The sequence below is a fragment of the Methanomicrobia archaeon genome (assembly GCA_016930255.1).
Lineage (GTDB): Archaea > Halobacteriota > Syntropharchaeia > Alkanophagales > Methanospirareceae > JACGMN01.
Genome location: JAFGHB010000021.1, coordinates 1 through 55,702, shown reverse-complemented (window position 1 = coordinate 55,702; position 55,702 = coordinate 1). Strand labels below are relative to the sequence as shown.

General features: G+C 48.7%; 65 protein-coding genes, 2 tRNA genes and 1 pseudogene. 29 read left to right on the top strand and 39 right to left on the bottom strand.

Features of this window, described 5'->3' with window-relative positions; genetic code table 11:
- Positions 1–87 precede the first annotated feature (87 nt).
- Together JW878_03415 and JW878_03410 are read left to right on the top strand one after the other, a co-directional pair.
- Positions 88–594 (top strand): nitroreductase family protein, encoded by a 507-nt coding sequence (locus JW878_03415; GenBank protein MBN1762116.1) that lies wholly within the window; start codon positions 88–90, stop codon positions 592–594.
- Positions 595–634: 40 nt separating this feature from the next.
- A complete protein-coding gene (locus tag JW878_03410; GenBank protein ID MBN1762115.1) occupies positions 635–1,027 on the top strand; it encodes a 3'-phosphoesterase in 393 nt (130 codons plus the stop codon).
- Positions 1,028–1,141: 114 nt separating this feature from the next.
- On the opposite strand, the gene JW878_03405 is transcribed toward JW878_03410, so the two are convergent.
- A complete protein-coding gene (locus JW878_03405; protein ID MBN1762114.1) occupies positions 1,142–1,438 on the bottom strand; it encodes a winged helix-turn-helix transcriptional regulator in 297 nt (98 codons plus the stop codon).
- A gap of 624 nt (positions 1,439–2,062) precedes the next feature.
- Here JW878_03405 and JW878_03400 point away from each other — a divergent pair.
- Positions 2,063–3,106 carry an NAD(P)-dependent glycerol-1-phosphate dehydrogenase gene (locus tag JW878_03400; protein ID MBN1762113.1) on the top strand — a complete coding sequence of 348 codons (1,044 nt, stop codon included), beginning with the start codon at positions 2,063–2,065 and terminating at the stop codon, positions 3,104–3,106.
- A gap of 66 nt (positions 3,107–3,172) precedes the next feature.
- Positions 3,173–3,628 (top strand): UPF0179 family protein, encoded by a 456-nt coding sequence (locus JW878_03395; protein MBN1762112.1) that lies wholly within the window; start codon positions 3,173–3,175, stop codon positions 3,626–3,628.
- A gap of 37 nt (positions 3,629–3,665) precedes the next feature.
- On the opposite strand, the gene JW878_03390 is transcribed toward JW878_03395, so the two are convergent.
- The 4 genes from JW878_03390 to JW878_03375 form a co-directional block, all read right to left on the bottom strand.
- Entirely contained in the window at positions 3,666–4,094 is a 429-nt protein-coding gene (locus tag JW878_03390) for a translation initiation factor IF-2 subunit beta (protein MBN1762111.1), read from the bottom strand.
- A gap of 74 nt (positions 4,095–4,168) precedes the next feature.
- A tRNA-Ser gene (locus tag JW878_03385) sits at positions 4,169–4,254 on the bottom strand.
- Between the two features lie 24 nt (positions 4,255–4,278).
- Positions 4,279–4,446, bottom strand: coding sequence for a 50S ribosomal protein L37e (locus JW878_03380; protein MBN1762110.1), 168 nt, complete (start codon positions 4,444–4,446; stop codon positions 4,279–4,281).
- A complete protein-coding gene (locus JW878_03375; protein ID MBN1762109.1) occupies positions 4,440–4,739 on the bottom strand; it encodes a small nuclear ribonucleoprotein in 300 nt (99 codons plus the stop codon). Before JW878_03375 ends, JW878_03380 begins: the two co-directional genes overlap by 7 nt.
- Before the next feature lie 147 nt (positions 4,740–4,886).
- Between JW878_03375 and JW878_03370 the strand changes: the two genes are divergently transcribed.
- The 3 genes from JW878_03370 to JW878_03360 all read left to right on the top strand — a co-directional run bounded on the left by JW878_03370 (position 4,887) and on the right by JW878_03360 (position 7,438).
- Complete coding sequence (locus JW878_03370) at positions 4,887–5,408, top strand: 50S ribosomal protein L15e (protein ID MBN1762108.1); 522 nt, start codon at positions 4,887–4,889, stop codon at positions 5,406–5,408.
- Positions 5,409–5,412: 4 nt separating this feature from the next.
- Entirely contained in the window at positions 5,413–6,564 is a 1,152-nt protein-coding gene (locus JW878_03365; protein MBN1762107.1) for a DUF763 domain-containing protein, read from the top strand.
- 91 nt (positions 6,565–6,655) lie between these two features.
- Positions 6,656–7,438: a thiazole biosynthesis protein gene (locus JW878_03360; protein MBN1762106.1), complete on the top strand. Its 783-nt coding sequence runs from the start codon at positions 6,656–6,658 to the stop codon at positions 7,436–7,438.
- 205 nt (positions 7,439–7,643) lie between these two features.
- Here JW878_03360 and JW878_03355 read toward each other — a convergent pair whose 3' ends face one another.
- A complete protein-coding gene (locus tag JW878_03355; GenBank protein MBN1762105.1) occupies positions 7,644–7,979 on the bottom strand; it encodes a hypothetical protein in 336 nt (111 codons plus the stop codon).
- 234 nt (positions 7,980–8,213) lie between these two features.
- Between JW878_03355 and JW878_03350 the strand changes: the two genes are divergently transcribed.
- The 8 genes from JW878_03350 (at position 8,214) to afpA (ending at position 13,411) form a co-directional block, all read left to right on the top strand.
- A complete protein-coding gene (locus tag JW878_03350) occupies positions 8,214–8,681 on the top strand; it encodes an Hsp20/alpha crystallin family protein (protein ID MBN1762104.1) in 468 nt (155 codons plus the stop codon).
- 1 nt (position 8,682) lies between these two features.
- On the top strand, positions 8,683–8,904 hold the full coding sequence (locus tag JW878_03345) for a hypothetical protein (protein MBN1762103.1): 222 nt from the start codon (positions 8,683–8,685) through the stop codon (positions 8,902–8,904).
- Positions 8,905–8,921: 17 nt separating this feature from the next.
- Positions 8,922–9,584 carry a peroxiredoxin gene (locus tag JW878_03340; GenBank protein MBN1762102.1) on the top strand — a complete coding sequence of 221 codons (663 nt, stop codon included), beginning with the start codon at positions 8,922–8,924 and terminating at the stop codon, positions 9,582–9,584.
- A gap of 100 nt (positions 9,585–9,684) precedes the next feature.
- A complete protein-coding gene (locus tag JW878_03335; protein ID MBN1762101.1) occupies positions 9,685–10,461 on the top strand; it encodes an ABC transporter ATP-binding protein in 777 nt (258 codons plus the stop codon).
- Entirely contained in the window at positions 10,462–11,688 is a 1,227-nt protein-coding gene (locus JW878_03330; GenBank protein ID MBN1762100.1) for a SufD family Fe-S cluster assembly protein, read from the top strand.
- A gap of 22 nt (positions 11,689–11,710) precedes the next feature.
- Positions 11,711–12,229, top strand: coding sequence for a ferritin family protein (locus tag JW878_03325; GenBank protein ID MBN1762099.1), 519 nt, complete (start codon positions 11,711–11,713; stop codon positions 12,227–12,229).
- Positions 12,230–12,239: 10 nt separating this feature from the next.
- Positions 12,240–12,860 carry a flavodoxin family protein gene (locus tag JW878_03320; GenBank protein ID MBN1762098.1) on the top strand — a complete coding sequence of 207 codons (621 nt, stop codon included), beginning with the start codon at positions 12,240–12,242 and terminating at the stop codon, positions 12,858–12,860.
- On the top strand, positions 12,857–13,411 hold the full coding sequence (gene afpA / locus JW878_03315; GenBank protein MBN1762097.1) for an archaeoflavoprotein AfpA: 555 nt from the start codon (positions 12,857–12,859) through the stop codon (positions 13,409–13,411). Before JW878_03320 ends, afpA begins: the two co-directional genes overlap by 4 nt.
- Positions 13,412–13,562: 151 nt before the next feature.
- Here the strand turns inward: afpA and JW878_03310 are convergent, their stop codons facing one another.
- The 6 genes from JW878_03310 to JW878_03285 all read right to left on the bottom strand — a co-directional run bounded on the left by JW878_03310 (position 13,563) and on the right by JW878_03285 (position 17,229).
- Positions 13,563–14,744 carry an FprA family A-type flavoprotein gene (locus JW878_03310; GenBank protein MBN1762096.1) on the bottom strand — a complete coding sequence of 394 codons (1,182 nt, stop codon included), beginning with the start codon at positions 14,742–14,744 and terminating at the stop codon, positions 13,563–13,565.
- Between the two features lie 8 nt (positions 14,745–14,752).
- The gene (locus tag JW878_03305) at positions 14,753–14,890 is read right to left on the bottom strand and encodes a rubredoxin (GenBank protein MBN1762095.1); all 138 of its coding nucleotides are present in this window, start codon (positions 14,888–14,890) and stop codon (positions 14,753–14,755) included.
- A gap of 2 nt (positions 14,891–14,892) precedes the next feature.
- Complete coding sequence (locus JW878_03300; GenBank protein MBN1762094.1) at positions 14,893–15,345, bottom strand: FprA family A-type flavoprotein; 453 nt, start codon at positions 15,343–15,345, stop codon at positions 14,893–14,895.
- A 264-nt stretch (positions 15,346–15,609) separates the two neighbouring features.
- Positions 15,610–16,269: an adenylate kinase gene (locus JW878_03295; GenBank protein ID MBN1762093.1), complete on the bottom strand. Its 660-nt coding sequence runs from the start codon at positions 16,267–16,269 to the stop codon at positions 15,610–15,612.
- Between the two features lie 186 nt (positions 16,270–16,455).
- Positions 16,456–16,541, bottom strand: a tRNA-Ser gene (locus tag JW878_03290).
- Positions 16,542–16,635: 94 nt separating this feature from the next.
- Positions 16,636–17,229 carry a small multi-drug export protein gene (locus JW878_03285; GenBank protein ID MBN1762092.1) on the bottom strand — a complete coding sequence of 198 codons (594 nt, stop codon included), beginning with the start codon at positions 17,227–17,229 and terminating at the stop codon, positions 16,636–16,638.
- A gap of 73 nt (positions 17,230–17,302) precedes the next feature.
- On the opposite strand from JW878_03285, the gene JW878_03280 reads away from it, so the two are divergent.
- Positions 17,303–17,962 (top strand): MBL fold metallo-hydrolase, encoded by a 660-nt coding sequence (locus tag JW878_03280; GenBank protein ID MBN1762091.1) that lies wholly within the window; start codon positions 17,303–17,305, stop codon positions 17,960–17,962.
- Positions 17,963–18,733, top strand: a complete 771-nt coding sequence (locus JW878_03275) for a radical SAM protein (protein MBN1762090.1) — start codon at positions 17,963–17,965, stop codon at positions 18,731–18,733. It abuts the gene before it with no gap.
- 131 nt (positions 18,734–18,864) lie between these two features.
- Here JW878_03275 and JW878_03270 read toward each other — a convergent pair whose 3' ends face one another.
- Both JW878_03270 and JW878_03265 read right to left on the bottom strand, forming a co-directional pair.
- Complete coding sequence (locus JW878_03270; GenBank protein ID MBN1762089.1) at positions 18,865–19,575, bottom strand: PGF-CTERM sorting domain-containing protein; 711 nt, start codon at positions 19,573–19,575, stop codon at positions 18,865–18,867.
- 155 nt (positions 19,576–19,730) lie between these two features.
- The gene (locus JW878_03265) at positions 19,731–20,342 is read right to left on the bottom strand and encodes a YIP1 family protein (protein ID MBN1762088.1); all 612 of its coding nucleotides are present in this window, start codon (positions 20,340–20,342) and stop codon (positions 19,731–19,733) included.
- Between the two features lie 241 nt (positions 20,343–20,583).
- On the opposite strand from JW878_03265, the gene JW878_03260 reads away from it, so the two are divergent.
- Both JW878_03260 and JW878_03255 read left to right on the top strand, forming a co-directional pair.
- Positions 20,584–22,365: a V-type ATP synthase subunit A gene (locus JW878_03260; protein MBN1762087.1), complete on the top strand. Its 1,782-nt coding sequence runs from the start codon at positions 20,584–20,586 to the stop codon at positions 22,363–22,365.
- 46 nt (positions 22,366–22,411) lie between these two features.
- Positions 22,412–23,812, top strand: coding sequence for a V-type ATP synthase subunit B (locus JW878_03255; GenBank protein MBN1762086.1), 1,401 nt, complete (start codon positions 22,412–22,414; stop codon positions 23,810–23,812).
- Between the two features lie 69 nt (positions 23,813–23,881).
- Here JW878_03255 and JW878_03250 read toward each other — a convergent pair.
- The 5 genes and pseudogenes from JW878_03250 to JW878_03230 all read right to left on the bottom strand — a co-directional run bounded on the left by JW878_03250 (position 23,882) and on the right by JW878_03230 (position 26,076).
- Positions 23,882–24,111, bottom strand: a pseudogene (locus JW878_03250) (type II toxin-antitoxin system HicA family toxin).
- On the bottom strand, positions 24,083–24,313 hold the full coding sequence (locus JW878_03245; protein ID MBN1762085.1) for a type II toxin-antitoxin system HicB family antitoxin: 231 nt from the start codon (positions 24,311–24,313) through the stop codon (positions 24,083–24,085). The pseudogene JW878_03250 and the gene JW878_03245 overlap by 29 nt, the downstream one beginning before the upstream one ends.
- A gap of 46 nt (positions 24,314–24,359) precedes the next feature.
- Positions 24,360–24,542, bottom strand: coding sequence for a type II toxin-antitoxin system HicB family antitoxin (locus JW878_03240; GenBank protein ID MBN1762084.1), 183 nt, complete (start codon positions 24,540–24,542; stop codon positions 24,360–24,362).
- A 318-nt stretch (positions 24,543–24,860) separates the two neighbouring features.
- On the bottom strand, positions 24,861–25,118 hold the full coding sequence (locus JW878_03235) for a hypothetical protein (GenBank protein ID MBN1762083.1): 258 nt from the start codon (positions 25,116–25,118) through the stop codon (positions 24,861–24,863).
- A 373-nt stretch (positions 25,119–25,491) separates the two neighbouring features.
- A complete protein-coding gene (locus tag JW878_03230) occupies positions 25,492–26,076 on the bottom strand; it encodes a uracil-DNA glycosylase (GenBank protein MBN1762082.1) in 585 nt (194 codons plus the stop codon).
- Between the two features lie 216 nt (positions 26,077–26,292).
- Between JW878_03230 and JW878_03225 the strand changes: the two genes are divergently transcribed.
- The 3 genes from JW878_03225 (at position 26,293) to JW878_03215 (ending at position 27,940) form a co-directional block, all read left to right on the top strand.
- On the top strand, positions 26,293–26,532 hold the full coding sequence (locus tag JW878_03225; protein ID MBN1762081.1) for a hypothetical protein: 240 nt from the start codon (positions 26,293–26,295) through the stop codon (positions 26,530–26,532).
- A 402-nt stretch (positions 26,533–26,934) separates the two neighbouring features.
- On the top strand, positions 26,935–27,246 hold the full coding sequence (locus tag JW878_03220) for a GYD domain-containing protein (GenBank protein ID MBN1762080.1): 312 nt from the start codon (positions 26,935–26,937) through the stop codon (positions 27,244–27,246).
- A gap of 415 nt (positions 27,247–27,661) precedes the next feature.
- Positions 27,662–27,940, top strand: coding sequence for a hypothetical protein (locus JW878_03215; protein MBN1762079.1), 279 nt, complete (start codon positions 27,662–27,664; stop codon positions 27,938–27,940).
- A gap of 85 nt (positions 27,941–28,025) precedes the next feature.
- Here JW878_03215 and JW878_03210 read toward each other — a convergent pair whose 3' ends face one another.
- Entirely contained in the window at positions 28,026–28,532 is a 507-nt protein-coding gene (locus JW878_03210; protein MBN1762078.1) for a hypothetical protein, read from the bottom strand.
- 217 nt (positions 28,533–28,749) lie between these two features.
- On the opposite strand from JW878_03210, the gene JW878_03205 reads away from it, so the two are divergent.
- Positions 28,750–29,952: a cation diffusion facilitator family transporter gene (locus tag JW878_03205; GenBank protein ID MBN1762077.1), complete on the top strand. Its 1,203-nt coding sequence runs from the start codon at positions 28,750–28,752 to the stop codon at positions 29,950–29,952.
- A 13-nt stretch (positions 29,953–29,965) separates the two neighbouring features.
- On the opposite strand, the gene zupT is transcribed toward JW878_03205, so the two are convergent.
- Positions 29,966–30,724, bottom strand: coding sequence for a zinc transporter ZupT (gene zupT / locus JW878_03200; protein ID MBN1762076.1), 759 nt, complete (start codon positions 30,722–30,724; stop codon positions 29,966–29,968).
- 105 nt (positions 30,725–30,829) lie between these two features.
- Here zupT and JW878_03195 point away from each other — a divergent pair, with 105 nt between their 5' ends.
- A complete protein-coding gene (locus tag JW878_03195) occupies positions 30,830–31,564 on the top strand; it encodes a SagB/ThcOx family dehydrogenase (protein ID MBN1762075.1) in 735 nt (244 codons plus the stop codon).
- A 140-nt stretch (positions 31,565–31,704) separates the two neighbouring features.
- On the opposite strand, the gene JW878_03190 is transcribed toward JW878_03195, so the two are convergent.
- The 6 genes from JW878_03190 to JW878_03165 form a co-directional block, all read right to left on the bottom strand.
- Positions 31,705–31,920, bottom strand: coding sequence for a hypothetical protein (locus tag JW878_03190; GenBank protein MBN1762074.1), 216 nt, complete (start codon positions 31,918–31,920; stop codon positions 31,705–31,707).
- A 192-nt stretch (positions 31,921–32,112) separates the two neighbouring features.
- Positions 32,113–32,733 carry a hypothetical protein gene (locus tag JW878_03185; protein ID MBN1762073.1) on the bottom strand — a complete coding sequence of 207 codons (621 nt, stop codon included), beginning with the start codon at positions 32,731–32,733 and terminating at the stop codon, positions 32,113–32,115.
- Between the two features lie 21 nt (positions 32,734–32,754).
- The gene (locus tag JW878_03180; protein MBN1762072.1) at positions 32,755–33,348 is read right to left on the bottom strand and encodes an isoprenylcysteine carboxylmethyltransferase family protein; all 594 of its coding nucleotides are present in this window, start codon (positions 33,346–33,348) and stop codon (positions 32,755–32,757) included.
- 131 nt (positions 33,349–33,479) lie between these two features.
- Positions 33,480–37,979, bottom strand: coding sequence for an Hsp70 family protein (locus JW878_03175; GenBank protein ID MBN1762071.1), 4,500 nt, complete (start codon positions 37,977–37,979; stop codon positions 33,480–33,482).
- Positions 37,980–38,305: 326 nt separating this feature from the next.
- The gene (locus JW878_03170; GenBank protein ID MBN1762070.1) at positions 38,306–39,595 is read right to left on the bottom strand and encodes a cysteate synthase; all 1,290 of its coding nucleotides are present in this window, start codon (positions 39,593–39,595) and stop codon (positions 38,306–38,308) included.
- Positions 39,596–39,616: 21 nt separating this feature from the next.
- Positions 39,617–40,876, bottom strand: a complete 1,260-nt coding sequence (locus JW878_03165) for a methanogenesis marker 16 metalloprotein (GenBank protein MBN1762069.1) — start codon at positions 40,874–40,876, stop codon at positions 39,617–39,619.
- A gap of 189 nt (positions 40,877–41,065) precedes the next feature.
- Here JW878_03165 and JW878_03160 point away from each other — a divergent pair, with 189 nt between their 5' ends.
- Positions 41,066–41,596, top strand: a complete 531-nt coding sequence (locus JW878_03160) for a helix-turn-helix domain-containing protein (protein ID MBN1762068.1) — start codon at positions 41,066–41,068, stop codon at positions 41,594–41,596.
- Between the two features lie 12 nt (positions 41,597–41,608).
- Here the strand turns inward: JW878_03160 and phoU are convergent, their stop codons facing one another.
- The 9 genes from phoU to JW878_03115 all read right to left on the bottom strand — a co-directional run bounded on the left by phoU (position 41,609) and on the right by JW878_03115 (position 49,306).
- Complete coding sequence (gene phoU / locus JW878_03155) at positions 41,609–42,265, bottom strand: phosphate signaling complex protein PhoU (protein ID MBN1762067.1); 657 nt, start codon at positions 42,263–42,265, stop codon at positions 41,609–41,611.
- Positions 42,266–43,018, bottom strand: coding sequence for a phosphate ABC transporter ATP-binding protein (pstB, locus tag JW878_03150; protein MBN1762066.1), 753 nt, complete (start codon positions 43,016–43,018; stop codon positions 42,266–42,268). It lies immediately after the preceding gene.
- Between the two features lie 12 nt (positions 43,019–43,030).
- Positions 43,031–43,882 carry a phosphate ABC transporter permease PstA gene (pstA, locus tag JW878_03145; protein ID MBN1762065.1) on the bottom strand — a complete coding sequence of 284 codons (852 nt, stop codon included), beginning with the start codon at positions 43,880–43,882 and terminating at the stop codon, positions 43,031–43,033.
- Positions 43,879–44,754 carry a phosphate ABC transporter permease subunit PstC gene (gene pstC, locus JW878_03140; protein ID MBN1762064.1) on the bottom strand — a complete coding sequence of 292 codons (876 nt, stop codon included), beginning with the start codon at positions 44,752–44,754 and terminating at the stop codon, positions 43,879–43,881. The genes pstA and pstC overlap by 4 nt, the downstream gene beginning before the upstream one ends.
- 38 nt (positions 44,755–44,792) lie before the next feature.
- A complete protein-coding gene (locus JW878_03135; GenBank protein MBN1762063.1) occupies positions 44,793–45,536 on the bottom strand; it encodes a metallophosphoesterase in 744 nt (247 codons plus the stop codon).
- Positions 45,537–45,647: 111 nt separating this feature from the next.
- Entirely contained in the window at positions 45,648–46,652 is a 1,005-nt protein-coding gene (locus JW878_03130; protein ID MBN1762062.1) for a phosphate ABC transporter substrate-binding protein PstS family protein, read from the bottom strand.
- Between the two features lie 144 nt (positions 46,653–46,796).
- Positions 46,797–47,831, bottom strand: coding sequence for an inorganic phosphate transporter (locus JW878_03125; protein MBN1762061.1), 1,035 nt, complete (start codon positions 47,829–47,831; stop codon positions 46,797–46,799).
- On the bottom strand, positions 47,831–48,634 hold the full coding sequence (locus tag JW878_03120) for a DUF47 family protein (protein ID MBN1762060.1): 804 nt from the start codon (positions 48,632–48,634) through the stop codon (positions 47,831–47,833). The genes JW878_03125 and JW878_03120 overlap by 1 nt, the downstream gene beginning before the upstream one ends.
- Before the next feature lie 72 nt (positions 48,635–48,706).
- Positions 48,707–49,306: an XTP/dITP diphosphatase gene (locus JW878_03115; protein MBN1762059.1), complete on the bottom strand. Its 600-nt coding sequence runs from the start codon at positions 49,304–49,306 to the stop codon at positions 48,707–48,709.
- Positions 49,307–49,447: 141 nt separating this feature from the next.
- Between JW878_03115 and hypE the strand changes: the two genes are divergently transcribed.
- From hypE to JW878_03100, 3 genes are read left to right on the top strand one after another with little or no spacing between them, the layout of a single operon-like run.
- A complete protein-coding gene (gene hypE, locus JW878_03110) occupies positions 49,448–50,524 on the top strand; it encodes a hydrogenase expression/formation protein HypE (protein ID MBN1762058.1) in 1,077 nt (358 codons plus the stop codon).
- 47 nt (positions 50,525–50,571) lie between these two features.
- Positions 50,572–51,942, top strand: coding sequence for a hypothetical protein (locus JW878_03105; GenBank protein MBN1762057.1), 1,371 nt, complete (start codon positions 50,572–50,574; stop codon positions 51,940–51,942).
- 2 nt (positions 51,943–51,944) lie between these two features.
- A complete protein-coding gene (locus JW878_03100) occupies positions 51,945–52,886 on the top strand; it encodes an XcyI family restriction endonuclease (GenBank protein ID MBN1762056.1) in 942 nt (313 codons plus the stop codon).
- Here JW878_03100 and JW878_03095 read toward each other — a convergent pair.
- Positions 52,875–53,627, bottom strand: a complete 753-nt coding sequence (locus JW878_03095) for a P-loop NTPase (GenBank protein MBN1762055.1) — start codon at positions 53,625–53,627, stop codon at positions 52,875–52,877. The genes JW878_03100 and JW878_03095 overlap by 12 nt on opposite strands.
- A gap of 6 nt (positions 53,628–53,633) precedes the next feature.
- Positions 53,634–54,047 carry a hydrogenase nickel incorporation protein HypA gene (gene hypA, locus JW878_03090; GenBank protein ID MBN1762054.1) on the bottom strand — a complete coding sequence of 138 codons (414 nt, stop codon included), beginning with the start codon at positions 54,045–54,047 and terminating at the stop codon, positions 53,634–53,636.
- A 227-nt stretch (positions 54,048–54,274) separates the two neighbouring features.
- Between hypA and JW878_03085 the strand changes: the two genes are divergently transcribed.
- Positions 54,275–55,264 carry an ornithine cyclodeaminase family protein gene (locus JW878_03085; GenBank protein ID MBN1762053.1) on the top strand — a complete coding sequence of 330 codons (990 nt, stop codon included), beginning with the start codon at positions 54,275–54,277 and terminating at the stop codon, positions 55,262–55,264.
- A 10-nt stretch (positions 55,265–55,274) separates the two neighbouring features.
- Here JW878_03085 and JW878_03080 read toward each other — a convergent pair whose 3' ends face one another.
- Entirely contained in the window at positions 55,275–55,679 is a 405-nt protein-coding gene (locus tag JW878_03080; GenBank protein ID MBN1762052.1) for a cupin domain-containing protein, read from the bottom strand.
- Positions 55,680–55,702 lie beyond the last annotated feature (23 nt).

Below are 55,702 nucleotides of genomic sequence, written 5' to 3'. Positions count from 1 at the left end.
GGTTCAACACTAAAAGGTATCATAGAGGGATCAAAGCCATACCAGCATCACTTTATACCGGGTAGTTTCAAAGTTTACTTAACAGTTATGGATACTCTTGAGGCACTACGAACAAGGCGGAGCATCAGGAACTATAAAGTCAAGGACGTGGAAGCGGATTTAATCCAGGAGATTGTAACAGCAGGGATGCGTGCTCCATCAGCAGGCAACGAACAGCCGTGGCATTTTATTGTACTAACCGAAAGGCGCATTCTGGAGGAAATCCCGCGTATTAGTCCCTATGCTGCAATGGCAAGAGACGCACCGGTCGCCATCCTTATCTGCGGCGATCTCAACTTAGAACGATTTGAGGGCTTTTGGGTTCAGGATTGTGCGGCAGCGACCCAGAACATGCTCCTTGTGGCTCACGCCCTGGGACTTGGTGCGGTATGGACCAGTATTTATCCGTTGCAGGATCGAGTTGCAGGCTTCAAAATGCTCCTGAATATCCCCGATGCCGTTGTACCGTTTGCTTTGATCCCCCTTGGCTATCCCGCCCGCGAACCGCGTAAAGAAGATCGATTCAAAAAGGATAGAATCCATTATACTGCGTAGTAAATCATGAGCCGATGCACAATCGGAAATTTGATGGCCTGTGCCAAAAGATAAGATCTTTGTTGTCCAGAAGCATGATGCCTCGCATCTACACTATGATCTTAGATTGAAACGGGATCACGTACTCAAAAGCTGGGCGGTGCCCAGAACGCCGCTAATAGATACGAATGTCAAAAGACTCGCAATGCAAACGGAGGATCATCCGCTGTCTTACGCGGACTTTGAAGGCACTATAGCGGAAGGGCTTTATGGCACGGGCACCGTTGAGATTTGGGACAAGGGGACATTCCGGCCGGAAAAGCTAGAAGAGAAGAAGATCGTTTTTGAAATCGAGGGAAAGAAACTGAAGGGAACCTACGTATTGCTCAAACTGAAGCCGGGCGGCAAATACAAAGGCGAAAATAACTGGCTCTTCTTTAAAAAGAAACGGTGATCGGTGGAGTGAAAAAAAACACCTCAGGAAGCTTTTTGAACCCCAAAAACGGGGAAAAAGGTAAAAAGCTTACACGCTTCCTGAGGTTAATCGTGGATGCACATAACGACCGCGTTAAAGCTTCTTCTTCATCTCGGAAATCACGGTCTTTACTTTGTCCGTCACCCAGTAGACCCGTATCGCTTTTCCCTTCGACTTTGGCAGTTCCGATATCTCGTACTTGCTTGCTACGAATCCGGCTTCTTCCAAAGCCAGGAGATGGTACGAAACGAGCCTTCTTTCTTCGGCCATCGCTTTGCTTATCGCATTGATGTGCAGCGGCTTTTTGGCAAGCAGCTCCACTATCCGAAATCGTATCGGATGCAAAAGCACATGCGCATCCCTTATCAGCGCATCTTCTGTTTGTGTCATGGTTTATTATATGACCTCAGTATATATAAATATTTTAATATAAAAAATGTTTTTATAGCACAAACCGCTATCAAATACCTGCCCACCTCGCTACGGGGGGAAGGTGTAAGAAGAAGTCAGGGAGAAAGATATATAAAGGTCAAACTCTGTAGAGCCATGACTTTTTTATCCTCCCAACTGGCTTCGAGCACTGACTGAGGGCGGTGGGGTCGCAAATTATCGTTCAACTAGCCGGCAAAAATCCTTCGCCACGCATACCGCGCATCGCTTCTTCTTGCAGTAGCGCCGCTACTAATCACGGGACTGAAATACGAGAATATAAGTATATAAGTGCGTAGTCACAAATACGGCGACGACTGAAGGAACGAAGGCAGCTATGCTAAAAAGTATTCGTAGACAGTGTTTTGCTTGTTGTGCGATATGGTCGTAAGAGTCAACCAAGAATGGTAGTAAAAGGGAAGCTTCGTGAAGCGCTAACCAAAGCAAAACCAAATTAGCCCCACACGATAGCAGCTACAAAGACTACGAGAGGTTAACGATAAATGATTTATCTATTTATAGCTACTTAGATATAGCAGTCGAGGAGTTACGTACGTTATGGCACCAGTTGAGCGAATGAAATGGATGCAATTGCCCCGCGATGTCCTGATCGGGCACGAAGTTCTCCAGGAGGTCGGCACGATTTGCAAGCACTTAGAGATAGGTAAACAGGCAATTATCGTTGCTGATAGCTTCACACGGCAGATTGCTGGCGAGACAGTAAGTGAAAATCTATCCGATACAGGATATGACGTCAATCTGATAGAAGTGGAAGGTATAAACCGAGTGAATATAGAAGTCGTGAAAGAAGCGTCTGCAGAGGATAAAGCGGAGTTCGTGCTCGGCGTTGGCGGCGGTACGATCATAGACACGGGCAAAATAGCCGCTTTTGAACTCGCCATTCCGTTTATCTCCGTGCCTACCATCGCCTCGCACGACGGCATCGCCTCGCCACGAGCATCGCTAAAGGATAAGGACCGGGGCAATCCGAGCTCCATTCAGACACATGCGCCACTCGCTATTGTCGCGGATACCAAGATAATCGCCTCCGCGCCGTATCGGTTTATTGCTGCGGGTTGTGGGGACCTCGTTGCCAACTATACCGCCGTAAAGGATTGGCAGCTTGCACACCGCTTACGAGACGCAGAATACAGCAGTTACGCTGCCGCGCTTTCGGAAATGACCGCGAATATGACCATGGAAAGCGTTAAGGCGATAAAGAAGCGGGATGAACAATCCGCCTGGATGGTGGTGAAAGCATTGGTCTCCAGCGGCGTTGCTATCAGCATTGCAGGCTCTTCCGCTCCCGCTTCCGGCTCTGAGCACAAATTCAGCCATGCGCTAGATATGATCGCGGAAAAACCTGCATTACACGGTGAACAGTGCGGTGTTGGCACCATCATGATGACACACCTGTACGGCGAGAGCTGGCAGCGTATCCGAGACGTACTGAAAGAGATCGGCGCCCCAACGACCGCAAAGGAGCTGGGCATAAAAGACGAAGAGATAATAGAAGCGCTGACCTGCGCGCACAAAATAAATCCCGGTCGATATACTATACTGGGCGATTCAGGACTCACGTACGAGGCTGCAGAAAGACTTGCCTTGGTTACCCAGGTGATCGATTGAATAATTGGGCTATAAGTAGAAGAGTGAATGGGTTCTGTGACCGTATAAGAGGGGGATGATGAGAAAATGGAGGAAGGGCGTTTCGTAACGCTAATTGGCGCTAAATTGGCAAAAGAAGACATGGAGTTCATCTTCTTGGGTGCTTCTAACAAATGCGGCGAGTGCAGGTTGAAAAATACGTGTACCAATCTCGAAGTCGGTAGGCGATACAGGATAGCGAAAGTGCGGGACAAGATACAGCATGATTGCTACATTCACGAGGACGGTGTCTGCGTGGTGGAAGTGACGGAAGCGCCTATCACCGCAGTGATCGAAGCGTCATACACGTTTAAAAACTCAAAATTCGTTTTCGAGCCACCTGATTGTGAAGAATACCTGTGTGAGCTCTTTGACCTGTGCCATCCCGCGGGTCTCAAGGAGGGTGATCCCTGCACTATTATAGACGTGATCGGTGACGCACCAGGCGAATGTGAAGAGGGTCGTGGTCTAAAACAGGTAACTATGTGTAGAGAACATAAGTAAGTCGGTAAGTAAGCAGATAGAAGCCCTTTAAAATTACTTATTTCCTTGCCTTTCCGCCGCGACGCTTCATGATCGGGCGAATCGCCCCACAGGCATCGCATTTCAACACCCACACGCGATCCAGCTTCTCGAAGTGCGAATCGGGTTTCTTGCATTCCCAGCAGAGCACATATTCATCCATGTATCGCTGAATTTGACGCTCGACCTCCTCCTGCGGGAATCGCCCTTGGAATATCACGCGATTCCCTACTATTTTACCTGCCGTACCTAATTCGTTCAGCAGAAATTTCATTACATGCTCCTGCTCTCGGCGTATATAGTCACAGACAGCGTCAAAATTGTCAAATATCGTGGTCTTTCCCTCTATAAATACCTTGAGCGCGGGTATCGCGAACCGCGAGTCACTAGTCGTCGTACTCGGCATCTGTTTCAATGCCCTATCCAACTGGTTGACGTATTCTTCCATTTTAACCCTTGGTTATAATAATAACACCGTTGAGCAGTGCAGTGACATGGCGTGAGGTTTTGCGCCACAGAGAACGCCGAGGAAGGGATTTGAACCCTCGTGTCCCGTTGGGGACACCGGCTCTCAAGGCCGGCGCTTTAGTCCGCTAAGCTACCTCGGCCGCTGGCTGTCACTCTTTCTAATTTTACGGCTTTTTAGCAGTCCAATTATACGATCGGATCTTACTCGATTTCCCGAACCCGCATGCCACGCAGTACTTTGCATGTATGCTGTACGTGAGCTTGCCACAGCGTCTGCACGTTAAGTGTGACCTCTTTTGCCTTTTGCCCTGTGAAGGTGTTCCTTTTACCATGTCCCTTTCTCTTCCCCTTCCTTGCTTTTACTCGCATCTTCGACTTTTTCTGCCTCTTTCTGTATGGTCGGCGAGATATACACCACGTTATCACCTCGCATCAGAATCTCGCCTGAAAAGGTCTTGACCGAATCATCGCTGCTCAACTCCTCTGCATCGCTCAATACCAAGTTCATGTGCAGATCATATCCTTCCAACGTACCTCTAAACTCTCTGCCTCCCCGGATTCTCACGATGACCGAGGATTTCAGCGATTTGTTTAATACGTCCAACGGCTTGGGCTTACTTACCATCTCTATCACATTCTCCCTTTTCTTTACTTCTTACTGGACTACGTGCTACCTGTATCTGTAATAGAATAATACTAACCTAGCATATAACTTTATTTCCCTTCCTATCTTATTTATTTTAAAATCATCTTTCTAGGGAGCACAGGAGAAATGTCAAAGTCATTTTATAGATATATAGGTGAGGCATGGAAGCGGCCAAAGGACTCGTACGTACAGGAGTTCCGGCAGTTACGATTACAGGAATGGAGGCGTGAACCTGCGGTTATACGGTTAGAGAGACCAACGCGAGTGGACAGGGCCCGCGCTTTAGGCTACAAAGCGAAACACGGCATCATCGTAGTGCGAGCGAAGGTGCGGCGAGGCGGTCGAAGGAAGTCAAGGCCAAAGCACGGGCGGAAATCGCGGAGGATGGCTGTGCACAAGATGACGCCTGGAAAGAGCTTGCAGCGAATCGCGGAGGAGCGAACTGCGCGAAAATATCCAAATATGGAAGTTCTTAATTCATACTGGGTGGCAGAAGACGGGAAGCGGAAATGGTATGAGATAATCCTCGTTGAACCTGCGAACCCTGAGATAAAGGCAGATAAGAATTTGAATTGGATTTGCCATCCGTCACATAGGCGGAGGGTATTCAGAGGCAAGACCTCGGCAGGCCAGAAGGGACGACTCTAATGCGTTGAAGAAGCTGGGCACGGTAGATTTGCCACTTCACGGTGGGAAAGCGCCGCAGTGGCTGCTGAAGCGAATGAAAGGTTTAGCGCACGCCATCTTCGAGGTGATCGTGGATGAATACGGCGTTAACGGCGCGATAGAGAAGTTGGCCGATCCGCTTTGGTTCCAATCACTCTCCTGCGCACTCGCGTATGACTGGCACAGCAGCGGGACGACGACCGTAGTCTGCGGCGTTTTGAAATCGGTGATCGAGCCCGAAGAATTCGGATTTGGGATTGCCGGCGGAAAGGGCAAGGCGTCGAGAAAGACGCTGTCGGATATCGATGCGTTCGGTGATACGTTACGACTCAGCGATGCGAAGCTGGCGGAGCTGAAATACGCGAGCAGAATATCCGCGAAGGTTGATAACGCCTGCGTACAGGACGGCTATCAGCTTTATCATCACTCGATGTTCGTTACGGAGAAGGGCAAATGGGCGGTCATCCAGCAGGGCATGAATCCCGGAGACCGGTATGCGCGGAGATACCACTGGCTCTCATCGTCCGTGAAACGGTACGTGGAGGAGCCGCATCAGGGAATCGTCGGTCGACAGTGCGAGACTGTGCTGGATCTCACGTCAAAAGAGAGCCGGGGATGTCGTGGAACGTCCGTTGATCTTGCACGAACGAACCCAAAGGAATTAGAACGGGTTTACAAAGAACTGAGCGGTGGTGACGCTAAAAAGCTAAAGAGCGATCAAACGACGCTTGCGACGTTCGACGTGATCCCCGCAGTCGAGTTCAAGGGCAAAGTCACCGCGTTGAAAGGAGGGGATTTACGATACCGAATGCCGCGCCGAGTGAACTGGGATGCACTGCATGAGGTTTACGATAAGCAGCCGGCGAATTACGAGGAGTTCCTGTGCGTACGGGGTGTGGGGCCGGCGACCGTGCGTGCGTTAGCGCTCGTTTCCGAGTTGATCTATGGTGAGCCGGCGAGCTGGCGGGACCCGGTCAAGTTCTCGTACGCCTTCGGCGGAAAGGACGGCGTGCCGTATCCTGTGGATAAACGCACCATGGACGAGACGACCGAACTCATACGTAACGCGCTGAAGGAAGCGAAGGTTAGCCAGACGATGGTCGCTGATGTGCTAAAGCGAATGCCGCGCGCGCTATAATTACTGTATTTCTATCTCCATCTGCTCGTTGAGCGAGGAACGGGCAGGAGAGCATCAAAACTATTAATAATCAAGGACCCAAGGTTGTCCTATGGAACCGATAGAATTTGCACGAGCATCTGAGAGTCAGATTACAAGAGCGATCGTGCAGGAGTTTGCGCAGGAATTTACAGATTATGTGGAGTCCGACGTTATTATCGTCGGCGGCGGCCCTTCAGGTTTAATCGCCAGCAGGGAACTGGCTTTAAACGGTGTGAAAGTCCTGCTCATCGAGCGGAACAACTATTTCGGCGGCGGGTTCTGGCTTGGCGGGTTTCTGATGAACAAGACGACGGTGCGTGCACCGGCCGATGCAATTCTTGACGAGCTGAAGATACCATATAAAGAATACAGTAAAGGTCTGATGGTTGCTGATGCGCCGCACGCGTGCTCGAAATTAATTGCCGCGGCGTGCGATGCGGGTGCGAACCTGCTCAACATGGTGGCTCTGGACGATGTGGTGCTCCATAACGAGCAAGTGACCGGAGTGGTCGTGAACTGGAGCCCGGTATCGTCACTGCCTCGCCAAATAGCGGCGATTGATCCTGTATCGCTGGCATCCCAGCTCGTGATCGACGCAACCGGTCACGACGCCTCCGTGGTGAAGAAGCTGGAGGAACGGAATCTGCTCAAGATCAAAGGTCAAGGTGCGATGTGGGTTGAAGCATCGGAAGATCTCGTCGTTAAGCACACATCTGAGCTCTACCCGGGGCTGATGGTTACCGGCATGGCTGTTGCTACGGCATACGGACTCCCCCGAATGGGGCCTACGTTCGGCGCGATGTTGCTCTCGGGGAAGAAAGTCGCGGAAATTGCGCTTGAACGACTTAAATGATGTAGCACTGCTATCCAGTGGCTTTTTGGATTCGATAGGGAAAACTAAGCGGTTCTGGGCTGCAGGCGGCTTTGCTACTAAAGTACCTTTTGCTCCTGAAGTCTGAAGATAGCTCCTAAAGATGATCTTATCCACTTTATTGGTATGGAAAAGATTAGTGGCATATATAGAGGTATCTATTTTTTGCCGCATAATATACCCTTGTTTAATGTCTCTTTTCCCGCGTCCAACTAAATTTAAAGCCAGGGATCCCTACTTCAAACCCAAAAGTCGTGGTAAACTTATCTTTGTTTTCGATTATGTCAATCCCCAAGGGGTTTAAACCGTTTATAAAGACGTTCTTTACACCACCAGTATTTCCAGCGACACGTGTGATTTTTAGAACACCTAAACCATCCAAATAGTCTATTGCATTATTAATCCGATTTGCTTCCCAACCAGTCTCATTTATTATCTCCTGTGACGCAATTTTCGGCGAACCCTGAGTATATCTGTCATACATAAACTTCAACAATTCCCCAGCGTCTTTTTGAACGCCCATTTTTCCTTCACTTTAAAAACGTCGTCATTCACCCTATTTAAACATTGCGATATTTTCGTGCTATAGAGGGATTTTTACCCAAAATAACTTTTGCTACTAAACTCCCGCGTCTGCTCCTAAAGTCCAAGATTTTTGAGACTTCTGGAGCAAAGCCCTGCAGACAGAGAAGTATTTAGGTGATAAGCCCTATGAGTAAAGTGGGGTAATAAAAATATAAATAGGAGGTGATAGGAGATGGTTTGGAGAAGACACATTCGGGATCCCTGGGAAGAGTTAAGAAGAATGGAGGACTGGATGGATCGAATGTTCAGAGAGACCTGGCCTTACTATCTGGAGCGGAAGGCGTTACCCGGAGCCGCGGGTGAAGAACTTGTAGAGACCGCGACACCATCGGTGGACATAAAGGATGAAGAAGGCAAGATAGTCGTGGCTGCCGATATTCCGGGCGTCGAAAAGGGCGACATCACGATCAACGTTAAGGGCGATATGCTCGAGATCACTGCGGAGAAGAAGGAAGAGAAGGAGGAGAAGGAAGAAGGCTATATCAGACGGGAGCGAAGTTATCGGAAATTCTACCGATCAATACCCCTGCCAGCGGAAGTGGACCGGGATAAGGCGGAGGCATCGTTAAAGGACGGCGTGCTCAAGATCGAGATACCGAAGCTCGCCGGAGCAGAAGTAAAGAAGATCGAGGTAAAATAAAATGGCATGCATATCACCAGATGGCGAACTCACCGATTCCGGCAGAAAGATTTTAAGTGCTGCACAAGAGGCTTCTGTACCTGAAGAAATCGCTCGCGCTTCGGGTATGCCACTCTTCAAAGTGAGAAGCAGCTTACGAGAGTTGACGGATGCCGGTTTTATGGAAGAACGCGACGGAAGATATAAGACCACTCCCGCGGGAGCGGCGAAATTAAACCTTTAGGAGGTGATATCAATAAAATGGAAAAAGAGCTTGAAGGAAGAACTGCTGAGGAAATAACTCTGCCACTGCTGGGCGATCCCGCACCGGATTTTGAAGCGGTTACCACTTTTGGTACACTGCGCTTGTCAGATTTCAAAGGAAGCTGGTTGGTTCTGTTCTCGCACCCGGCCGATTTCACACCGGTCTGTACCACGGAGTTCATCGCTTTTGCCGAGATCTACGACGAACTGAAGAAGAAAAATACGGAGCTTTTGGGCTTAAGCGTCGACAGCGTCTCGTCCCATATCGCATGGGCACGGAACATCGAGGAGAAGGTCGGTGTGAAGATACCCTTTCCAATCATAGCCGATTTGTCGAAAGAAGTAGCCATCAAGTACGGAATGCTTCATCCCGGCCAGAGCAAAACGGAAACCGTGCGATGCGTCTTCATAATCGATCCAGAAGGCATTTTAAGAGCGATGCTCTACTATCCGCTCTCGAACGGACGAAACATGGATGAGATAATGCGACTCATTGATGCATTTCAGACGTCCGACAAACATAAGGTTGCAACACCGGCAAACTGGCGACCCGGCGATGAAGTTGTTGTACCACCACCAAAGACGCAGGAGATGGCAGAGGAGCGAATGAAAGAAGGCTACAAGTGCGTCGATTGGTATCTATGTAAAAAGAAACTTTAAATTTTTTCCCTTTTTCTTTTTTTCTTTTTTATTTTTATTTGTAGTGTAATTGAGGTGAGGTGGAAAAATGGAGACAATGACGGTACCGGCAAGCTGTAAAATGCTGGAGATACGAGATTTGACCGTAGAGGTTGAAGAGAAGCCGATTATAAAGGATTTAAATCTCTGCATCGAATTTGGCGAAGTCCACGTCCTCTTTGGCCCGAATGGCTGCGGTAAAACGACGCTTTTGCTGGCGATTCTGGGTTTTCCCGCGTATAAAGTGACCAGAGGCAGTATCTTGTTCAAAGGCATTGATATAACCTCTCTTCCAACCAACGAGCGCGTGAAACTGGGTATGGGCATGTCCTTTCAGCACCCGCCGGAGATTCGCGGCGTCAAACTGGGTGAAATGGTGAATATAGCCCGGGGCAGGAAGGAAGGTGCACTAGACGAGGAGGTGATCGCGCTGGGCAAGCGGCTGAATATCTCCCCGGAGTTCTTAGCGAGAGACGTGAATCTGGGTTTTTCAGGTGGCGAGGTCAAGCGATCAGAGATTCTCCAGCTCGTTGCGCAAGCTCCGGACTTCATTATGTTTGACGAGCCCGATTCGGGCGTGGATGTCGAAAACGTCGAGCTTATCGGCGATTTAATGAATGAACTCCTGGGTCGGGACGAGATGCCCAGCCATCGGCAGCGTTCCGGCCTGGTCATTACACATAGCGGATTTATCCTGAACTACCTCAAGCCTGATCGGGCACACGTGATGCTGGATGGCAGGATCGCGTGCTCGGGCATACCCGATGAGATAGGGCGACATATAATGGAAGAGGGCTTTGAGCGCTGCGTGGAGCGCTGTGGCGAAAAGGCCGTAAAGGGTGAAAAAGGTGTGTGCTGAATGACCGAGAAAGAGGAGATAATGGAACGTGCGCAAGGCGCGAAGGAGAAAAAAGCAGCGCTGGGCGAAGACGTCGACATTGGAAGTTATACGACCGAGGCTGAGGAGCATCAGGCGCTTGCTTCGCTGGAAGATATCGCCGAAGACTATAAGGAAGATATGCTTTGTGCAGGTATTGAGCCTTCAGAACAAGACAGATCAGGCTCTTTTTTACAACAAGATCGCTCGGTACTCTTCTCAAAGGTGAAGTTCCCAGGTTTGGAGATTATGAGCACAACCGAAGCGGTAAAGAAGTATGATTGGCTCAAGGACTACCTGTGGAATGCGATTCCGGTAGATACGGATAAATACACCGCCGAGGTTGAATTAGACCAGACGCATGGCTATTTTATCAGATCGGAGCCGGGAGCGAAGGTAACGGTGCCGTTGCAGTCCTGCCTCTTCATCTCCACCGATCGGGTCAGGCAGAACGTGCACAATATCGTCATTGCCGAGGAGAACTCGGAGATCCATATCATTACGGGCTGCTCGGTCTCGCATACGGTGAGTTCCGCGCTCCATCTGGGCGTCTCGGAGTTCTACGTGAAGAAGGGCGCAAAGATCACCTTCACGATGGTGCATAACTGGAGCGGCGGCATGGAGGTTCGGCCGCGGAGTGCGACGATCATTGAGGACGATGGCGTCTTTATCAGCAACTACATCCTGATGACGCCGGTGAAATCGCTTCAGATGTTCCCAACGACGTATTGCGTCGGTCGAAATGCACGGACGACGACGCAGTCGATAGTCTACGCGACGAAGAATGCGCATATCGATATGGGCTCGCGAGCGGTCCTTCAGGGCGAAGGGAGCAAGGCTGAGCTCATCTCACGTGTGATTGCCACGGACAACGCGAAGGTAATCGCACGGGGGGATATCATCGGCGAGACGAGGAATGTGAAAGGCCATCTCGAATGCCGTGCCTTGATGCTCTCGGATACCTCGGCGGTCGATTCGATCCCTGAACTCAGAGCGACGCGGAAAGATCTTGATCTCTCGCACGAGGCAGCAGTTGGGAAGATTGCGGAAGAGGAGATCCAATATTTAATGACCCGTGGCTTGAGCGAGGAGGAGGCCACGTCCGTCATCATTCGAGGGTTCTTGAACGTCGACATCACCGGCTTGCCCGAGGCGCTTGCACGGGAGACGAAGAAGATGTTCGATCTCAGTCTGGAGAAAGTGATGTAACGTAAAGTAAGGAGTAAAAAAAATGGAAGAGCGATTGAAGGCGCTTGAAATCGCCATGGAACGCGAATTGGATGCCAAGGCGTTTTATCTGGACGCAAGTGAGAAGATTACCAACGCCTACGCACAGGATATGTTCAGATCGTTCGCCAAAGAGGAAGAGAAGCATCTGGAGAAGGTCAAGGAGATGTACAAAAAGCTCGACGCGGAGAAAACGTGGCCAAAATTGATAACCTCCATCGGCGACATGGTTACCGTTCGGACGGTTTCAATGGACGCTGTGCAGGTCGTCGATATGGCGACAAAGGACCTTGAAGTGAGCCTCGAGATCTTGAAGCTGGGCATCGAGCGCGAGGAACGAAGCATGAAGTTCTATCACGAGCTGGCAGAGAAAGCCATCGACCCGTTTGAGAAGCGATTCTTCATCGCATTGGAGCATGAGGAACGCGGCCATTATCTCACGCTCTGGGATTTCCGCGAGTATCTTGAAGATCCCGAAGGCTGGTACAGCATGAAAGAGGGATTCCGGCTGGACGGCGGTTGAACACAGCAAAATGGTCAACCTGCTTGGTATTTCGGGGAGTCCCCGGAAGGCCGCAACCGATTGGATAATTCAAGAAGCGTTGCGGTACGCAGCAGAGAAGTGGGCGGCAGAAACACGGTACTTCTCGGTGCGCGGGAAGAAGCTCAACTTCTGCATTCATTGCGACCACTGCATTAAAGAGGGCGGATGTGTTCACGACGATGCGATGCAGGAGGTCTATGCGGGGTTCGAATGGGCAGACGCGGTTATAATCGGCACGCCCGTGTACCAAGGCACCCTGAGCGGTCAGACGAAGGTGGTGCTCGATCGCATGCGGGCGTTTGCGGCGAGCGATCCGCACGGGCTCCGAGACAAGGTGGGAGCGGCGGTTGCAGACGGTGGCGACCGTATCGGTGGTCAGGAGCCTGCTATTCGGGCAATAACCGACTTCTTTGTGATCAATGAGATGCTCCACGTCGGTGGTGGCGCGTTCGGCGCGAATCTCGGCGCTACGTTTTGGTCGAAGGATAAAGGTGCTGAGGGCGTTGCAGACGACAAAGAGGGCTTGAATAGCCTTCATAAGACCGTGAACAGGCTCATGGAGGTTTGCGTTATGATGACTGGAGGCAAGGGAGGCGAAGAGAAGAGATGAGCGCAAATAGGCGGATAGCATGGGGGATTACCGGATCGGGCGATAAGATCCGCGAGTCGGTCGCTCTGATGGAGGACCTCGCCGCGAAGTACGACCTGGAAGTGGACGTGTATCTCTCCAAAGAGGGCAAGATCGTTTTGAAGTTCTACAAGCTCTTTGACGAGGTGAAGAAGAGCTTTCCAAAAGTGATATCGGAAGTAGGGCCAAATGCACCCTTTCTATCCGGAAAACTCCAGTTAGGCACGTACTCGTTATTCGTTATCGCGCCTGCAACGGCAAATACCGTGGCGAAAATCGCTTACGGCATCGCTGATTCGCTCCTTACCAATTCGGCAGCACAGGCCATGAAGGTGTACGTGCCGGTCTGCATCTTCCCCGTGGACCAGAAGGAAGGCGAACTAATAACCAAGCTGCCCAACGGCGCGGACCTGAAGATACGAATACGGAAAGAGGACGTAGAGAATGTGGAGCGGTTACGCAAGATGCAGGGTATAACGGTCTTGAGCCGACTCGAAGATCTTGAAGACGTGGTGAAGAAGATCGTCCAGTAACGAGACGCTGAAAATCCTTTACTAATCGACAGCTACGAGCAGCCGGTGTGGATGGTTTATGTTCTATTCAATTCAGGAGCACTATAACATCTCCGATAGCTATTTCTCTTGATGAGATATCCTTTCTTTCCTCTCTTCCCTATACCGCGAGTTACCCTTTAATTAACGCCCCCAACTGTTTAGCGACCTCTTTTACCTTCTCCAATTCCGCTTCACCGGGTATGTACTGAATATCAATCCCTTCGAACGGCACCTGCCAGCCAAGCGCGTTCATCACCGCGTCCAGCTCTTTTACCGCCAGAGAGCCCCAACCGTAGGAACCGAACGCAAGGCCGATTCGCTTTTTAGGTCGTAAGCCCTTCAGATAGGTGAGGAACCCGCCCATTGTCGAAAGCACACCCATGTTCAGGGTGGGAGAGCCGAGCAGTATCGCTTTCGAGCGGAGGACATCGGTCATGATATCGGAAATATGAGTGGTCTTCAAATTTCGCAGGGTCACCGGAATACCTTCCGCTTCCAGACCCTCCAGTAAGCTATACGCGATCTTCTCTGTTGAGCCCCACATGGTGTCATAAACGATCAATGCCCGCTCTTCCGCTTCGTTGTTCGCCCACCTCTGGTAGGCTGCTAAAATCCGCGGTAAATACGCGCTCCATATGACCCCATGGCTTGGTGCAACCATCTCAATCTCCAATCCAGAAAGGGCATCCAATGCCCGTTTCACTTGATCGCTATAGGGCAGCACAATATTAGCGTAATATTTCGCAGCTTCTTCCTGAAGAACGTCCCAGCAGCCCATCTCAGCGTCAAACCGCTCGGTCGTGGCAATATGCTGTCCAAAGGCGTCATTAGAGAGTAAAAGCTTCTCTTCCGGGAGATAGGTGACCATATTGTCGGGCCAGTGAACCATCGGGGTGAGGAAGAACTGCAGGGTTCGTTTACCGATGCTGAGCGTATCACTGGATTTCACGACGAGTGGATCCCACTCCTCTTTGTAATGTCGCCGCAATCCTTTCTCGCCATTCGGAGAGGTTATCACCTTTGCATTCGGCGCCACCGCTATCATCTTCGGCAAACTGCCGGAATGGTCCATCTCCACATGGTTCGATACCAGATAGTCAATTTGCGTTGGGTCGATTACCGCCTTGATTCGTGCAAGCATCTCATCGAAGAGATAGTGCTTCACCGTATCGACCAGGACAATCTTTTCGTCGAGGATGAGGTACGCGTTGTACGTGGTGCCTCGTTGCGTGAGGTACCCGTGGAAGTTACGCAGATTCCAGTCTATACCGCCGACCCAGTAGATGCCTGGTTTTATCTCAATCGGTTTCATAGGCGGGTCTAATACGACTCCTTCGCCTCGAACTGATCTTTGCCTGCACCGCAGATGGGGCAGACCCAATCGTCCGGTAACTCCTCAAACGGTATCCCTTCTTCGGCCGCGTCATAGCCGCAGACCTTGCAGCGCCACTGTTTCATGTTTACTTCGCCTGCTTTTGCTTGATCCGCTCCGCGATCTGCTTACCGTACTCGACGCTCGCTTTTTTGCCCTTGCCACTAACTATCTCAGTCATCTTCACTTTCAAGCCCGGGTCGACCGTGTCCATCCCGAAAATTTGCTTCATCGGGACGCGCATAAGATCGATCGATTCGCCACTCCAGCCATAGGCCCCGAACGCTCCGCCAACCTTCCCTTTCAAATCGGCTTTTCGCATCTCGATGAGGAACCACTTCACAGAGCTGATAAGATCATTGTAGTACGTAGGACAGCCGAGAACAACGGCGTCATAACCCGTGAGTTCGTCGACCTTCGCATCGAGCGCTTTTTTAACAACGACGTCAATGCCAGACTCCTTCATCCCCTTCTCAATCGCCTGCGCCATCTGTTCCGTATACCCATAGGCGGTATCATAAACAATTATCGCATTTGCCATTTTATACATCTCCGTCTCTTAAATGGCACTACTGGCATAAATAAATTTGCATTCACGAACTTCACCATCGCTCGAGTAGAACCGCGAAGAGTAGTGACTTGACGATACACTAAATGAAAGCGCTCGTGTTACTCAGTAGGTCTTGTGGAGAACCGACGACATAGCATTGGAACTCTCCTCAAGGGTTCGGTTAATTGAATAGAATTGGTTAGCGTCGCGCAGAACTGCAACCCACTGTTAGCGCCACTCACGACAGCTCTTACTCTAACCGGCGCGCGGTTTTAAACCATCCAGCAATCTGCAAATTTCATCAAAGACCTCTGGTATACCTGCCGCCCCGTTTACCGTTACCATTACATCTTCGTTCGTATAATACTCAATCAACGGCTGTGTTTGGTTCTTATAAACGTCCAATCGATTCATGATTGCTTCTTCCTTGTCATCGCCTCGCTGATAAAGCTCCTTACCGCAGCGATCGCAGATTCCTTCCTGCTTCGGCGGGTTGAAGAGGATATGGTAACTCGCCCCACAGGCGCACATCCTTCTGCCCGTCAGTCTCTTGATCAATTCAGCATCGGGTACATCGACATCAAGCACAAAATCCAGCCGCTTACCCATCTCGTCCAAGATCGTGCTCAGCGCATCAGCCTGTGGTACGGTTCGTGGATATCCATCCAGGAGAAAACCGGACGCACAATCAGGCTGCGATAATCGATCTTGAATAATTTTTATCAGCACCTCGTCAGGCACTAATTCCCCTTTGTCCATGTAGGATTTGGCTTCCAGTCCGAGTTTCGTCTGGTTCTTCAGATTTTCGCGTAAGATATCTCCGGTTGATATATGCGGTATCCCGTATCTCTCGGCCAGCATTTTCGCCTGCGTTCCTTTTCCTGAGCCCGGTGGGCCAAACAAAACGATATTCATTTATCTCGGCCTCCCTATCTATAGAATAAGCCCCAAAGACTGCATCGTGAATCACGGAGCCGTCTCATAACAAAGTCATCACTCCGAGTATATAAAAGGGAGCGGTTTCGCGGAGTGGCAAAAGCGAAGATTATGAGGCGCTCATATACCATCATAAAACCTGATTTAATGGATTCGTACCCATTACGCCAGGATCAGGATTTGAACCTGAGCGTCCCTTACGGGACAGTGACTCTCGAGGCCACCGCATTTGTCCACTCTGCCATCCTGGCTCTCTCGCACTTTTCTTTGAAGGGGATGTATGCTAAAAGATAAACGAGTTCTTTTTATAAACTCTTTAGGTTAGGCTCGCTCGGTCAGCCATGGTTAAAAGAACGATATCGCGCCATAATAAATGAGCGTTGCAAGGGTGGAACGGATAAATGTGCCAATAATTACTGCGAGCCATGTCATTAACGGCTGCATACCGATGAGCCGACCGACAATTGAGCCTACCCCTGCGCCGGTCCATTGAAGCGGAAAGATAACCAGGAGGACGACGCCTATGAACCCAAATCGCTTTGCCCATTTATATTTCTGTAACGCCTCCTCTCCTTGCTCCCCCACGCGCTCGACCAGCTTTCCTAAGCCGGGAACCTTCTTCGCGTAATCGAAGTTCCAGACTAAAAACAGAGCGAGGACGGCGTCTGTGAAGATAATAAAGGCTATAAGCGGTATTGGCGGAATGCCGATTCGCAATCCTGTCGGGACAACAGAAAGGGTGCCAATGAGCGGCACAAATGAATAAACACTGAACACCGTCACGTATTTGCCAAAATCCTCGGGGAAAAAAAACCATAGAAATAGCACCGTAGCACCAGCGATAGCAAACGGAATGAGGAGCTTGGCTAATGCGATTTTATTCATACTAATCACGAATTTCACCTTTTTCCTGACGTCCATTTCCATCTCTTTTATCATCTGTCGTTCTACTCGGTGCGCCAAGTGACTATACAAATTACTTATGGAATGAGAGATATAAAGTTAGAGGAAAGTGAGACTGAGCATAGTCTATGATAATGAGGCGCTGGAAGGGTTCATAAGCGACTGGGGATTCTCCTGTTTGATCGAATCTGGTGAGTGGAAGATACTGTTTGATACCGGCGCGTCAAGCGAGATATTGACGCACAACCTGCAGCGCCTGGGAATAGCGAAAGAGGAGATTGCAATTATTGCGCTCTCACACAAGCATTGGGACCACGTTGGCGGCCTTGAAGCAGTCTTCCATCCCGGCGTTGCCGTCTGCCTGCCCAGCTCTTTACCACTCGGGTTGAAGAAATACGTAGCGAAGAAGGCGGCGCGAATTGTTGAAGTTACAGAGCCGAAAGAGATCGTTCCGGGCGTTTATACCACGGGCGATTTTGGCACACCGGTCAAGGAACAGTCATTGGTCTTGGAAACGAGAGGCGGCGAAGGCGTGGTGGTGGTAACCGGCTGCGCGCATCCGGGGTTGGCGAATATTTTAGAGGCAGCGAAGGCTTTCGGACCGCTTTACGGTGTAATTGGCGGTTTCCACGGGTTTAATACGCTGGACGTGTTGCAGGGCTTGAAATTGATAATGCCCTGTCATTTCACGAGACGTAAGAAGGAGATAGCCGAAATGTACCCGGAGGCGACAGTTGGGTGCGGAGCGGGAACGGTGATCGAGATCTAAATGCAATTCGTGTACGGTCCGGTGGCCTCGTGGCGACTGGGCAGATCGTTAGGCGTGGATATCTTAAGCACGAGCGATAAGACCTGCTCGTTTGACTGCGTCTATTGTCAGCTTGGCGGGACGACGAACAGAACGGTAGAGCGGAAAGTGTACGTACCGACGGAGGAGATCAAGCGTGAGATTGCAGCGATTGCAAAAACCATCGAAGATACCACCGATGTGATTACGTTTGCAGGCATGGGCGAGCCGACACTGGGCGCGAACCTCGGCGAGGTTGCCGCGATGATCAAACAATACAGCACGAAACCGCTGGTCATTCTGACAAATTCCGCCTTGATCACCGATGCGACGGTACGAGAAGACTTGAAGAAGCTGGACATCGTGATCGCGAAGCTCGATGCTCCGGATCAAGACACATTCGAAAAAGTAAACAGACCGGTAAGCGATGAGATAAAGCTCGACTCGATAATAGCGGGGCTGAAGGAATTCAGGAAAGGTTATAAAGGGCAACTCTGCTTGCAGATGATGTTCGTGGAGGAGAATAAAGAGTACGGATGGGAACTGGCGCGTATTGCTGCGGAAATAAAACCGGATGAGGTGCAGCTCAATACCCCGCTGCGACCGTGTGTCGTAAAACCGGTTTCACCTGACGAGTTAGAGTGCATACGCGAGTCCTTTAAAGGGTTGGAGGCGACGGTTATTTCGGTCTATGATAGGATGGTGCCGGACGTGAGGGTAATTGACAAAACGGACGTAATACGGGGGGGTTGACGATTAAGCATCATCTCGCCTGCCCACCTATGCAGTTTTGAAAGTCGAGCATTTTCTGCCTATTATTTGACAGATCACCTGCTAGCGGGGGCTATCCTTCGTTTATAAAAAGAAAAAAAAGGAAGATTTGTTTATCTTCTCCTTCGCAAAAGAGCCATCACTGCCAGTAGCCCTACGACCGCGAATACAACCTCGAAGCCGGGTGTCTCGCTGCCTTCCTCGGTGGATGTTGTGGGTGCCTTCGTGGGTGCTCTCGTTGGCTCTGCCGTTCCTGCGGGTGGTGCTGCTGCCCCTCCGCCTAACGCGGCGATGCCATCATAATCAATCGCATTGGCAAAGTCGTAGAGCGTATCCTTGTCGCTGTTCGTGCTAATAAACACCATGAAGCGGTCGTTTACGCCAACATGCAACGCATACTCAGCCGACTCTTTGTCGTAAACCTCCCACGCAGGAAATCCCTCCACATTCACTTTTTTTATGTATCCTTCCGTAGTCTCGTAAGCGACAAAACTTTGCCATGCTGTTGACCATCCCACGGTATAGAAGGCATAATCTGTAATAACGACGTCAGCGGTTACATCATCAGCACCGGATTTTGTGTAGTGCTCTGTTGCCATGCTCCACGTTCCTTCTTCATGCGTAAACGTCATGCCCTCTGGCTCTTCGCCATCCCAACCGGAAGGCGCATCTGGCAGGAACTCGATGAGCGTATTAAAATGCACCGCTTCTGTTGTTGTGGCTTCTTCACTCGCGATTGCCGTGCTCACGAAAGTCATTCCGAGTGCTCCTATAAGGAGCATCCCGATCAGAATTGTTGCTTCAACTCTTCTTCTTTCACTCATATTTTCACCTCCTTTTCGTTTTATCTTAGATGTTCACTATCATTTGTCGCTTCCTCTATTTAACTCCTTTTTAACCCCCTCGCTTTTCAAAAATAGCGAGGGTATATTATGCATAACTGAAAAATAGAGGAGGAACTCCTGTCCCTCCTACACCTCTACATAGGGAAACCGGGGGTATAAGGACTACCGACTATTCCCCACATCACGCCACTCGTGATCGCGCCGACGACAGCCATGATGACGATATACGCGACAATCGCGACGCTGAGGTATATCAATCGTTTATCCTCGGGCGTCTCCATAAGCACCGGTATGCCCAAATATAGGATGTATAGTCCATAAAGACCTGCCAAGAAGGCCAAGATCGAAAGAGGCGGGAATATATTGAGAATTCCTGCGAGGAGCCCCGGTGTGCTTGCGTATGCAACGAGCTTCGTCGACTGTATCTGATCTTGCTTCGATGAAAAACTTGGTGCAAGCAGATTCAGTACGAATCCAAAGACGATGACGCCGATGATCGAGAGTACATACTGCATGATACCCCATGTCACTGCCCACTGAAACGGCACTTTATAATGAAACCCAAAGGTTCCGATGCCAACGACACCATATCCGATGATAATACCGATCAGTGTGGGTACTGCGACGATTGCGACGTACGTGATGAGATCTTGCATACTTGGTTGTTCAGCTTTTGCAGTCTCTAAAGTCGATTGAGGGCTTAACACCACATTCTTCGCCCGGTCTATTATTGCATTTATATCCATTTTTTCACCTCCTTGTAGGTTATAGCTTTACGCAGGTATATAAATATGTCGCTTATTTTCCACAATGTTAAATTCGTGACTGGGAGTCTCGATTCCGTACCGTGCGACACTTTATGCGGGTTATAAATAGTACCGCAGACTAAGGATGTTTGATGCGCTGCATTACGTAAGGCAAGCGAAAGATAGAGAAACCTTTTTTAGTTTGAGAGGTAGGAAGTATTGTAAAAAGAGGACGTGAAAAATGGGCGAAGAGGGAGTGATAGATCGGATAGCAGGTCCGTTAGTTATTGCTGATAAGATGCGCGGATGCGAGATGTATGAAGTGATTAAGGTAGGCGAAGAAGGATTAATGGGCGAGACGATCAGACTAGATGGCGCCCTTGCTTATATTCAGGTCTATGAAGATACAACGGGTTTAAAGCCCGGTGAGCCGGTGATAAGGACCAAAGCGCCCTTATCGGTTGAACTTGGCCCAGGTATTTTAAAGAATTTTTACGATGGTGTGCAGCGCCCTCTGGAAGATATCGCGCGTAAAGTGGGAGATTACATCACCCGGGGGGTCACGGTGGATTCTCTTAACCGGACGAAGAAGTGGAAGTTTACACCCACGGCAGAGGAGGGCAAAGAGGTTGTCGGTGGCGATATTCTGGGCGAGGTTCCCGAGACGAAGGTGATACAGCATAAAATTCTCGTGCCGCCTAAGGTAAAAGGTAAACTTCTGGAGATAAAAGAGGGTGAATTCACCGTTACTGATAGCATTGCGAGATTACAAACAGACGGCGAAGACATGGAATTAACGATGATGCAGAAATGGCCGGTGCGAAAAGGGCGGCCGTATAAGGAGAAATTAGATCCCGAAGTGCCGCTGTTGACTGGCCAGCGAATAAATGATACCTTCTTCCCCATAGCGAAAGGCGGTACGGGCGCTATTCCGGGAGGGTTCGGGACCGGGAAGACGGTCATGCAGCACCAATTAGCACGATGGGCGAACGCGCAGGTTATCGTATATATCGGGTGCGGCGAGCGTGGGAACGAGATGACGGAGGTTCTGGAGGATTTTCCCAAGCTGATTGATCCGTACAGCGGCGAGAAGCTGATGGAGCGTTCCACGCTCATTGCGAACACGTCCAATATGCCTGTTGCGGCACGGGAAGCGTCTATTTATACCGGCATCACACTCGCCGAGTATTATCGAGATATGGGCTACGACTCGGCGATTCAGGCTGATTCGACTTCGCGCTGGGCAGAAGCGCTGCGAGAGATCTCGGGCAGATTAGAGGAGATGCCGGGTGAAGAGGGGTATCCCGCTTATTTAGCCACGCGATTGTCTGATTTCTACGAGCGAGCAGGCCGTGTAAAGGCCTTATGCTCTGATTCTGAGAATAGGATAGGCTCTGTCACCGTTGTGGGTGCGGTATCACCACCAGGAGGCGATTTCTCGGAGCCGGTAACGCAGAATACGCTGCGTGTGGCGGGCGTCTTCTGGGCGCTCGATTCCACCCTGGCGGATAGGAGGCACTTCCCTGCTATCAGCTGGCTGCGTAGCTATTCACTTTACTTGGCGGACCTCAGGGGCTGGTATAATAAGCCCGAGTCGCCTGATTTCATGGAGCAGCAGGAAGAGATGATGGCACTCTTGCAGAAAGAATCGGAACTGCAGGAGATCGTGCAGCTCGTGGGTGCGGATGCGCTTCCGCCACGGGAACGGGGCACGTTGGAAGTAGCCCGTATGATACGCGAGGATTTCCTGCAACAAAATGCGTACCATGATATTGACTCGTTCTGCTCGTTGGAGAAGCAGTATTTGATGGCAAAGATCGTCCTGCAGTGGTACAACCATGCGAACGAATTGATAGAGCGCGGTATAGGCATAGAGAAGATAGAGGGAATGAAAATAAAGGATACCATAGCGCGGATGAAATACGTCCCGAGCGATGAGTTTGGAAAGAAGTACGAGGAGATAACGGGCGAGATGAAGCGTGAATTTGACGAGATAATGATGAAGGAGGAAACGGCTGCGTGACGCTAAATATCGTATCAAAAAGGGAGATAAAGGTGAGATAGATAAAATGGCGGTAGATACTTCTGCACGTGAATACACAACGATAAGAGAAGCGGCAGGTCCGTTGATTGTGGTGGAGAACGTAGAGGGCGTTATGTACGGTGAAGTCGTGAAGATCGTTACACCGTCAGGCGAGGAGAAGAACGGGCAGGTGTTGGAAGCGAGCACCGGAGTTGCAGTGGTTCAGGTCTTCGAGGGCACCTCAGGCATAGACACGGCGAAGACGCGCGTGCGATTCACCGGCGATATCATGAGGATAAGCGTTTCTCAGGATATGGTAGGGCGATTCTTCGACGGTCTGGGCAGGCCGCGAGATGGCGGACCTGAAGTGATACCGGAAGACAGGCTCTCGGTTATCGGCGCGTCGATCAATCCTACTACCCGTGATTACCCCCGTGAGTTCATTCAGACGGGCATTTCCACCATTGACGGCATGAACACGCTGGTGCGCGGTCAGAAGTTACCGATATTCTCCGGCGCGGGCATGCCACACAACGCACTGGCAGCGCAAATCGCGCGGCAGGCGAAGGTGTTGAGCTCAGGCGAGCCGTTCTCCGTGGTCTTCGCAGCAATGGGGATTACGCATGAGGAGGCGTCGTTCTTCATGCACGATTTCGAACGCACGGGTGCAATCGAGCGGATCGTTGCGTTCCTTAACCTCGCGGACGACCCAGCAATCGAGCGATTCATCACGCCGCGAATGGCATTGACCGCGGCTGAGTTCCTCGCGTACGAGTATGATATGCACATCCTCGTTATCCTTACGGACATGACGAACTACTGTGAGGCGTTACGAGAGATTTCAGCGGCACGCGAAGAAGTGCCGGGACGACGCGGTTATCCTGGATACATGTACACCGATCTCTCGACCAATTACGAGCGTGCAGGCCGAATACGAGGTCGCAAAGGCTCGATTACCCAGATACCCATCCTGAGTATGCCGGATGACGATATCACGCATCCTATCCCTGACCTGACGGGCTATATTACCGAGGGGCAGTTCGTGCTCTCACGCGACCTGCACCGACGGGGTATCTATCCGCCAGTGGACGTGCTGCCGTCGTTGTCACGACTGATGAACGAAGGGATCGGTCCGGGACGGACGAGAGAAGACCATTCAGGCGTTTCCAATCAGCTCTATGCCGGTTACGCGGAAGGCAGAGATATGCGTGATCTGGTGGCCGTGGTCGGTGAAGAGGCGTTGACAACGAGGGATCGCCGGTTCCTGGAGTTCGCGGACGAGTTCGAGAAGCGGTTCGTGACGCAGAGCAAAGACGAGGACCGGAGCATAGAGGAGACGCTGGATCTCGGCTGGGACTTACTGGCAGCACTACCGGAAGGCGAACTCAAGCGAATCGACGAGCACATCATCAAGAAGTATCATCCGAGCTACCGGGCGAAGGCGTAATCAGGGTGTAGGGCAGACACAGAAAGAGCAGAAGGGGCCGAAGGCGGCAGTAACGGTCTGTCCTCATCCTTATTTACTTTTTAATTTTGAGAGGAATTCCTTTCGCTCTATCTTTGCTTGCTTCAGTATTGAGATTAACGTTCCAGGGGCTAACTCGCGGTGATTGGGAACGGTAACTAACAGCTTCCTCTCTTCATTCCATAAATGGATATGACTTCCTGTTTGACGGTAAACGTGGAATCCAAACCCCCCAGTACTTTAATGACCGCCTTAGCTGACAGTACTGGGAGTTTGGGCATGTTTCTCTACCTCAATGTCTAAAAAAGAGATTTTTCGATCCTTTGGCGCGAGTTCCATAAGGATCTGGTAATGCTCTTCAAGCCCTTTCTTTAAGTTCGCTATCGCTTCCTCTTCCGTTAATCCTTGATCCGCCACATTAGTTACCAAATCAACTGCCACGAAATACTTGCCTTCCTTATGGATCTGGATTATGGTTCTCATTCCCTTATTGTATTCTACATGCGGCGCCTATAAATATCTATCACGCTTAGGCTTTCACTAACCATTTTAACTTCTGGTTAAGCACCTCTAACAACGCTTCAATCGCTTCTTTTATGTTCCGCAATGCTTCCTCCTTTGTCTCGCCCTGGCTGATAGCGCCTGGTAATTCGAGACATTGCGCCGAATATCCGCCTTCTTCTTCCTTTTCAAGGATTATGGTGTACTTCATCGGTAGATATTACGTGGCTCATGTATAAAAGTTTTAGCGTAGCAGCTTTAATTGATTCTCCAGATTATTCTCACAGCCATAAGTGAGGGTTTTCATGCTACATCTTTCTCTCTGCATTAATTCGTCTTGCTCGTGATGCTATACAGTTTCTTTTCGATCCTTTGGTGCGAGTTCCATAAGGGTCTTGTAATGTTCTTCAAGCCCTTTCTTTAAGTTCGCTATCGCTTCCTCTTTTGGTTAAATAGTCCCCTATTCCTATCCTACTAAAAAAGAAGGTGGCAAAAAGGAAGAATCTCTCGATCTTGCCACCTATTTCGCTCATATTTTCCCTTTGCCGTTACACTTTGGACAGGTAATTTTCCCTATACCGCCACACTCAGGACAGGTTATCTCTCCGCTACCACCGCACTTCGAACATGTATCCTTTTCAGTTCTGTATTTGGTTACGGTCCCCGTACCGCCACACTCAGGACAGGTCTCTGTCACACCGCCTATCACATGCCCCAATACTTCTACACCGCCCACTATTACTTGCCCATCGCCGCCACACCGTGAACATGTAGACTCGTATGGCACCCTTTCAGTTACTTCGCCACTACCACTGCATTTGGGGCATGTGATAGTCTTAGCCCCATTACAAGTTGGACAGGTAACCGTTCCAACTCCGTTACATTCGTCGCACGTCGTAAGACCCAGACATCCTGCTGCTAAAATCGCCGCAAAAATGCAGATTAGCAATAGGTAACCAGTTTTCAGATTCTTTTTGCTCATATTCACACCCCTATAAGTTTGTATACAACATCGTTACACACTATATATAAATTTTTCGCTTTTTTTTGTTCAATAGCAAATTTCAATGATAAAACACGAATTTTTGTTAAAGTACCGATTTGAATGAAAAAAGCGCTCTTCAAAATTTATCCCCCGTGATTCAACCAAGAGAGGTCTCTTATAGACATTTCGAAAGCACCTTGAAATCCTCAAGTAGTGTCTCCATCATGTTCGGATTGTACGTCGCGACTGCCGGATGATAGAGCGGCACGATTTTAACGATACCTGTGATGGTGCTCACCGTGAAGACCGTACCGTGTATTTTACTGATTTTATCCTTCTTCGCGTGTAGCCCGAATTTGTCGAAGATGTAGGCTAACGAGAAGTTGCCGAGCGTCGCGATTATTTCGGGTTGGATGAGCGCCAGTTGCGCGTCCAGATACGGCGTGCACGCCAATATCTCGCCGATTCGAGGATCTCTGTTCCCCGGCGGGCGGCATTTCAAGACGTTCGCTATGTACACTTCTTCCCGTTTCAATCCAATGGCTGCCAGAAGCTCGTCGAGCACCCTGCCCGCTTTGCCCACGAATGGCTCGCCTTTCACATCTTCATAATAGCCTGGCGCTTCACCGATGAACATAATTCGTGCGGATAGCGAGCCCACACCGACTACCGGTGTCGTTCGCGTTTTACACAGCTCGCAGCGCGTGCAGGCTTTGACGCGCTTCGCTATGTCTTCCATGTCCTCTTCACGCTGATGCATGGTGCTCACTCTTTTTTATTTACTGCTCGATCAGTTTAATGCTTCTTATTATCTTCCTATTATTAACCACCCTAAGTTCAAACACAACTTCTTTGAGGCGTTCTACGGACGAACTCATAGCACAGCCCTGTATAGTGGCCTAATAAACATACTTGGTCTCAAGCCAACGGTGCAAGATAAGTTCGAGTTCAGACCCTACGATCCCACACTCGTGATGTGCACATAAAAACGGCTTTGCTCCTAAAGTGCCTTCTGCTACTCGCACTCTGCATCTTATTGGTCGGTCACGCGAGTGGCCAGATTACGCTGACTGTTGACATGCCACCCGGCTGGGCGTCGCCAAGATGCGGGGTCTGCCCCACGATGCGGCAAGTGAAGCGATGCAAGCGATTGGCAGAGGCATACGAGCCCTGGTTGCGGCTTCCGAGGAGGGATCATGAGGTAAGCGTGTCGTAGAATAGCTCAGCTTCACAGGATGCTAATCGATGGGTGGGTGGGTGGCGCGGCGTGGCGTGACGCGGGCTCACGTTGTGGTGTGCAGGGGAGCCATCACGGTGGAAACCAGAAGGAAGTGAGGAAGGAAAAGCTCCGCACGCGCTAACCATCAATTTTACGATCGCATGCACTGATGCGTGAAGGGCGGAGGCATCCGTGCTTTTTGGGTGCTTTAATCTGCGCATCGAACGCTTGGGAGGTGCGCGTTTGTTGGTTACTACCGTTAGCTTCGAAAGATAGTATGAGGGACGCGGAGCGATTCGTATCGTCACCTCGCGCCTTCATGCTGAGTGTTATTAAATCAAAATGTCCCGAAAGGTTTAAGTTTGAGCAGCGCATATGCCCTTTACGGGGTGCATACAAATGGGTGTCTATTTGATGCTGTCAAAACTTACGGAAAAAGGTAGAAAAGAAGTACGGGACAATCCCGAGAAGATAGAAAAGGTAAATGAAAGAGCGGAGCAGATGGGTGTGAAGATACTGAGCCAGTACGCTCTTTTCGGTGCCTATGATTTTGTGAACCTGTTGAAAGCGGACGACGACGAACTCATTATGAAATTAGCTATTGACATAACTGCGGGAGGCAAACTGGAAGTGCAGACATTCCCAGCGGTCCACGTAGATCGGTTCATCGAGATCATGAAGGGAGAACAGAAGATCGTGGAAGGGGTCTGATCAAGATAGAAGGCTCTTTCCCACTTATTTTTTGAGTGATCTCTTCTGGATAACCGTGAGGGCACACTGTACCTGTATTAAAAGCAAAACCAGCCATCACTAAAGCTGCATCCCTCTCTATTCACGCGGTCACCTTTGGGTAACAGCACCAGTGAGAACCAAAGCGGACACACAGTAAGAAACCACGCCACTATCTCCGTCCGAAGCCTGATAGGAGGATAAAAAAGTCATGGCCTTCCGTGGTGTGACCTTTATCTATCTATCTCCCAGACTCCCTCTTCTTCTCCCGAAAGGCATGGCCCAATACGTTCATAGGAAGAAAGGGGTATATAAAGTTTTCGATTGGGAATGCGAGCTCGGTATCGCAAAACTTATATAGCCCATGCGCCCATTTTTGACTTGGGTGAAGCTAAAAATGGAAGGAAAGTTTCCGCCTGATTGGGAGCGAGTGCCGGGTGAAAAGGTAGAGTATCGCAAGAAGCTCGGATCATTTGAAATGAGTGCGGTTGAAACGGAAGGCTTCTGTGATAAATGTAAGGAAAAGGGCCTGGGGTTTTCGTTCAGGACCGTAGACAGCCGTGGTGATTATATGGGGAAATCAGGAGCCTATTGGTGCCCTAAGTGCGGCGAAGGCATGAATCCAGAGGCGTACGAGGATTTCGTGCAGAGTGAGTTAATAACACCCGAGATGTGAGCAGCGCACTGTAAAACCGTCCCAGCTATAGGGTTGCACCGCTGTAAAAAGGCGCGTGATCCCTCTTTTATTTTTTCTTTTTCGATTACAGTATATAGTTGATACTCGATCGATCGAAGTCTTCAATCATTTCGAGCTCCAAATGCTCGATATTTTCGGGGCGGTAATCCGTTGCGGGGTAGGTGAGATTCGGGAAGAATTTGCTTATGTCGATGGCCATCTGCGTTACCACATGGGCCTCGCCAAAGAGGTCACCGGCGATCCAGTAGACCAAGTTTCTGGTCATTTTTTCGTCAATGTACCCCAAGGAATGGAGGTACTCGTGCAACAAGACGTGAAAGGCGTAGGCATTAAACAACTGTGGCTCGGTCTCGGATATCCGTCTCAAGGAGGTCCTGTTCATGACAATCGTCGTGGATCCAACAGGGTAGAAGGCGCCTATCCAGTAATCCTCGCCGCCACCCATCTCAGCCAATCCGAGAGTCAATCCCGCCCGACCCGTCTTCATAACTTTCCTGACAGCATCCTTTACGATTTCAAATATATCCGAAAGGTCTTTCGCCTCTTCCAATTTTACCGCATAGGATTTCATGGTATTCTATCTTTCCTCCCGTCCGTGCACAGGGTATGCTATTCTGCTATTACAACTTTATACATAAAAAACATTTAAAATTTGGTGGCTATTCATATTGCTTTTTTTGCGCTCCTTGCACGGTGAGCGGATCCGATAAACCCTACAAAGAGCGCTAGCATTAACGGGATGGTCTCCCGTATCCTTTATACTTAGTCGGAAAAATATATTAGATACGATGTTACAGTTAGAGCGGGATAAAAAAGCTGCTTTGGTATCCATAATCGTAACGACCTTTCTGGCCGTTATAAAATATTTCTTTGGGATTCTTTCAGGGAGTATTGCCCTGATTGCCGATGCGATTCATTCCTTTACTGACGTTATAAGTTCTATTGGCGTCTTAATAGGCCTCAGAATATCCGGCAGGAAACCTACAAAGGCGTTTCCTTATGGGTTTTATAAGGCCGAGAATATCGTCAGTTTGTTCCTCGCACTTGCGATTGTTTATGCCTGCTATGAGATTATCCGCACCTCAGTCGAAAAGTTCGGGACGGGTGTCCTGACAAATCTCCCCTTTGCAATCGCGACCGCTCTGACATCGTTAGTAGTCACGCTGCTGCTGAGTAGATATAAGCTTACGGTTGGCCGTGAGATGAAATCGCCCAGTTTAATTGCCGATGGCAAGCATACACAGGCTGATACGTACGCGTCCCTGGCCGTATTCGTCGGGCTGATGGGTTACTACGCTGGGCTCGCTTCCCTTGATGCGATTGCCGGTATCGTGGTCTCACTCTTTATCTTCAGAGCGGGCTACGAAATTTTGAAAGATTCAATAAAGGTTCTACTGGACGCATCGATCGATTATGACGGGCTTAATCGAATACGAGAACTCGTCTCTGCGAATTGCTGCGTGAGGAGAATACACGCGCTGAAAGCGAGAAGCTCCGGCAAATTCATTTTCATCGAGCTGGAAATCGAGACGAATATCAGCGATCTTGAACGGGCACATCACTTGAGCGATACGATTGAAGCGCAGATCAAATCAGAGATAACAAATGTCGATCGGGTTATCATCCACATGAAGCCTGAGGAGAAGGAATTTATACGCTATGCTGTCCCCTGCACGGACAATAACGGTGTGCGATCGAAAGTCTCGGAGCATTTCGGCGGGGCGGAATACTTCTGTATCTTTGATATACAAACCGCGGACAACGAGCTGACCGACATGCAATTCGTAAAAAATCCCTTTCTCGCGTTAGAAAAGAGGAAGGGGCTCAAGGTTGCGGAACTGCTGGTTACCAAGAAGATCGATAAACTGATTACGAAAGAAAGTATTGCACGCAAAAGCGCGTTTTATGTCCTAGATGATGCATACGTGGCATCAGAAAAGACCGATGCGGAAACGATAGGCGACATCGTTGCTGCGATTCAGGTTACGTAAGTAGAGCAGAGCATCATTCGAGGAGCGTAAGCGCGAGCATCATGACGAAGATGCCGAGTATGATGCCGATGTTGGTGAGGTGCTCGCTGCCGTACTTGTTGGCGATGGGAATGAGCTCGTCGAAGCAGATGAAGACCATGATCCCGGCGACAAGCGCGATCGAGGCGGCCAGGACGAACGTGTTCAGGAAGGGAAGAAGGAGGAGGATAGCGAGTATCGCACCGAGCGGCGCGGTCATCCCGGCGAGGAAGGAGTAGAGGCATGCTTTCCCTCTGTTGCCCGTAGCGCAATAGAGCGGCACCGCGCAGGCGACACCCTCTGGAATGTTGTGGAGCCCGATAGCGATTGCAATAGGTATCCCCAGTCTGAGATCTGCCAGGGAGACGAGCGCGACGGTCAAGCCTTCCGGGAAGTTGTGGAGTCCGATACCGAGCGTGGTCATGATTCCTCCCCGGTAGAGTCGATCGCAGTGCGTATCCGCCTGGCCGTCGAGGTGTATGTGCGGGATGAAGCGGTCAAGACCGTGAATCACGAGCAGTCCAATAAAGAAGAAGATGTTGGCGCGGAAGAGCCCGATGTCCACTTTCGCGCTGCAGAAGAGATCGACAAACGCGACAAAGATCATGACGCCCGTGGCAAAGCCAAGACTGACAGAGAGATAGCGCATATCAGGTTTTGGAATGACATAGGATATGAGGCTCCCGATGCCCGTAGCAAGTGCTGCCAGCGTGGTGAGGAGGAGCGCTTGATAAATCCCGAGTGTGGTCACCATAGCGTAGAGTATATACGGTGCAGGGTGCTAATAAAATGTACGCATTTCATGCTCAGCTCAAATCTGTTGTAGGGAGGTACAGGAGAAATTAGCGAGATGGTGGAAATGAATGGGGGAGGAAAGAAAGAAGGAATTGGCGATCGGTTTCAACAGGAATTGAAGTATCATCGTGGTCGTCTGCCCGCCTGGGATTTTGATTGGGCGCGTAAGCCTGAGCCGTATAAGCGGTATCCCGATGCGCCGAACGTGCCGCTGGATCGTCCAAAAACCGGCGACGGTGCGTCACTGTGGGCGGTCTTACAAAAAAGGCGTAGTGTTCGGCATTTCAGCGCAGGGCCAATAGCAAAATCGGAACTGTCGCAACTGCTGTGGGCTGCGCAGGGCATTACCGCACCGTGGGGTGCAAGAACCGCGCCATCCGCAGGCGCACTGTATCCGATAGAGACCTATCTCGTGATTAACTCGGTAACAGACGTTGAAGCCGGCGTCTATCACTACGCGGTAGATCGGCATGAGCTCGATCAGCTACGTGTGGGCGATTTCCGGCTTTCAGTTGCCCAGGCTGCGCTCGATCAGGAGATGGCGTACCATGCGAACGTGGTCTTCATCTGGACGGCGGTCTTCGAACGCTCACGGTGGAAATACAAGCAGCGCGCTTACCGCTACATCTATCTGGATGCCGGACATATAGCGCAGAACGTGGCGTTGGCTGCGGTCGCGTTGGATCTCGGCAGTTGCCAGATCGCAGCGCTCTACGATGACGAGGTAAACGAGTTAGTGGGCGTTGACGGCATCGAAGAAAGTGTGGTGTACATGACCGTGGTCGGAAAGGAAGAATGAGAATTTTGTAGGTGGGGCAATTTTAAGTCGATTCAGTTCCGATTGTTGTATGTTCTGAGTAAGGAAGAATGAAAGACCTGAGTGAGAGAGGCAGGCGACCGGAAAAGAGCTATTTCCTTAGCTGGCAGGTGCTCTTAGGACTATTCCTGATCGTAACCTCTGTTCTCCTTTATATGCTTCGTTACGTACGTGATTTTCCGGACGTTCATCATATCTTCATCTATACGGTGGGCAATATCGCCTTCGTGCCTATTGAGGTACTGCTGGTTCCGCTTCAGTATCTTCAGGACAGTGCGTGCATATTCGGACAGGGGTGTTGTTACCTTACAGAGGTACTTAAACGGTATAACCCTCACAGCTATTGAGGCTTATAGTAGTATCCTGAATTTGAGAACGGTTGGCGGGTATCTGGAGTTTGCGCTCAAAGCTCGTAATTTTGGTCATGTGAGTGCAACGAAACGAGTCAGATACCTGCCTGTTAGTGACCCGAGCGATAGAGAAGGCGAACAATCTGAAGTGTTTCGAAGTGTTTCTCGAAGTCCGCCTTTTCACAGATCTTTTTCTTCTTTTTCTTTCCGCAAATTCCACAATCCTACTATGAAGTTAAATCGGGGCACTTCTGCCATATACTCGCTGTACACAGTGCCCCATTTCCTTATACTAATCTTCTCTTCCAAGATGACGCCGATATAAAGATAAACAATCATAACAATGATGGCAGCAGCCGAAAGAATAGTAAACGGAACATGAGCGCTAAGAATAATCGGCAGCAAGATCGGCCACAGCACTCCACCGAGCGCGCCGGGATGCCTCATAATGCGATAGAGCCCCGTCTTGTAGAACGTAATGGTTTCATCAGCTTTTAGAAGTCCGCCTCGTTTACGATGAGAATACATCACCCAGGCCGCGAAGTACGTTCCAAGCGCCAGGAAACCGAGCGAAACGTAAATGATAATGGGCGGAAAACGAATCGCTGATAGTTGACCGGAGAACGTGAAGTTAAGCGGCAGCCAAAGTATGAAATACAGAACCCACGGGATAATCTCCCACCGTTCCTGTTCTAAAAGCCCTCTGTTCTGGAGTTCTCTGAAAGCTTCTTTGGGCGTGATCTCATCCACCCGCAGTTTTTCCATCAACTCTTTTACCCTGATTTCATCTTCCTTCGCCATCTTTAGTATCCCCTTAACTCTTCATTCCTCTTTTTTTCCGCTTCTTGGAATTAAAAAAGGGGTCCTTTTCTTATACTCTGCGTATTCTTGTCCGAATCGTGCCTCAAGTTCTTTCTCTTCGACGAATTTGATATACATAAGAAGAGCTAAGGTCATAAGTGCCAATAGTACAAATGAAGATAACGACCCGGTAAAGACCACAATTCCAAAATAAAGGATTATGGTCCCAAAAGCCATCGGATTTCTGCAATAAATATAGGGTGCTGTTACGACCAATTTCTGCGTCGGCATCAGTGGAGCTGGAGTTCCTTTACCCATTTTAAACTGGACCTGAATGGACCATATTGCAAATATTAGACCAGACAAGATCAGGAATATGGCAACAGTGAGATTTATAGGTTCAAATATTAGTCTTGGTATATTCAACCATCTGTCAATATAAGACGGTAACACGAGAAGGATAAGCGGTATAATTACTACAAATAATATGCCCAACGGTATGAGTAAAATAAATCTCTGTCTTGCTGTATATTCTTTCTTTGACCATTCAACAAATCTGTTTTTCATAGTACTTCCATCTCTTATAAACCAAATTAAATCTGTATTAAATCCCATTCTTCTTAAAGATGGCGTTCGGGATTTCATATAACGTTATCGAGCTTTGCGAAGTGTGAAGCATTTGGGCGCAGTGAAACGGAGCCGCAAAGCTCGTGTTATGTGATGGCTCTGGCATGCATTTCACAATTTTATTTAATCTTAGTGGATCCATATTTCATTAAGTACTTTCTGACCAAATGAACCGGCAACGCTACCGGCTGATCTTCCACAGCAAACATCCCTTTTTCACTCTTCCCTATTCCATATCTAATGAGAGTAACAATACCAACAACTTCCCCCAAGTCATTTATTAACGGACCTCCGCTCATTCCACTTCCAATTTTTGCATCTATAAAAATGACACGTTCCGATGAAGCATCGATGTTCCTGATGGAATTGACGATTCCTTTTGATATGTAGATATTCTCGCTGTGCACATTAGAGCTTGGAGAATGGAACCCGATCGATAGAACTTGTTCACCTGGCTCCACAAAGTTAAACTCACCCAATCTGAAAGGCTTCAGATTACCACTTACTTTCAATACTGCTAGATCATTGATTGGATTCAATTCTATATCATCAGCGTTATAGATTCCACATTTGCCGATAATTTTTAGATTTGATGGTGTCGTTCCCTCAATCACATGACGATTTGTAACAATTAGATTTGGAGCAATGCAAAAGCCACTACCAGAGAAAGGGCCATGTTGCTGAGAAATTCCTTGAATCATAAAAACAGAATCATCCACAGTTTTTAGGAAAGTATTTAATCGATTGAAATCCGGATAGATTATCCCAAACAAATTGCCAAATCTTTTATGCGCAACCCTATATTCATCTCTCAATCCTATCCGGGCATAACATTTCAGAAGAAGATAGAAGGCTTCCTTCGTCAAGCCTTCTGCACTCGATGCGAGAGGTTCCAGTACTTCCTTTGCCTTATTAGCTCTTCCTGCTGAGAGATGATAATTGGCCATTTCCAGAGGGGTCATTTTCTCGGTGTCAGGTTCCATAGATTGCAAAATTTGTATCCAATTCGTCACGATATTTGTGACATTCTTCTCAACTGATTCTATGACATTTTCTAGAGCCTCATCGTAATTTGACAAGGCATCAATTCGTTCTTTCAACTTTGAAACGATATCTTTATCACTAAAATCTAAATGTCTGACTTCAGTTTGCCTTAGATTGTTGATTACTGAAGCAAATTTATCTCTATATTTCGGAATATCATAGATAAACTTATCTTTTTTTGGAAACATATTTTGAATTGCCTTGGTCTGATCCTTATCAGCCCTGTAAAGCCGTGCGTTGACCTCTACTTTCTCATGAAATAATTCAAAGAAATCCTTGATAGACTGCTCAGCAACTTTAATTGCTTTATTACAAGACGATTTTGAATGCTCGATTTCCATCCTTACTTTTTCTAAGTCTTTCTCTAATGAATGGATATTTTCACTTTCTGCAAAGTATCTGCTTAAATTTTGTTTCTCTACAGGTGAAAGCGTAACAGCGCCCTCAATTCTTATTGACTGCTTATTGCCTGTTGCTTTATCCACAGCTGTAACAGTTAAGATACAATCGACACCTATATCAAACGTTACTTCTATTTGAGGAGTGCCAGCAGGAGCAGGTAGAATACCGCCAAGAACAAAATCCCCCAAGAGATAATTCTTGTGTGGCTCTTTTGATTCGCCTTGATATATCTCTATATGAACGTTAGATTGATTATCTTCTTTTGTCGTATAAATATGCGATTTCTGAATTGGGATTGTCGAGTTTTTCTCTATTAATCCACTAATCTCTTTTTCGCCCATACTGGAATCTTTCTTTAATGTTGCAATGCCGAGACTGTAAGGAACTACATCCAAGAGTAACGTTTGTGTTAAATCACCTGAAAGAATAGCTGCCTCTAATGCATCTCCCATTGCCACTGCAGTTCCTGGATCGATACCCCTTAAATGTTTTGCACGAATAATCTTTTCAGCCAACTCACTGACTACTGGCATCTTTGTAGCATTCCCTACTAAAATGAAATGATGTAAATCTGAACCACTCTCTTTTATTGTCTTTTCGATTGTTTCCCCTATACGATCAAGAATAGATTTGGACAGTTTTTCTAATTCTTCCCTTTTCATTGTGAAAGTGTATTTAGGCCTATTCAAAAAATACACTAATTCCATTGTGTATTCGTTTACTGAAGACAAATTTATCTTTAAGTTCTCACAGGCATCTATCAAGCGAGCGATCTCGGCCGGATGAGTCTTTTGACTAATATCTATCCCCAGAATCGCCTTTATATCTTTTACTACATGTCGAACCAGTTCAGCATCAATATCGCTTCCTCCTAGTTTTGTATCACCGCCTACGGTTTGGACATCATATACTCCTTCTCCTACATCCAGAATTGAGATATCCAGAGTCCCGCCACCTAAATCTATCACTGCTAATTTTCCCGTATATTGTTTTTTATAGCCGTAAGCAAATGCTGCCGCCGTAGGCTCGTGAAGTAGACGCCGAACACGAAGCCCTGTAATCTCAGCTGAATCTCTCGTAGCTCTCTTTTGATTATCATTGAAGTAAGCTGGTACGGATAAGACGACATCCTCCAGATGGCCATAGCCCTTTTGCTTATTCAGAAATTCCTTTAATACTTCTTCAGGAAATCTCAGATTGTTGCTCTCTAAAAGATCGTAAAACATTGCTTCTACTTTAGATTTCAAATACGCTTCAGCATTTAGTCTAAGCCTCTGAAGAATTTTCGCGACAGCTTCTTCGCTTCTATATTTTTTCCCTCCCAGCGAAAAACTTCCTCCCTCGCCAAGACTCCTTTTAACGCGAGCCACAACACAGTCGGGCGCAACTAAAGATCTCAGCCGAGCTGCGTCGCCAAAAATAGGATGATTATTTTCATCAACTCCAAAGAAAGAGGGTTCAAATTCAGAACCCCGAGAAGTAAGGATTATTTCCACTTTCTTGCTCTTTTTGTTAAATATTGCCGCTACTGAGTTCGTTGTTCCAAAATCAATTCCAAATATCGGAGAGTATGAACTGAGCACTTCATCCCTTGCTTTAGTAAAGTACCGTTTTAAATCCTCCTCACTTCCTGACAACAATTCTGACATTTTGTCTTGTATAACCCTGAAATGACTTGTCAGATTATGGGTCTTCGCAATAGATAAAGCTTTATCCAGATCTCGAAAAGTCCCAGACTTCATATAAATCTCAACAACTTTCTCAAATTCTCCTGCTCCTGTGTAAAGCTGAATTAGAATGTCTTGACTGGGGCTGGATGTTTTGAGATAACATTCAACTGCCTTATTGAAGTGTCGAATGTTTTCATATAACGCATAAGCTTTATCATATATTTCTGCTGATTCATATAACCTAGCTGCTCGTAATAAATTACCTCCTTTTTCGTGCAGCTCTGCTAATCTTATTTTCGCAACATTTCTGTCTTCCTGCCCCTCAAAATGCTCAGATGCCACATAGATGGCAAGATTGAACAGATTTGCTTTTTCATACAATAAACTGGCAAGGTTTAAATCCTTTAAAACTTCTTCAGCGATTCTTCCAGCATCTTCAAAATGTCCGGCTTTTTCTTCAAGTTTTAGTCTGTCTCTGTATATTAACTTAATATCTTTCTCCGATGTGGCAGAGGCAACTTTTCTATCAAAATGCTGACGACCTAACAATAAGATTTCTTCTCTCTCGGAAAATTTACATTCTGTAACATCTGCTAATTCCATTGCACCTATGAAGTCATGACTTTTTATCTTTACCTCCATCCGCTTTCTTGCCGTTTCTTTTATCAAATCGAAATATTCATTAGGAGATTCAAGACCCGCAGCGAATTCACGTGCTTCAAGGAATCTTTCCATTCTGATAAAAAGTTTTACTTTACGTTCTGGTTTGACGACGAATTTTAAGGCCTTTTCCAAATCCCCCAACGATTCAGCAGCCCTTGAAACTCCTTCTTTATCTCCGATATCTTCGTAAATCTTGCACGCCTCCAGATACAGTTCTGCTTTCTCATAACATCTTGCAGCGTTGCCGAAAGCTCCTTCTTTGGCATATAGAAAAGCGGCTTCTTTGAATTGTCCAATAATCTCTCTTACTCGTGAATTATCGGGAATACTCTCTATCGAAAATTTAGCTATATTTTTGAGAACATCCCCCATTGTTGGGCTCTTTCTAATATCTCCGTTATATTTTTCCCAAGATATTATCGCTTTTGTAACGTATTTTTTATTAATAATATTATCCTTTGCCATACGCATAGCTAGTTCGTTGGCTTGACCTCGCTTTGCTAGAATTTCTATGGCTTCCATATCGAATTCAAACTGGTCACACATCTTAAGTGCAGCGGAATCCAGCTTGTTCTCTTCCAAGAAACTGACAGCTTGTTTAAGGCAGGCTGATGAAATTTTCTTTTCTAATGAAGTAATATCCGCAATATTCGGGCCATATGATAAAATTAAATTAGAAAGGAGCTGAGCCTTCTTTTTCCTAAATAGAAGCATAAACTCTTTGAAAAAAACAGAGATCATTTCTTGTTGATTGTTAGCTGAAATAGCTTTATGCAATTTTTTCTCGAGTCTAGCTGCTTTCTTTTCAGGCGAGAAGTAGGTTTTTAGAAAATTGGTCATTGTACCTTCTCCCAACCAAGTTAGGATTTGCGAACTTTATTGTTAGATTTCCACTGCCAGAGCTTTCATATAACTCGTTTATATCCGAACCGGTTCGTATATCATACCATTTCGATGTTATATCTGAAGTACTTCGTATATACCTCCCTCTGGTGGAACTTCCCAGCTCACCGATGTTCCTCCCGCCCATCTTTTCACAACGCCTCCTGGCTCTTTCTCAAATAACCCATCTAACGGGCGTTTTGTCTTACCTCTATCTTTGTTACCGATTGTATATATATCTTTTGTATCTCCAACGTTTATTCCAATAACTCAGTTTTATCACGTTACGGTGCCCTAAAAAACTCCCTCAGCTCCTTTTCAACGTCATCCAACGCCCCTTGATCAGAGGGTTTCATCTCACACCGTGCTCCGATTTCGTACCGTTTACAATCTTCTTTCACTCGTTTATAACCGCCGCCGGTGATATTCAGCAAAATCCTGTCCTCCGTTTTAACGACCCCGTCATCCACGGCTTTTATCAAAGACGCAACCGCCACGGATGCCGCAGGGTCAAGATCGATCCCTTCCTCACCCTCGAATAATTTCTCTGCTTCCCGTGCCTCGTCGTTCGTTATTCCGTACATCGTCCCGTTCGTACTCGAAAGCATATCGTAGACGCCGCCTCTGATGGAATACGGCGGATTCCTTGTGGAGAGCACGTCGGCGTACATCTGCTGAATCGCCGATTCTGCATCTTTCATGTCCATATCTGCGATGAACTCCGCTCGACCAGCCTGCCAGGCACTGACCATAGGCGCGAACGGGAAATTCTGCGCGATCACGATCCTCGGCATTTTCGTACCAAAGCGGCCATCGTCAATGAGCCTGCTAAACGCTTCCCACGCGGCGATCGCGCCCGTGCCGCTGCCCACCGCCTGGAAATAATAGTCCGGCAGACCGCTCATTGCGAATGCTGCTTCAAGCTCGACCACACCCATGCCATCCCTTCTCGCTACGTTCTTTACTCCGCCTTCTTCTACGAGCCCCTCCATCTGTACTATCTGCTTGCCGACGGCGATGGCATCCGAGTAATCGCCATCCACGGCGATCAAGAAGATGCTGTCGTGGTTGCCCGTAGTCGTCCACATCCGCGGGAGAGAACCGCTTGGCACGACTGTGACAACGGGCATGCCCGTTGCAGCGGCGACCTCCGCAAACGCTCGTGACGTATTCCCAGCCGAAGCCACGATCACGATTTTCCCGCCTGCGCGTTCTTTCACGCGTTGTACCGTCGGCAGTGCCTCTAACTCCTTGAATGTGCAGGTCTTCATGAACGCCCCTCGCTCCGGCCAGTACCCGCTAAACCCTATGTACAAATTCATCAGTCCAAGTTCTTTTCCGAATCCGTCGCTTTTGTACGTGATCGGACTCGCACTCGTCGGTATCGCCTCGTCCACGGGCAGCCAGTCAATATAGTTGAACATGCCCTGTCCCGAACGTTTCTGTATCTGCTTTTTGCTATACACCGTCCGTAACAGCGAATCGTGACCTTCAGGACACGTATTTGTATAGCCGTCGGTAACTACAAGCTCTCCGCCTTCCACACATTTCAAATGATACTTTTCTGTTCCCATTCTTCATTTCACCTGTTCGCTTCAAATGTTAAGCCGTGCTACCCGCTCCACAAGCGTGAAACTGCCGTCCAAAATCTTCTGCTTCAGCATCGCCGCTAATTGTGCCGCCCGTTTCCTGTCTGACTGCCGCAGAGTCACCGGGATCTCCTTGCCCGCAACCGTAACAACGCCGAGATCGGAGTTAAAGGCTCCGCCCGTGCATACTGGTACGCATGCACCGCAGTTGCAGCATACAGCCTCGTTCAGCTCTTTGGTCAGAGCATCAAAAGCTCCCATCGGGCACCGGCTCACAACCTGACACTCTTCGCATTCGATACAGCTTGAGCGAACGAACCGCACGGAAACGTCACGCCAGACATCGGCATAGGTGATTTCACCCACCGGCAGTCTGGTATGGACATCCATAACACCCAGCGGTATCGCCTCATCGAGCTTCTTGGCGGTCTCCAGCACGCGCTCGTTCACTATCGGGATAGGCACTGCCCAGGAATTTACTATCTCTGGCCCTGCGGAAGTCCGAAAACCACCGATATACTCAGGCTGCATCCCGTGCATATCTGCGATACCCATCAAATTCGGCTTTTCCGCAGAGCTCCGTGTGCCCTGACCGATAACAAAACCCTCGGCGCCGTTCATCAAGATTTTCGTGCCTATGCCGATCGTCTCCAAAAGCGGATCTTTCTCCAGAGGGTTCAACTCGCCACAGCCCGAGAACGACAGTTTCTTACACGGGCCTTTCAAGTTGTCCACGGAAAATATCGATGCTACTTCGCCCTCGTGCGCATTGACAAAGGCAAAATAGTTCTTAAACGCATTACGCGTGCTGCAGAGTCTCGCAAACGGGATATCATCGAGCGTCGTTGTCGTTTCGAGCTCTTGACCGTCTGCGGTTTCCACCACGACCGCTATCTCTTCATGCGCAACCAGCGCTCTGAACAGATGCCCGCCCCCATAGCTGTTATCCCTGCGGGAGGACCCGTAAACGATTACATCCACGATCCCCAGCCGCTCGTTCGGGCAGGGCCCCACAAATGCCGGCACACCGTTCAAGAAGACTTTTGCTGCACGCTCAAACGCGTCTCGTTCCGCGACAGGAAACGAAAGGGCTGCATACGTTCCGCTCATCACGCCGCACGTAGCAGAAGTGACGACATCTACAGCTTCAAATCCGATCTCCTCACCATCCCGTACGCTGTTGCAAAGCTCCTCGGCAGTCATCACCACCGCCGTCTCGCTTTCTACTTTCTCGGCTATCTCCGCTACGGTCCTTCTCTTCGCCATGTTCTTCTCTTCACGGTTACTCTGCTCTTATCTTATATGCTTATTCGCTTCATTACTCTAAAAAACCACGGGGCTCGCGTTTCTACGTGCCCTTTCGGGTTTCTATCGTGGTCGGCACTGGAATGCCCATTTGTACAATACCGCAGGCAATAGTTTATATATAAGTGGCTGCCCCTTATACTATACGGCATGACCATCGCTGAGGAGATCGTAGCCGAGATCTTCGTGCAGGATAAACCGCTCCCTGAAGTACTGTCACGAGCGATTAAACAGAAATTGGGACTGCGCATGGGTGACTTCAGTGAGAAATCGGGCATATCAGCAAGCACGCTTTATAAAATCCTATCGGGTGAGCGTGATCCGAATTTGCGCACCTTCCGACGGATATTAAGCACAATACAAGAGATAGAAGCCGACGCGGCAAGCAAGAAGCACAAATTTATTGGCATTATTGGTACGCGGGGTGTGTTAGACGAGATAGAACAAACGACAATCACCGTGGGCCGAGAGACTATGGACATCAAGGAATATGCGGTTACGGGCATCGAAGAGGCGATCATCAGGTCGATGCAAGCGGAACGGGACGGGGCATCCGCACTGGTCTGTGCCCCTATCGTCAGTTCCACGGTTGAGAAGGTCGTTACTATACCGGTCGCCACGATACGGCCAAAAACCAGCATTACGAGGGCTATTGAACTCGTGGCGAAGAAGATAAGCTGAACTGGTTAATGTTCATTCTAACTTCCGCCTCCTTCCGGTAACCATGTAAATAATCCGAGAAGCAATGTTACATGCATGGTCTGCTATTCGCTCCTGATGCAAGGCGATGAAGATGAGATGACTCGCATTGGTGATAGAGCGTGGATTTTCGATCATTATAGCCAGCAACTCCCGCCTAATCTGCCCGAACAGACCATCAACCATGTCGTCGCGTTGTGAAAAATCTTCCAATTTCTCTATCCGGTGCGATGAGAACGAATCAAGGCAATCAGCAAGCATACCCTGCGTTATCTCTGATATCCGCGGTATGTCTATCAGCGGTTTCGCATACGGCTCATCCGCGATTATCAACACGATCTCGGCAATATCACCCGCAAGGTCACTTATCCGGTCGAAATCCGTTATGATTTTTAAGCACGTTCCTATCATTCGGAGATCACCGGCCATGGGCTGTTGTAGCGCTAGCAGTTTCATACAGTGATTCTCTATGTCGAATTCTATTTTGTCTATTACACTGTTCTCTTCGATCAGCCTTGATGCCAAGTCTTTATCATGAGCGACAAGAGCTTTGATCGCGTTCTCCGCCGCCGCCGTAGCGAGCTCGCCCATTTTCAACACATCCGCTTTGAGCGTTTCTAATTCCGCTCTATATTCTTTTCGTACCGCCATTTAGCCGAACCTCCCAGTAATATAATCTTCTGTTCTCTTATCTTTTGGGCGCTCGAAGATCTCGTCGGTCTCACCAAATTCGATCAGTTCGCCCATGAGGAAGAACGCGGTAAAATCAGATGCCCGAGCTGCCTGTTGCATATTGTGCGTGACTATCACGATTGTATACTCACTCTTCAGTTCAGCCATCAACTCCTCAATTTTTGCAGTCGATATGGGGTCTAATGCTGAGCATGGCTCGTCAAAGAGGATGACTTCCGGATTCACCGCGAGAGCACGGGCAATGCATAACCGCTGCTGCTGCCCACCAGAGAACCCCAAAGCGCTCTCTTCTAACCGATCTTCGACTTCATCCCACAGTGCCGCTTTCTTCAGGCTCTCTTCCACAATTCCGTCCAAATTCTTGTTTCGCTGCCCGTGAATCCGCGGACCATAGGCGACGTTATCATAAATGCTCATCGGAAAGGGATTGGGCTGCTGAAATACCATGCCTACTTTCTTCCGCAACTGAATGACGTCCTCTTTTTCATTATATATATCCCTGCCGTCCAACAACACCTCTCCAGTCGTTTTCGCGCCTCTCAGCTCGTTCATCCGGTTCAACGCTCTGAGAAAAGTCGTCTTGCCGCAGCCCGATGGTCCGATCAACGCCGTTATCTTATTCGCTGCAATCTTTATGTTCACCTCTTTTAAGGCGTGCACTGTTCCATCTCTGTAATACACATTCAAACCCCTCGTTTCTATCTCACTCATTTTATTTGTCTCTTAACTTCTCCTCCCGCCGGTCAAACGCTTAATGTAGCGATTCCGAAGAACTAGCGCAAATACGCTTATCGACAAGAATAGTGCTATGAGCACGAGCGAAGCTCCAAAAGTAGCGGCGAACGCGGCTGACGTATGCCCCTGCGTAGCCAGCATGTATACATAAACCGGTAATGAGCCGACAGGGTCGAATACGGATCTCGGCAAGAAGGATTCCAGCCCCGAACCGGCGGTTAAAAGAACAACAGCAGTCTCCCCGAGCGCTTTTCCCATGCCTAACAAAACACCGGTGATAATTCCGGGATAGGCACTTTTTAGCACCACGCTCCGGATGGTTTGCAACTTGGTTGCTCCTAGCGCGAGGGACGCCTCACGGTACGCTTGAGGTACCGTCTTTATCGCTTCTTCGCTCGCTCTCACCGTCCATGGCAGAATCATGACCCCAAGTGCCAACCCGCCGGAGAGCATGGAAATGCCGAACCCAAGGTAATAGACGAGGAATATCAGTCCAAATAAGCCGATCACGATTGACGGTATGCCCGCCAAACATTCCACAAAAAACCGCACACTACTGGTAAGTCTATTATCAGGCGCGTATTCCGCGAGATAGATCGCCGAGGCCACACCTAACGGAACCGCGAAAAACAAACAGACGCAAACCAAACATAACGACCCGATGATTTGCGGGAATATACCGCCCTGTTCAAATCGATACGGTGATTCGAGCAAGAACTCGAGACTTATTGCGCCGATCCCATTCACGAAGATGTAGCCAACGACGATGAACAAAATAACCAAAGATATAAGCGCCGTTGTGCACAAACCCGCGGTTACAAGCTTCTCCTTGTTGTTCATCTGCTCCCGCTCCTCCTTACGCTCTTTCGTATGATCGCAGTGGTAATCGCATTGAGCAGCGCGACGATGATAAACAGAACAACGCCAAGGGCAAACAGCGCATGCTGGTGTATCGAGCCCCAGACTGCATACGAAATTTCGATTACGATCGTGGAGGTAAGCACACGTACGGGCTCTAACACGCCTGTGGGAATCCAGGGTATGTTTGGATTCCCAATAACCATCAGCACCGCCATGGTCTCACCGATCGCGTTGCCCATACCCAGAACCAGCGAAGCCAATATTCCGGAACGTGCATGGGGCAGTATTACTCTCCTAATCGTCTGTAAGTGCGTCGCACCGAGCCCAAGTGATGCCTCCTTATACGCCTCGGGCACCGCGCGAATAGAATCCTCGGATATGCTGATGACGTGCGGCAGAGTCATTATCGAAAGAATTATCCAGCCTGCTAAGATGCATTCCCCATAGCCGCCAATAGTATCTCTGATAAACACGACGAGCACCATTAACCCAAAGAAGCCGAGCACGATTGACGGTATCCCGACCAGCATCTCAATGCTTGGTTTTATGATGTTTCTGAACCATTCCGGTGATAATTCTGCCAGATAAATCGCTGCTGGTATTCCTATCGCAGCTGCGATCGCCAGTGCGCCAATGCCGACGATGAAGGTACTTATCACAATCGGTAAAATACCAAATTGATTGCGGGAAGGGCGCCAAGTCATCCCCGCGATGAAATCACCGCCAAGGGTTAAGGCAGGAAAGCCCTCCTTCAAGATGAATGCGATAATAAAGAACACGATAAGGATCGAAGAGAGCGCGCAGATGAAGAGCAACTTCTCTATTATCTTCTCCGCTAGCCGTCCCTTCATCTTTTCTGATTTAAAGGTGCGGACATCTTCCAAAACGCTCATTTCGCTCTTCTTTGCCTCTCCTCATCAAAAACCAGCTCCTGGCCACCACCTGAGTACATCCGGTATATCTTGATCGTTCCTTTTTGCGCATCTTCGAGTTCAAAGAGATTGAATGATTGCGGAATGCCCCATTTCACACGATCCGCGCACGCGGTACCCGCATTTGCTATGATCATCCCGTTCAGGTCCCAGATCCAGGGCACGTGTCTATGCCCACACAACACGAGGTCGACGTTGTATCTCATCAGCAACTCGAGTACGTCACCAGCATCAGTGAGTATATTTCGTTCTCGCCCGGTTTTCGGAACGGGAATTATATGGTGATGAAGTGCGACAACCTTAAAATCGTCAGTATCAAGGCTCTGCTCAAGCCATGCATACAGCTCCCGCCCTACATGGCCCTCATCGAGGTCCGGTTGAGTCGAGTCAATACCGACAACGGTTATCCCTTCGCTCCGCTCTACCTTTACCAGTGCTCCGAAAAACTCTTCAAAGCCAAGGTAGCCGACATTTTTCGCGTCATGATTACCAGGGATTATTACCTTCAGATCACATGCGAGCCGCTCGATATACCCTTTCGCCTCTTCAAACTCCGAAGTATAGCCATTATCGGTCAAATCACCGGTAACGACTAGAATATCCGGTTTAAGCTTATTGATCGTATCGATCACGTTTTCAGCCAGATCTGGCAGAAAGTGAGACCCACCAGCATGTATGTCTGAAAGGTGTACTATTTTCATTGCTCCTTTTCCAGCTTTCTATCACAAGAAAATAAAAGTAGTGGGGAAAAAATATCGCTCCACCTTTTTCCATTTTTCGTTTCTGGGACTCAATTTTGTGTGTTTATTTACTCAGTCATGCTTTCGTTTCAGCACGAGAGAGGCCACGGCAAGCAGTCCAGCTATCGCGCATACTGCTTCGAAGCCTGGCTCTTCAGGCGTTGGTGTTGTTAGCGGTGTTGCTGATGGTGCTGGAGATTTAGTCGGCGCTGGTGTTGGTGTTGTTGGTGCTGCCGGAGAGACCACTCGTAGGTAGCCCACATCTTCGACCACTTCTTGCCCTTCGCTGCTCAAAACGAAATCGATGAAGGTCTGTTCGAGTGCGCTCGGTTCTCCCTTTGTGATGAGATAAAGGTTCCTCGAAATTGGGTATACTCCGGAATGCACATTCTCGACTGTCGGCTCTACGCCATCAATCGTGACTGTTTTGATCGAGGAGTCAACGTAGCCGAGGGAGAGATACCCAATACTCCTGGAATCACTGCTCACCGTTGCGCGCACCTCACCGTTTGACGACTTTACCGATGCCGCGCCTGCTACTTCTTTGTCAAAGGGCGTCATCACGTAGGTCTCGAAGACTTCTCGTGTTCCTGATCCTTCTTCTCTCGTTAGCACCCGAATCGCAGCATCAGTGCCGCCCACGTCCTTCCAGTTCGTGATCTCGCCGCTGAAGATCTTCGCCACTTGTTCCAGTGTCAACTCGTTTACCGGATTGCTCGGGTGCAGTACGATGGCTACACTATCTTTTCCGATAGCCACTGGTTTCAGGTCCGGATATTGCTCCATTTCTGCAGCCTTTACATCGCGCGATGCCGCACCGATATCAATCTCGCCGGCACCGACCGACTTGACGCCATGGCCGGATCCACCACCCGATATGGATATTCGCAAATCAGGGTTCGCTTCCATGAGCAGCCGTGCGCATTCCTGATTGATCGGCAGTACCGTTGTCGAACCCGCGACGGTCAGTTCCCCGGAAAGGCCTGTTGGCGTCGCCGCGTGCATCGTTGGTATCAAAACTGTCACTACTGCTATCGCCACGAGTGCCGCTATCACTATCGCTTCATTTTTTCCCATTTTGTGCTCACTTCTAACTACCGGGTTTGATCTATATATAAATGTAGTAATAATCATAAATTAGTTAAAATTTATATAGTTTGAAGCAAAGGCTGCTATCTGTGGGTTTCTGAGCTTTCACGGCTGGATCATCCTTCATTGTCCTCACGTCCAAAACTGTATGAGCCAATATGATGCACCGCCATTGAGTGCGGAAATCGGAAGAGTAATCACCCATGCTGTGAACATTCTGCCAACTTCGGGCCAGCGGATTCTGTTGAGGCTTTGAAAAAATGTGCCGCCTATCACCGCAGAGCCCATAACGTGCGTGGTGCTGACCGGCATGCCGGCTAAACTCACCGCTACCAATGCGAGGCCCGCACCAGCTTCTGCTGAGAATGCGTGTCTTGGCGCCAGCTTCGTTAATCGCCACCCCATCGTCCTTATCACCTTTGAGCCCATCAAAAGTGTTCCGAGCGCCATGACAACGCCACAGATTATCCGCACCCACCAGGGCACGGGAAATTGACCTCCAGAAGGCGTGGCAAGGAAGCTGCCAGCTATTAGCGCTGCACTGATCACGCCCATCGCATTTTGTGTATCGTTCATGCCGTGACTAAACGACATAAATGAGGCAGAAATAGGCTGTAATTTTCTGAAGATCCTCGCTGTTGTTGGTGTGGGGGTATTTTTAAAGAAGAGGTACAGCATCCAACTGATGAACGAAAAGATAAAAGCTCCTGCTACAAATCCCAGAAAAGGACCGAGCGCGATAGCAAGAAATACTTTATCGGTCAGTATTTGCCACTGAATGACGCTCGTTCCTCCCGCCGCGAGTCCAGCACCCATGATTGCGCCCACCAATGAATGCGTTACACTGATCGGGATGCCGGCTGCGGTACAAATATAAGTCCAGAGTATCGCACCAATTAAGCCGCTGATGAGCACCAGGAGGAACACAGTGGTGGTCAGACCTATAGTCGAAACGATTCCCTTGCCGATAGTCTTCGCGACTTCGGTAAAAGCGAACGCACCAGCGAGGTTGAACACACTCGCCAGAACCAACGCCTTGAGCGGCGTTAACGCTTTGGTAGCAATGACCGTAGCGATCGCATTCGCACTGTCATTCGCGCCGTTCAGGAAATTGTAGATCAGTGCAAGGAGTATGATGATGATAACATAGATCGCCACAAGCTCCATCAGATGCCGCCCTTTAATCTAAAGGTCTCCAAAATGTTCGCCACGTCTTCGCAGTTGTCCATGGTATCTTCAAGGATATCCACGATTTCCTTGAGCAGCAGCCGCGTAAGCACCTCATTAGTATCTTCCGTCGGCGTGGTCATCAGTATTTTCAGCCATTTCCGGTTGAGTTTGTCCGCTTCGTTCTCCAATTCGTTTATCCTTATGCAGCACTCCTCTAACGGTATTTCACTGTGTCGTATATCGCGTAAACAGCACACAGCTTTCTTTATCTCTTCCGTGGCCTCAAAGATGATCGGAGCAAACTCACTTACCGGTTCCGGAATGGTGGGCCGCGTCGTAAACGCCAATCGCGCCACGGCCTTCTCCACACCGTCGATGATGTTATCAAGATTGTGCGCGAAATACCGGATATCGCCCTTCTCCTCAGTGACCCGCGTATGGTCATAAAACAGACCCTGGATGATTTGATGCACAATCGCGTCGCCTTCCCCTTCCAGTACTTTAAGCCGTCCTCTAACGTGTAAGAGGCTAGAGCTGCGCGAATCAGAGTTCAGCGAAAGAGGTTCGGAGGGACGATAATCGGCACCCAAATCCGCGAGCAATTGCGCGGTCTCCTCTGCTTTACCTGCAAGCTCCTCGAAGAAATCAAAAAATTTTTTGTTATGTGGTAAAAAAACTGACATATTGTGCAAGACCGAATTGACCAGAAGCGCTTTTAAAAACGGGGTAAATCCCAGCACTGCCGCCGTTTCACCCTTCTTCTTGGCGGTAAACCACTCCCGCGCCTTACCCTTTTTCATCCCTTGCACATAGAAAACTCAGAGGGTATTTAAACTTTTCGAAATTACCGTATCAACAATGATACTATATAGCTATGCGGTTTTTTTCAATACCTCACCGCTGTAAAAACCCAAAAATTTCTTGAACGCTCTACTGCGGTGCGATACGTTATTTTTGCCCTCGGCGCTCATCTCGCCAAACGTCACTCCCTCGACCTCGAATATCGGATCGTAGCCAAAACCGCCGTTACCTCGAATCTCCCCTGCTATGCGCCCCTCAACGGTGCCGACAAATAGAACAGGCACACTCTTGGGTGAATCACAGTATGCAACGACCGTTTTGAACGTAGCCCTGCGCTCGTCGCCCTTCTTATCAGTCATCAATTTCAGGATCCCTTCGTTTCCGATCGTTTTGAAGACGAAGGCGGAAAAAGGACCCGGGAAACCGTTTAAAGCTGGGATAATCAGGCCGGAATCCTCGAGGAAGAAGGGCTCTTTAATTCCCGTCTGTGCACGCACATAATTCGCACTTTCGCGCGCTACCGCTTCTATATCGTCAAGCTGGAGCTCAGGATAGTCATAATCGAGCTGCTCGATCGTTATCTCACTCGATTCCGACGCTGCCAGATCCGTTATCTCCCGTACTTTGTGCGCATTGGTGGTGACGAATATCAATCTCCGTTTTGAACCCATACCGGCGACTCCTACCTTTTGATGGTTTCTCTACTTAATATGCACTACTTCTTAATACTGCTCAAACTATAAGGTATTATCAAGAAGGCGAATAGTTGTTTGTTGTTTGTTTGTTCGTTCATGAGTGTACAGGGAATGGAGATGAAAGGCAGCATAAAACTGGAACACGGTGCAGGCGGCGAGGGGATGCATGAGTTGCTCAAGCTTGTGCTTCGCTACTTTGATTTTGACGGCCTTCGTACTGGCAACGGAGCAAAAGCGGCGATAGAGGTGCCGTTACAGGCATTGGACGACTCTGCCGTTGTTGATGATATCGTCTTCACGACCGATTCGCATACCGTGAAACCGCTCTTTTTCCCGGGTGGTGATATCGGAAGCCTCTCTATCGCAGGCACCGTCAACGATATCGCGGTAATGGGTGCGGAACCGCTCTGTTTATCGGTGGCGTTCGTTATAGAGGAGGGCTTTCCGCTGAGCGATTTCGAGCGCGTTTTGGCTGGCATGCGGCGGACGTGTGAGGAGGCTGAGGTCCCCATAGCCACCGGAGATACGAAAGTGGTTGAACGCGGCGCAGTGGAGAAGCTGGTGGTGAACACCTCCGCGATCGGCAGGCGAACCGCGGCTTTAGACCGGAACCTGGAGGAGGTGCGGAAGTACCGGGAACTTGATGCAAATTGGTTAACAGACTCGAATCTTCGCGATGGCGATCAGATAATCGTCTCTGGGTACGTCGGCGATCACGGCGTTGCGTTGCTCTCGTTCCGGGAGGGGTTCGAGTTTGATACGGAATTGAAATCAGATATAGCGCCGTTGAACAAGCCTATCCAGAAGATCTTAGAGGTTGGCGGTGTGGTTGCGATGAAGGATCCGACGCGCGGGGGGCTCGCGAATTTACTGAATGAGTTCAGTGAGAAATCGAACGTGGGCATCCTGATAGAGGAGGATAAGATCCCGGTACGGGAATCGGTTCGGAGCGCGTGCGAGCTGTTGGGAATAGATCCGCTGGAGATCGGCAACGAGGGAAAGATGGTTCTGGGCGTTGTAAAAGAGAAGGCAGACGAGGTGCTCGACGCGCTACGGGCAACGAAACAGGGAAAAGACGCTGCGATCATTGGCTCGGTGACAGATGAGCTCAAGGGCGTCGTTATGAAGACGCGCGTTGGCGGCAAGCGGATTGTCGAGACACCGATTGGCGACCCTGTGCCGAGGATATGTTGATAACGTTTTATGAAATAGCAGCATAGATAAGATTAAAGGAGATAGATATGAAAAACATCTCGCGAGAAAGGGAGTTAGCAGGCAATAATTCTCAACAGATGCTTTTTTATGAAGAACCAACGGCGATAGCAAGTCTTTACCCTCTTGGCTCAAGACGAGAAATAATCGAAAATAAATTCAAAGAGATCATACACGAAGAGTTACAGTTAGGCTCTAACGTTTCTTATGTAGGAAATAGAAAAATTCCCTTTTTGAGAATTTACAGGTACAAAGAAGCTTTTGCTTTCGATTTTGTAACGGAGTTTTTGAGACGGTTTGAAGCGGACTCCAGTGATTATGTGCTTGACCCATTTTCTGGACTGGGGACCACGATGTTCGTATCTTTGACTCACGGTATCCCCTCAGTGGGGATCGATAGATTGCCCATAGCTTATTTTATCTCAAAAACGTTGCCAGCGTTTTTTGTACTGAAAGAGAATGAACTGAAGAATATCTGGGCCGCTCTGAAACCACAAATACAAAAAAGCGAGCCTGCAAAAGTGGCATTAGATGTACCCATCATGAAAGTTGCCTTTGATTCTGAAACTCTTTTAGCACTCAGGAAACTAAAAGCCGCTATTGGGAGTTTGCCTTCACCCTATCATGATCTTCTTCTCTTCCTCTTCTTTTCTATTTTGGAAGAATGCAGCTTCACATCAAAAGACGGGCAATTTCTCCGATTAACGCGTGATAAAAAAACTTCCAATCCTATTGACGCAATGAACCGGAAAATCGCACAGGTGGAAGAAGATATCCACCGTATGAAACTACTCCATCATAATCCCGCAATAACAGAAGAAGTTATGCCTGATGTATTTCTTGGAGACACAAGAGATTTATCTGACATTAACTTCAAGAGGAGACCTACTATTATTATTACCTCCCCACCATACGCGAATCGTTATGATTACACGAGAACTTATGCACTTGAGTTATGTTTCCATTTTGTCAACAATTTTGATGAACTAAAAGCTATCCGTTTTGGTATTTTGCGGTCACATATTGAATCAAAAATACGAAAAGATGAAACTCCACCACACCAATTAATAAAAGAAGTGGTTGAAATTTTAGAAATGAAAAAACTCAACAATCCTAAAATACCGAGCATGATTATAACTTATTTCATAGACATGCAGAAGGTTATAGCAGAGTGGTTTAAAGTACTAGCTCCTGGAGCTAAAGTTGCTATGGTTGTGGACAATGTTCGATTTGAAGGTGAGTTGATACCCGTGGATTTAGTGCTTTCTGAAATGGCAGAGGAGGTTGGATTTGAGGTGAAGGAAATTATAGTAGCACGATATAAAGGTAATAGCTCGCAACAGATGAAGAAGTATGGGAGAGTCCCTGTGAGAGAGAGCATCGTTATGTGGGAGAAATAATTATGCCTTCAGAAAAAGAAAAAGAAAGTTGGACAATTGATCAGATTACGAAAAGTGAATTTTTTCATCAAAAACTTCATGAGTGGGGACTACTTGAAATCGCCTATGAACTTGAAAAGATAAAAGGAGAAGAGCTTGACTGGAATAGAACTAAGTTGGGAATTACTGAAAGAGCTTGGAAAAGAGCAATTCATCGAGGTATTAAACCTATAATAGTGTTTTCACATCCCGATGTGTTTATAGAAAATCCAAAACGAATTAGCTATTACAGAATGCTTGCGATGGTCTCACAGAAATCAATGAGCCGGGTAAGCTTGAGCATAACCCGATATGAAGGAGGAAAAGGTTTACTTACAGATGATAGTGCCTTGTCTATCGCAAAGCATTTGAATAAAATCGTCAGCATTCTGATTGAACATGATGAAAAGATAGATGCCAGAGAATTCGATATATGGCGAGGGATGGCTGCTGGCTCGCAGGCACAAGGTTCATGGCAAAATACCAAGGGAGATAAGGCTGAGATAGTTATCAAGGACTTAATAGAGAGAAGAATCCGCGAAAGAAAACTGTTGCTCGAAGAAATCGCTCATGGAAAAGGGGAAGTACTAAAACTACGAGCAGGGAAGAAAGTCATATTGGGAAATGAACCGGATATCGGGGTTTATAAAAAGGATCTTATCCAAATAGCCGTAGAAATAAAAGGCGGTATTGACCCTGCTGGTGTGCTCGAAAGGTTTGGAGCGGCATTGAAGAGCTTAAGACGTGCTAAGCAAGAGAACTCAAAATCAATAACGGTGTTGATAATGCAAGGAGTTTCGTTAACAACAAAAGCTAAAGAAGAAATCGCAAAAAGCAAGAGCATTATTGACTACTTTTTCACCATCGAGGACATAATTGGTGATGAGAAGGTTAGAAAAGACCTTTTCAAAATTCTAAAGATCTGAGTTCAACTGGAACTCTGGAGTATTCATGGCAATCGCTTTCAGACGTGTTGCCATGTCTGTTTCTAATAACGTATTTGCATCTCCGATCGAATCCTCAAGATCCATATCAAAATCTATATCTCCTAAGATCGGCACGTTGAATCCGTTCAGCTCGTCTTGCACCGCCGACGACTCCCTCATCTTCATATTCTCGATGACGCCGATAATCGGCTTATGCAATTCCTCGAGCATTTTGAGTACCTTCTTCACCGTTTCTAGTGCCACTTTCGAAGCGGTGGTCATCACCAGGAACTCAGCTCGCTTCAGCCAGCGTATAACGTCCATCGAAGCATCGCCAATGCCCGGCGGCATGTCAACAATGAGGAAATCAAGCGAGCCCCACTGCGTGATGGCGAGCAGCTCCAGCATCGCGTTCGTTATATCCTCGCCGCGCAGCGGTGCGGGCTCGTTACCGGTGAAGTAGATAATGCTCATAAATGATATTCCGTGCACCTCAGGCGGGATGATGCCGTACTCTTCCTTCGGATACACACTGTCTATGCCCAGGATCACGTGCGTTGACGGTGCAGACAGGTCCAGATCCAGCAGCCCGACCCGGTACCCCATTCGCGACAACGTCAGTGCGAGCAGCGACGAGGTCAAACTCTTGCCAATACCGCCTTTCCCGCCGGTTACCGCAATGATTCGCTTGATGCCTGATAATCTCCGGTCAATGACGCTCACACGCGGATCTGTTACCATTGCAACCTACCTCTTCCCTTTTATCGCTTTGAGCAGGACGCCGCGACCTTGGATAACCTCAAAATCTGGACTCTTACACGACGGGCAGCGGACATACACATGCGCAACCTCAGGAGCGAAATGAATCGCCTCGCCCTCGTCCTCGTTTACGCAGGTATCTCGATAATCCCATTCGGTTCCGCAAACGCGGCACTTGAAGATCGCCCGCTCCGTTTCCAGGCGCATCTTCGCGTTCGTCAGTAACGAGTCCTCATCGTGCGCTTTGGCTATTTCATCCAGGGCGAACTGGAACACTTCGAGCTCTATCTGCTGTAACTCACCGATCTGAACGGTTATTTCGCTGATCTCTTCCAGCCCCCCTTTTCGCGATTCCTCTATGGCCGTCTCGATTACCGCTTCTGCCAATGCCCATTCGTGCATGCTTCTACATCCCTTCCCTGCTTGTCATGTCACGGGTTTATGGTTAGTAGTATAAGTACACGTGGTTAAGTAATTCCGAATGCTGCGGGTTCGGAAGGACACGATTTGCAATGCTGAAATATTATCTTACGATACCAATAGATTTTAACACGATTATAACAGTAGTACTAGCAAGCAATCGAACGGGATCGTTTTTACGAGAATAAGGAATAGGAGAGAGAAGATATATGATCGTGCTTAAAGGGGAGGATGTGCGTATGGCACTGCCTATGGATGCGTGTATAGCAGCGATGAAACGAGCTTTTGCATCGTTTTCGGATGGTCGGGCTCAGGTACCGCTGCGTGCCAAGGTGGTGATACCCGCTCACGAAGGCGAGAGTCTGTTCATGCCTGCCTTCGTAGACGACAGAGAGGGCGAGGCGTTGGCAGTGAAAACCGTATCAGTGTTCCCCCGCAATGCACAACAAGGGTTGCCCACCCTACATGCTGCGGTATTGGTGCTGGAGGCCAGCACAGGTCGGCCGACGGGACTGCTGGAGGGAGGAACACTGACAGCCATTCGTACGGGTGCCGCATCCGGTGCTGCTACTGACCTCCTTGCTCGACCTGATAGTGTGGTTGCGGCCATTTTCGGCGCAGGCGTACAGGCACGCACCCAATTGGAAGCCATTTGTACCGTACGGGCGATTCAAACGGTCTGGGTATACGATCGCATCCAGGAGAGGGTGGAAGCGTTTATCAGTGAAATGGCTGGCACGGGGCCGATTCCCCGCGATTTACGTGCTGCTGCAAGTCCTCAGCAGGCAGTAGCTGACGCAGACGTGATTTGCACCGCGACGACCTCCGTTACCCCTGTTTTCGCTGATGCTGACCTCAAGTCTGGAGTGCATATTAACGGAATCGGCTCGTACACTCCGGATATGCAAGAAGTGCCTGCGGAGACCGTGTCGCGCGCACTCGTGGTGGTGGACTCGCGTGAAGCGGCACTCGCCGAGGCTGGCGATTTGATTCAACCCATCCGGCAAGGTACCATCTCGGAAGAACATCTCCACGCGGAACTCGGCGAACTCGTGCTCGGACGTAAGCAGGGCCGCACGCGGTCGGAGCAGGTGACCTTCTTCAAATCTGTCGGCGTTGCTGTACAGGACGCTGTTGCCGCGCGGTTAGCCGTGCAGAATGCTGAGGTTCAGGGTCTCGGTCAGCGTGTGGACTGGTGAGAGGTGGATTTCACACCAATTCTTCATCTTCGTGGCACCACATCGGATAAACGATGCACACGAATTTCAAATCAGAATCGCCCGTGTTTTGAATATGCTGTTTTGAGCCAGGCGGGATATAAACAGCCTGCCCAGAATGGAGTGTCGCAGTTTCGTCGTCAATAGACATCTTCCCTTTGTCATCCACGATATAATATACCTCTGCGGAGGTCTTGAGCCGATGAGGTCGTGTCGTCTCACCCGGTTTTACGAGTGCGTGCGCGATACTGAACCGAATTGCCAATTCTTTCGGTTCGTTAGCGGGATGCAGCAGTTCGCAGAGCGCGGTATTATCCAATGTGGTAAAATACGTGCAGTTTCGTATCTGCTTTCTTCGCTCGGTAGATCCAGCAGTCGCCCTGTCGATCTCCGTCATCATCTCCCGCGTCAACCTTCTTT

Coding starts and splice junctions, on each gene's coding strand:
- JW878_03415 (MBN1762116.1), top strand. CDS start 88: ATGGATACTCTTGAGGCACTACGAACAAGGCGGAGCATCAGGAACTAT.
- JW878_03405 (MBN1762114.1), bottom strand. CDS start 1,438: ATGACACAAACAGAAGATGCGCTGATAAGGGATGCGCATGTGCTTTTG.
- JW878_03400 (MBN1762113.1), top strand. CDS start 2,063: ATGCAATTGCCCCGCGATGTCCTGATCGGGCACGAAGTTCTCCAGGAG.
- JW878_03395 (MBN1762112.1), top strand. CDS start 3,173: ATGGAGGAAGGGCGTTTCGTAACGCTAATTGGCGCTAAATTGGCAAAA.
- JW878_03390 (MBN1762111.1), bottom strand. CDS start 4,094: ATGGAAGAATACGTCAACCAGTTGGATAGGGCATTGAAACAGATGCCG.
- JW878_03380 (MBN1762110.1), bottom strand. CDS start 4,446: ATGGTAAAAGGAACACCTTCACAGGGCAAAAGGCAAAAGAGGTCACAC.
- JW878_03375 (MBN1762109.1), bottom strand. CDS start 4,739: ATGGTAAGTAAGCCCAAGCCGTTGGACGTATTAAACAAATCGCTGAAA.
- JW878_03370 (MBN1762108.1), top strand. CDS start 4,887: ATGTCAAAGTCATTTTATAGATATATAGGTGAGGCATGGAAGCGGCCA.
- JW878_03360 (MBN1762106.1), top strand. CDS start 6,656: ATGGAACCGATAGAATTTGCACGAGCATCTGAGAGTCAGATTACAAGA.
- JW878_03355 (MBN1762105.1), bottom strand. CDS start 7,979: ATGGGCGTTCAAAAAGACGCTGGGGAATTGTTGAAGTTTATGTATGAC.
- JW878_03350 (MBN1762104.1), top strand. CDS start 8,214: ATGGTTTGGAGAAGACACATTCGGGATCCCTGGGAAGAGTTAAGAAGA.
- JW878_03345 (MBN1762103.1), top strand. CDS start 8,683: ATGGCATGCATATCACCAGATGGCGAACTCACCGATTCCGGCAGAAAG.
- JW878_03340 (MBN1762102.1), top strand. CDS start 8,922: ATGGAAAAAGAGCTTGAAGGAAGAACTGCTGAGGAAATAACTCTGCCA.
- JW878_03335 (MBN1762101.1), top strand. CDS start 9,685: ATGCTGGAGATACGAGATTTGACCGTAGAGGTTGAAGAGAAGCCGATT.
- JW878_03330 (MBN1762100.1), top strand. CDS start 10,462: ATGACCGAGAAAGAGGAGATAATGGAACGTGCGCAAGGCGCGAAGGAG.
- JW878_03325 (MBN1762099.1), top strand. CDS start 11,711: ATGGAAGAGCGATTGAAGGCGCTTGAAATCGCCATGGAACGCGAATTG.
- JW878_03320 (MBN1762098.1), top strand. CDS start 12,240: ATGGTCAACCTGCTTGGTATTTCGGGGAGTCCCCGGAAGGCCGCAACC.
- afpA (MBN1762097.1), top strand. CDS start 12,857: ATGAGCGCAAATAGGCGGATAGCATGGGGGATTACCGGATCGGGCGAT.
- JW878_03310 (MBN1762096.1), bottom strand. CDS start 14,744: ATGAAACCGATTGAGATAAAACCAGGCATCTACTGGGTCGGCGGTATA.
- JW878_03305 (MBN1762095.1), bottom strand. CDS start 14,890: ATGAAACAGTGGCGCTGCAAGGTCTGCGGCTATGACGCGGCCGAAGAA.
- JW878_03300 (MBN1762094.1), bottom strand. CDS start 15,345: ATGGCAAATGCGATAATTGTTTATGATACCGCCTATGGGTATACGGAA.
- JW878_03295 (MBN1762093.1), bottom strand. CDS start 16,269: ATGAATATCGTTTTGTTTGGCCCACCGGGCTCAGGAAAAGGAACGCAG.
- JW878_03285 (MBN1762092.1), bottom strand. CDS start 17,229: ATGATAAAAGAGATGGAAATGGACGTCAGGAAAAAGGTGAAATTCGTG.
- JW878_03275 (MBN1762090.1), top strand. CDS start 17,963: ATGCAATTCGTGTACGGTCCGGTGGCCTCGTGGCGACTGGGCAGATCG.
- JW878_03270 (MBN1762089.1), bottom strand. CDS start 19,575: ATGAGTGAAAGAAGAAGAGTTGAAGCAACAATTCTGATCGGGATGCTC.
- JW878_03265 (MBN1762088.1), bottom strand. CDS start 20,342: ATGGATATAAATGCAATAATAGACCGGGCGAAGAATGTGGTGTTAAGC.
- JW878_03260 (MBN1762087.1), top strand. CDS start 20,584: ATGGGCGAAGAGGGAGTGATAGATCGGATAGCAGGTCCGTTAGTTATT.
- JW878_03255 (MBN1762086.1), top strand. CDS start 22,412: ATGGCGGTAGATACTTCTGCACGTGAATACACAACGATAAGAGAAGCG.
- JW878_03245 (MBN1762085.1), bottom strand. CDS start 24,313: ATGAGAACCATAATCCAGATCCATAAGGAAGGCAAGTATTTCGTGGCA.
- JW878_03240 (MBN1762084.1), bottom strand. CDS start 24,542: ATGAAGTACACCATAATCCTTGAAAAGGAAGAAGAAGGCGGATATTCG.
- JW878_03230 (MBN1762082.1), bottom strand. CDS start 26,076: ATGCATCAGCGTGAAGAGGACATGGAAGACATAGCGAAGCGCGTCAAA.
- JW878_03220 (MBN1762080.1), top strand. CDS start 26,935: ATGGGTGTCTATTTGATGCTGTCAAAACTTACGGAAAAAGGTAGAAAA.
- JW878_03215 (MBN1762079.1), top strand. CDS start 27,662: ATGGAAGGAAAGTTTCCGCCTGATTGGGAGCGAGTGCCGGGTGAAAAG.
- JW878_03210 (MBN1762078.1), bottom strand. CDS start 28,532: ATGAAATCCTATGCGGTAAAATTGGAAGAGGCGAAAGACCTTTCGGAT.
- JW878_03205 (MBN1762077.1), top strand. CDS start 28,750: ATGTTACAGTTAGAGCGGGATAAAAAAGCTGCTTTGGTATCCATAATC.
- zupT (MBN1762076.1), bottom strand. CDS start 30,724: ATGGTGACCACACTCGGGATTTATCAAGCGCTCCTCCTCACCACGCTG.
- JW878_03195 (MBN1762075.1), top strand. CDS start 30,830: ATGAATGGGGGAGGAAAGAAAGAAGGAATTGGCGATCGGTTTCAACAG.
- JW878_03185 (MBN1762073.1), bottom strand. CDS start 32,733: ATGGCGAAGGAAGATGAAATCAGGGTAAAAGAGTTGATGGAAAAACTG.
- JW878_03180 (MBN1762072.1), bottom strand. CDS start 33,348: ATGGGATTTAATACAGATTTAATTTGGTTTATAAGAGATGGAAGTACT.
- JW878_03175 (MBN1762071.1), bottom strand. CDS start 37,979: ATGACCAATTTTCTAAAAACCTACTTCTCGCCTGAAAAGAAAGCAGCT.
- JW878_03170 (MBN1762070.1), bottom strand. CDS start 39,595: ATGGGAACAGAAAAGTATCATTTGAAATGTGTGGAAGGCGGAGAGCTT.
- JW878_03165 (MBN1762069.1), bottom strand. CDS start 40,876: ATGGCGAAGAGAAGGACCGTAGCGGAGATAGCCGAGAAAGTAGAAAGC.
- JW878_03160 (MBN1762068.1), top strand. CDS start 41,066: ATGACCATCGCTGAGGAGATCGTAGCCGAGATCTTCGTGCAGGATAAA.
- phoU (MBN1762067.1), bottom strand. CDS start 42,265: ATGGCGGTACGAAAAGAATATAGAGCGGAATTAGAAACGCTCAAAGCG.
- pstB (MBN1762066.1), bottom strand. CDS start 43,018: ATGAGTGAGATAGAAACGAGGGGTTTGAATGTGTATTACAGAGATGGA.
- pstA (MBN1762065.1), bottom strand. CDS start 43,882: ATGAACAACAAGGAGAAGCTTGTAACCGCGGGTTTGTGCACAACGGCG.
- pstC (MBN1762064.1), bottom strand. CDS start 44,754: ATGAAGGGACGGCTAGCGGAGAAGATAATAGAGAAGTTGCTCTTCATC.
- JW878_03135 (MBN1762063.1), bottom strand. CDS start 45,536: ATGAAAATAGTACACCTTTCAGACATACATGCTGGTGGGTCTCACTTT.
- JW878_03130 (MBN1762062.1), bottom strand. CDS start 46,652: ATGGGAAAAAATGAAGCGATAGTGATAGCGGCACTCGTGGCGATAGCA.
- JW878_03125 (MBN1762061.1), bottom strand. CDS start 47,831: ATGGAGCTTGTGGCGATCTATGTTATCATCATCATACTCCTTGCACTG.
- JW878_03120 (MBN1762060.1), bottom strand. CDS start 48,634: ATGAAAAAGGGTAAGGCGCGGGAGTGGTTTACCGCCAAGAAGAAGGGT.
- JW878_03115 (MBN1762059.1), bottom strand. CDS start 49,306: ATGGGTTCAAAACGGAGATTGATATTCGTCACCACCAATGCGCACAAA.
- hypE (MBN1762058.1), top strand. CDS start 49,448: ATGAAAGGCAGCATAAAACTGGAACACGGTGCAGGCGGCGAGGGGATG.
- JW878_03105 (MBN1762057.1), top strand. CDS start 50,572: ATGAAAAACATCTCGCGAGAAAGGGAGTTAGCAGGCAATAATTCTCAA.
- JW878_03100 (MBN1762056.1), top strand. CDS start 51,945: ATGCCTTCAGAAAAAGAAAAAGAAAGTTGGACAATTGATCAGATTACG.
- JW878_03095 (MBN1762055.1), bottom strand. CDS start 53,627: ATGGTAACAGATCCGCGTGTGAGCGTCATTGACCGGAGATTATCAGGC.
- hypA (MBN1762054.1), bottom strand. CDS start 54,047: ATGCACGAATGGGCATTGGCAGAAGCGGTAATCGAGACGGCCATAGAG.
- JW878_03085 (MBN1762053.1), top strand. CDS start 54,275: ATGATCGTGCTTAAAGGGGAGGATGTGCGTATGGCACTGCCTATGGAT.
- JW878_03080 (MBN1762052.1), bottom strand. CDS start 55,679: ATGACGGAGATCGACAGGGCGACTGCTGGATCTACCGAGCGAAGAAAG.